The following is a 47,867-nucleotide window of genomic DNA, read 5'->3' as shown; positions in this document are numbered from 1 at the left end:
GGGGCCCCGTCCCGCCCCGGCGGGGCCCCACCACCCGCTCCTGAGCCTCCAGATCCGGGACAAACCCCTCGTGCGCCAAGGCTCGGCGATCGACCGATGCTGATCGGCCCTTGATCGATATGGCACGTCCCGGCGGTGCGCTACCGTCTTAGCGACCAGTCCGCAGCGAAGCCGGTGCTCATCCCGGCGCTGTCCCGCAACTGTGATGCCCCACCGGTCGGTGGGGACGAGCCAGGTCGCCTACGGATCGGTCGCGAAACGCGCTCTCGAGGAAGGGCGCCTCGTGGGCGGGCGTACGAAAGTCCCTGTCGGCGAAGCACCACACTCCTCGACCGACAGGAGGCCCCTATGAACAGACGTACCCCTCGGATCTTCGCGGCGACCCTCGCGGTCGCCGCGCTCGCCCTCGGCGCCTGCGCCGAGAAGACCGATGACAAGCCGAGCGCCGGCACCGCTGCCGCCGCGTACCCGGTCACCGTCGGCGCGCTCACCCTCGACAAGCGCCCCGAGAAGATCGTCGTGCTGTCGCCCACCGCCACCGAGATGCTCTTCGCGATCGGTGCCGGCCCGCAGGTGACCGCCGTCGACGACCAGTCGAACTATCCGGCCGACGCGCCCAAGACCGACCTCTCCGCCTTCCAGCCCAACGCCGAGGCGATCGCCGGCAAGAACCCTGACCTGGTGGTTCTCTCCGACGACCGCAACAAGATCGTTGAGCAGCTCGGCAAGCTGAAGATTCCGGTGTACCAGACCCCGGCGGCGGTCACGCTCGACGACTCGTACCGGCAGATCACCGAGCTGGGCACGCTGACCGGTCACGCCGACCAGGCCACCGACGTCGCCACCCGGATGAAGGACGACATCGCCAAGCTGGTCAAGGACCTGCCGCAGCGCGCCGAGAAGCTCACCTACTTCCACGAGCTGGGCCCGGAGCTGTACAGCGCCACCAGCAAGACCTTCATCGGCTCGCTCTACAGCCAGGCCGGCCTGACCAACATCGCCGACCCGGCCGACGCGGACGGTAAGAACTTCGGCTACCCGCAGCTGTCCCAGGAGATCATCGTCAAGGCCGACCCGGACTTCGTCTTCCTGGCCGATGCCAAGTGCTGCCAGCAGAGCGCCGACACGGTCAAGGCGCGCAGTGGCTGGGCCGGCCTCACCGCGGTGAAGAACAACCAGGTCGTCGCCCTCGACGACGACATCGCCTCCCGCTGGGGCCCACGGGTAGTGGACCTGCTCCGGGTCATCGTCGACGCGGTCGCCAAGGTGCCCGCGTGACCGTCGTCCGTCGGTGACCGGGCCGCGACAGGTGTCCGATCCGGCACCAACCGGTCAGCCGACCGAGCCGCCGCCGTCATCCCCGCGGGCCGAGCCACATGCCACGGCCCGGCCCGCCGGGCTGCGGTCCACGGCCCGGCCCGCCGGGCTGCCGTCCGGGGCCCGGCCCGCGGGGCTGCGCATGCGGTGGCTGGTCGCGGGCCTGGTGGCGGTGCTCGTCGCGCTCGTCGTCGGGGTATCGCTCGGCCCGGTGAGCCTGCCCCCGGGCAGCGTTGCCGCCGAGCTGCTCAACCTGCTTCCCGGGGTGCACCTCGACAGCGGGCTGACCGAACGTGAGATCGCGATCGTCACCGAGCTGCGCCTGCCCCGGGTGGTGCTGGGCCTGCTCGTCGGCGGTCTGCTCGCCCTCGCCGGTGGTTGCTACCAGGGCGTGTTCCGCAACCCGCTGGCCGACCCGTACCTGCTCGGTGTGGCCGCCGGCGCCGGCCTCGCGGTCACCGCGGCGATCGCCCTCGGCGGCGCCGGCCGGCAGGGCACGCTCTCCGGGTTACCGATGACCATTCCGCTGGCCGCGTTCGCCGGTTCGCTGCTCGCCGTCACGATGACCTACGTGCTTGGCGCGGCCGGTGGGCGACGCGGGTCACCGGCCATGCTGATCCTGGCCGGGGTGGCGGTCTCCGCGTTCCTCTCCGCCGGGCAGACGTACCTCCTGCAACGCAACGCCGACACCATCCAGCCGGTGTACTCCTGGTTGCTCGGCCGGCTCGCCACCGCCGGTTGGCACGACGTGCTGCTGGTGCTGCCGTACGCCGCGCTGACCACCGTTGTGGTGCTGCTGCACCGCCGCGAGCTGGACGTCCTCGCGGTCGGCGACGACGAGGCGAGAAGTCTGGGCCTGCACCCGCAGCGCACCCGATACCTGTTGATCGCCGCCGCCTCGCTGGGCACCGCCGCGGCGGTCTCCGCGACCGGCCTGATCGGCTTCGTCGGCATCATCGTGCCGCACACCGTCCGGCTGCTCGCCGGGTCCAGCTACCGGGTGATCCTGCCGATGTCACTGCTGTTCGGCGGCGCGTTCCTGGCGCTGACCGATGTGGTGGCCCGCACCGCCGCCGCTCCGTCCGAGCTGCCCATCGGAGTGGTGACCGCCCTGCTGGGCGGCCCGTTCTTCGTCCTCGTGCTGCGAACCGCCCGGCGAGCGCTCACGTGAGCCACGAACCCGCCGCCGGCACGCCGGCCGTCGAGGTGCGCGAGTTGCACGTCGACCTCGGTGGCACGCCGATCCTGACCGGCGTCGACCTCACCGTCGCCGTCGGCGAGTGGGTCACCGTGATCGGCCCGAACGGCGCCGGCAAATCCACCCTGTTACGCGCCGTCGGCGGCCTGCTGCCCGCGCCGAAGGCGATCACTCTCTTCGGTACGCCGAGTGCCGCGCTGCGCCGTCGGGACCGCGCCCGGATAGTGGCCACTGTGGCGCAGTCCCCGGTGGTGCCGCCCGGCATGTCGGTGCTGGACTACGTGCTGCTCGGCCGCACCCCGTACATCCCGACCCTGGGCCGGGAGTCGACAGCCGACGTCGACGCCGTGCACGAGGTGCTGGGGCGGTTGGACCTCGCCGGCTTCCACCGTCGCGAACTGGCCACCCTCTCCGGCGGCGAACGGCAGCGGGTGTTCCTCGCCCGCGCGCTCGCCCAGGGCGCGACGCTGCTGCTGCTCGACGAGCCGACCAGCGCGCTCGACATCGGCCACCAGCAGGACGTGCTCGAACTCGTCGACCAGCTGCGCCGCGAGCACGGCCTGACCGTCCTGGCCACGATGCACGACCTCTCCCTGGCCGGGGAGTACGCCGACCGGATGGTGATGCTCGCCGCCGGTCAGGTGGTGGCCGCCGGAACTCCGACCGAGGTGCTGACCGAGGAGCTGCTCGCCACCCACTACCGGGCCAGCGTCCGGGTGGTCCCCGGCTCCCACGGCCCCCTGGTGGTCCCCGTCCGCCCCACCCGCCCCTGAGCACGCGCCACCCGGCCCTGAGCACGCGGGCGCTGGGTCAGGGGCCCAGGTCGATGACGGAGAAGAGGGCGCCCTGGGGGTCGCGGAGGGCGGCGAAGCGGCCCGCGGGGATGTCGCGGGGCGGGACCAGGATCGTTCCGCCCAGCTCGGCGGCGCGGGCCGCGGCGGCGTCCGCGTCGGCAACCGCGAAGTACACAGTCCAGTACGCGGGCAGGTCGGCCGGGAAGTCGTCGGCCAGCGGCGGCATCATCCCGGCGACGATCTGCGTCCCGAGCCGCCACCCGGTGTACGTCATCGCGCCCACCGCCTGGTCGTCGGGCTGCCAGCCGAACACCAGCTCGTAGAAGACCTTCGCGCCCTCGGGGTCGGGGGTGACCAGCTCGTTCCAGCTCATCGCGCCGGGCACGTTGAACACCTCGGCACCGGCCATGGTCAGCGGCTGCCAGACGCTGAACGTGGCACCGGCCGGGTCGGCGAAGACCGCCATCCAGCCCCTGTCGAAGACCTCGAACGGTGGGACGACGACCTGCCCGCCGGCCCGTTCGACCCGCCCGGCGACCAGCTCGGCGTCGTCGGTGGCGAGGTAGGTCGACCAGATCGGGATCTGGTCCGGGATCGCGGGCGGGCCGGCGCCGGCCACCGGCTTGCCGTCGAGCAGGAAGACCGTGTAGCCGCCCGCCTCGGGTTCCGGGGTGACCCGGCCGGTCCAACCGAACAGCTCCGGGTAGAAACGCCGCGCGTCGGTCAGGTCCGGGGTGGCCAGGTCGGCCCAGCAGGGCGTACCCGGCGGGACGGTGCTCACGTCAAGACCCCTTTCGGCCCGGCGGCCACGGCGGCCCCCTGCCGGAATCCTGGCACCGTCCCGCTGCAGCCCGGGGCGGAAACGGACGAATCGTCAGCTGAACCGGCGACCCTCGTCCCGTCGGTACGCCCAACCGGCGAGCGCGGCGAGCAACACCACCCAGACACCGAGCATGATCAGTGCCAGCGGCTGCACGTCGTAGTCGGCCACCGACGCCCACATCAGTTCGGCAGCGCCCCGGGTCGGCAGGTACGGCGCGATCGTCTCGATGAACCCGGGCGCGTCGCCTGGCGCGGAGAGCAGGCCGCCACCGAACGCCAGCGGAAGGAAGACCACCTGCGCCACCACGATCGCCGCCTTGCTCGGCAGCGAGTAGCCGATGGCGAGCCCCATCAGCGTGAACGGCACCGAGATGACGGCCACGGTGCCGACGGTCAGCAGGAACGCCGCCGGGGTGATCTGGGCCGCGGTCAGCGTCGCGCCGATCACCACGACCGGGATCAGCGACAGGTAGGTCAGCGCCAGGCCGGCCAGCACGCGGCCCGCGAACCGGGGCGCCGGCCCGGCCGGCAACGTCCGGGTGTACGGGTTCCAGGGCTGGTCGCGGTCCTCGGCGACACCGACGCCGTACTGGAAGATGTTGGCGCTCATCACCGAGAAGGTAATCATCGACGCGGTGGCGTAGGTGGCACCGACCTGATCGTCACCGGCGAAGGGCACCACGAAGAAGATCATGGCGGCGGCCGGGAAGAAGGCGCTGCCGAAGACGGCCACCGGAATCCGGATGATCTCCAGGAGTTGGTAGCGGGCGTGGACCAGGGCGAGCTGCACGGTCGCCTCCTCAGACGGTGGTGGGTAGGCCGCCGGCAGCGGCGGTGGGTCGGCCGGCGCTGGTGGGCGCGTCCCCGGTGGGCGCGTCGCCGCCGGGCGCGGTCCCGGTGGGCGCGTCGCCGCTGGTGATGGCGAGGAACGCCTCCTCCAGCGAGGTCGGCCGTACCTCCAGGTCGGTGAACGGGGTCCGGGCCGTGACAAGCGCTCGGACCAGTTCGTCGGCGTCGGTGGTGAGCAGGTGCAGCCGACCGTCGACCCGTTCGGTGCGCACCACCCCGGGCAGGTCGGGCAGGTGGTCGGCGACCAGGCTGACCCGCCGTACGCCGACGATGCCGCGCACCGCGTCCACCGTGTCGTCGGCGAGCACCCGGCCCTGCCCGATGACCACCACCCGGTGCGCGAGCGCCTCCACCTCCTCCAGGTAGTGGCTGCTCAACAGCACTGTGCCGCCGTCGGCGTGAAAAGCCCGGATCGCTTCCCACAGGGTGTGCCGGGCGGCCACGTCCAGGCCCGTGGTCGGTTCGTCGAGCAGCACCAACCGGGGTCGGCCGACGAACGCCAACGCCACCGCCAACCGCCGACGCTGCCCCCCGGAGAGGCCCCCGGTCTGCCGTCGGGCGAGGTCACCCAGGCCGAACTGGTCGAGCAGTTCACCGCGGGGCACCGGGTCCGGGTAGTGCGCGGAGACGAAGTCGACGACCTCTCCGACGCGGAGCGTGCCGGGCAGGCCGGTCTCCTGCGGGGTGACCCCGATCTGCCGCCGGCTCGCCGGGTCGCGGGGGTCGCCACCGAACAGCTCGACCCGCCCCGAGCTGGGACGGCGCAGGCCCACCAGCAGGTTCATCAGGGTGCTCTTGCCGGCGCCGTTCGGCCCGAGCAGGCCGACCAGCTCACCGGCCTTGACTTCCAGGTCGACGCGGTCGAGCGCGAGAACGTCGCCGTACCGGCGGCTGGCCTGGTCGGCGCGGGCGAGGGTCATGACTGCTCCTTCGACGGGGTGGGGTCGAGCAGGGCACGAATCGACTCGGTGTACTCCTCGAACGCCAGCCGGCCTCGCCGGCTGAGCCGGACCAGGGTCGCGGGGGTGCGTCCACGGTGGGTCTTGCTGATCTCCACGTAGCCGGCGTCCTCGAGCTTGCGCAGATGCACCGAGAGGTTGCCGGCGGTCATCGCGAGCAGCTCCTGCAAGCGCGGGAACGCGATCTTGTCGCCGTCGTTGAGGGCGGAGAGGCTTGCCACCACCCGCAGCCGGGCCTGTGCGTGAATGACCGGATCCAGCTCGGTCACGGCTGCTGTCGCTGTCGCTGCCGCCGCCGGGCGAGCGCGCCGGCCACCAGCATTCCGCCACCGCCGGCCAGCGCCACGATGAGCGGGTGCCAGCCCGGCCCGGCGAACGCCCCGACCAGGTTGATCACGCTGATCCAGACGCCCAGCCGGAACAGGTCCTGGTCCAGCCAGACCGCCCCGCCGGCCATGTGCAGCGCACCGGTCAGCCCGACGGCGGTCGCCGACCAGAGCAGCGCCGCCAGGTCGTGCGGCAGGTGTTCGGAGATCCGGCCCAGCCCTGCGTAGACGCTGACCGTTCCGAGCGCCCAGGCGTACCCGTACCACTTGCCGCGCCGGGCGGAGTCGCCGGTCACCTGGCCGTAGGCCCGCATGCTGACCACCGCCTGGGTTGCTCCGGCGGCCGCGAGCAGTACGAAGAGGACGGTCAGCGGCAGCCAGCTCGGCAGTGCTACCAGCGCCCGGTCACCCGGGGGGAATCGCAGGAAGAACAGCCCGAAACCGACAAGCCAGGCGACACCCCACGGCCAGTAGAGCAGGCGGGCGTCGGGGTCGAGCTGGCGTGCCGTCGCTGACCGCTGGTCCTGGATCAGCCGGAGCGCCGCCGCGGCGTCAGTGGGTGGTGAATCATCGTCGAGGTCCACGCAAACTACTTTACGACACAAAGTCGAGCGGGGTGACCCCGTCATCGCCGACGGGACCCCCCGATGCCGGCGAGCATTGCCTATGGTGGTTCAGTCGTGACGACTGATCCGTCGCACAGGCCACAGGGGAGGGTTCGTGTCAAGCCCGAGCAATGAGCTGGAGGTCCAGCCGGAGGCTCTGACGGCGTTCGCCGCCGGGTCCAAGGATCGGGCGGCCCGTTTCCGCGAACTGCACCGCGCCTTCGGCGACGGGCATGTGCCACGGCACGCCTTCGGGGTGATGCCGGCGTCCTTCAACCTCGCGGCGACGTACGCCGAGCAGTTCGAGGCGTGCCTTCAAGGGCTGGCCGACGGCGCCGAGATGATGGCGGACATCGCCGAAGGGCTCACCGACACCGCCGCTGCCTACACCGGCACCGACGTGGCCAACACCGACCTCTTCGTGCCCGGCCGCCCGCCCGCTCCCGACCTCATCGCACCCGGCCCCTGGTCGGGTGGCAACGGCGCTCCGACCGGTTCGGTGCCGGCGTGAGCACCGAGGCGTTGCAGCGCAACAAGACCTACTTCGAGCAAATCGTCTCGGGCACGCCCGAGCCCTTCAAACCGCTCTCCAACGCGGTGCTCTGGCCGTTCGAGCAGCTGTTGGAGTTGGTCGCCGGCGAACCGGACGACCTGATGCGGGCCGCGCAGCTCTGCCTGGACACCGGCGCGGCGGTACGGGAAATCGCCGGCGACCAGATCGCCGACCGGGCCCGCCTGCGTGGCGCCTGGTCGGGCGACGCGGCCGAGGGCTTCCACGCCTCCATGGAGTCGGTCGAGGCGGCGATCGAGGAGCTGGCCCAGGGGCTCGACGGCACCAAGGACGTGCTGGTCGAGGCGGCGAACGCGGCGGTGGACGCGTTCAATCTGCTGGTCGAGCTGATCCTTGAGTTCCTGCTCTGGTTCCTCACCGAGGTGATCATTGCGGCGGTGGCCGCGGCGCTGAGCGCCGGCGTCTCGTTGGCCGCCACGGTGGTCCGGGTGCTGGCCCGGCTGGCCACCACGGTGGGTCGGATGGTCAAGATCGTCGCTCGGTTCGCCGAGGTGCTCACCCGCCTCGCCGCCCGGCTGGGCAAGGTCGCCGGGCAGCTCCGCAAGTACGCGGAGACCGTCATGGAGATCAAGAAGCGAAAGAAGCAGTACAAGCTGCTCAGCAAGGGCGGCTGGACGCCCGAGGGGCGTGCCTTCCAGGTCGAGAAGTTCAAGACCCTCTTCCCGGGCAAGTTCGTCATCAACCAGGTCTCGCCGGTCAACATCCCCGGGTTCGGCGGCGCTCTGCTGGACACCGGCGTGGGCCTGCACGACATCTCCGACGGGCAGAAGGACCGCAACTACCTGGTGGACGGCACGTACAGCGAGGACCTGGGCCCGTATACCGCGGGTGTGCAGAATGTCTTCGACTCCATCGTGAACTGAAAGGCAGCCATGACCTTCCCCGCCCTGGACCGCATTGAGGCGCTGGCTCGCAACCTCGACGGATGGCAGCGGCAACTCGCCGATCGGATGGCGGAGCTGGAGCAGACCAGCGCCGAGGGTGTGAGCGACTCCGGTCTGGTGCGGGTCACCGCCGCGGCCGACGGCAAGATCCTTTCTTCGGAGCTGAACGCGCGGGCGATGCGACTGGACTCCTACAGCCTGGCCGAGGAGTTCACCGCAGCCGCCAACCGGGCGCAGGAAGCCGCCGCGGCCCGCGTCCGGGAGTTGGTCGGGGAGGTCATCGGCGACGCAGGCGCCGGTCCGCGCCGGTCCGCCGACTACGAGGGACACTGATGACGACCGACGGGAGCCAGACACGGTACGTCGAGGGGATCACCCGACTGCTGGCGGCCGGGGAGCAGGTGTGCGCGGTGGCCCAGGTGCGAACGGGCGGCGGGCTGACGCCGGCGCCTCCTTCGCAGCCGTCGACACCACCCGCCACGGGTGGGCCGGGCTTCCTGGGTGTCCTGCTCAACGTGCTGTCCCCGAACATCACCTTCGGCCGGGCAGACAACGCCGTCGACTGGCTCTTCTTCGGGGTCGGAGGTCGAGGTGACCCGGATTCCCAGGCATCCGTGCTGCACCACGCCCTGACCGCGGCGGCGAAGGGCCCCGGCCTCCGGACCCTCGTGCTGGGGGTCACCGACCAGCGGCTGCTGCTCGGCGCGACAGCACCCGTCGGCCTGCTCTCCAGCTCGACGGCGGACGAACAGGCGCAGGCCGACATCGAACTGCTCGGGTCCGTCCCGCGCGCGACCGTCGCCGCCCGGGTCGGCAGGTACCGGTTGAACTGGAAACGGCTGCGGATCGACTTTGCCGACGGGTCGTGGCTGTCGTTCCACGTGCCGCTGGCCGACTCCAGCCGCCCGCTGCGGGAGGTCGCGGCAGCCCTGTCAGCTGGCTGAGCCACCGTCGAGCGGGGCGGGCAGCGGCGCAACGTGCAGCACCGCCAGCCGGGACACCGCCCGGGTGAGCACCACGTACAACCGGTGCAGCCCGCGCGGCTCGGCCGCGACGATGGCGGCCGGCTCGACCACCACCACATGGTCGTACTCCAGGCCCTTGACCAGCGTCGCCGGCACCACCGTAACCCGCTCCGCGGCCGCCACGTCGTCGGCGGTCGCGGTCTCGACACCGGCCTCGGCCAGCGCCGCGCGCAGGCCGTCGACCGCGTCGTCCGCGGCGATCACCCCGACCGATCCGTCGTGCGCGAGCGCCGCGCGCACCTCGGCCACCGTCGCCGAGGTCAGGTCGGTCACCGTACGCACGTCCAGGCCGCCGTCGTGGCGCAGCGACTCAGCCGGCGGTACGTCCACCGCGAGCGCCGGGAGCAGCAGGTTCGCGAATGCGACGACTGCGGCCGGCACCCGGAACCCGATGGTCAACGGGACCACCACCGCGTCCGGCTTGCCCAGATGGGCGAGAGATTCCCTCCAGTCCGTCGCCGCCCACGGCGCGGTGCCCTGGGCGAGGTCACCGAGGAGCGTGACCGAGCCGTGCTCACTGCGCCGAGCGATGGCCCGACACTGCATCGGGGAGAGGTCCTGCGCCTCGTCCACCACCACGTGCCCGAACCCGGAGAGCCGTTCCAGCAGCCCGGTCGCCTCGTCGATCAGCACCGCGTCGGCAGCGGTCCAACGGGTCGCCTTCGGCGTGCGGGCCGGCTTCACCCACGTCAACTGCGCCTGCTCAGCGTCGCTGAGCAGCCCGTCCGCTGCGGCGGCGAGCCGGTCCGGATCGGAGAACAGGCCGTGCACCAGCCCTTCCGGGGTGAGTGACGGCCAGACCGCGTCCAGGAAGTCGAGCACCGGCCGGCAGCGGCTCATCCGGCGCAGCCAGGCATCGCTGGGCGACTCCGCACGCCGCGCCTCGGCCTGCCGTTGCAGCAGACTCACCACCCGCGCCTGGACACGTTCCCGACCCGTGCCGTACGGCAGCCCCTCCCGGCGGGTCTCCTCGACGATCCGGTGCAACGGCTCCACCCCGATGCGCCAGCGGAACGAGCTGTCCGACACGGTGATCGACTCGGTCGGAGTGCCGATCTGCGCCTGCACGGCGCGTCGCAGCACGCTCGCCATCCGTACGTCGTGTTTGAGCGCGGCCACCTCCGGCGCCTCGACCGCCCGAACCGCCACTCGGGAAATCAACTCCTCCACGGTGGCCTGCTCGACCTCGACCTCACCGAGCGCCGGCAGCACCGCCGCGATGTACGACAGGAACGCCCGGTTCGGCCCGACGATCAACACACCCGCCCGCCGCAACCGCTCCCGGTGCAGGTAGAGCAGGTACGCGGCCCGGTGCAGACCGACAGCCGTCTTCCCCGTACCCGGCGCGCCCTGCACGCAGATCGAGTCGGCGAGATCAGCCCGGACCAGCTCGTCCTGCTCCGGCTGGATCGTGGCGACGATGTCCCGCATCGGCCCGACGCGTGGACGCTCGATCTCGGCGGTGAGGATCCGACTGGTCGTACCGAGCTCTTCGCCCCGATCCAGCCGCTCATCCTCGAAGCTCGTCAGCACACCATTGCTGAACCCGAACCGTCGCCGAACCGCCACCCCCTGCGGATCCCGCACACTGGCCCGGTAGAACGACCGGGAGACCGGTGCCCGCCAGTCCAGCACCAACGGCTCACCACGATCATCGGTGACATGCCGCCGCCCCACGTGATACCGCCGACCGTGATGATCGCCGTTGGTGTCAGACGCGGTCGGCTCGTCGGCGAAGTCGAGGCGGCCGAAGAAGAGCGGGGTGGTCGGGTCGTCGGCCAGCTCGGCGACCCGGCGGGCCAGGGTGCGGCCGAGCGTCTCGGCCGCGTACGCGTCGCCGGCCACCTGGTCACCGGTGGCGAAGAGAGACTGGGCCCGCTCCCGCATCCGACCCAGTGCCGCCCGCGAGGTGCTGAGGTGTGCGCGTTCGGCGGCCAGGTCCGCGTCGAGGCCGGTATCGGTGTCGGTGTCAAGTGCGGGCATGCTGACGTCCCATCGTTCACATCTGCTGCGCGCTCGCGTGTCCGGGGGCGGATGGCCGCCCGCCCGGCGCGAAGACGTCCGTTCCGGTGCAGCTCACCTCGGCCGTCAAGCGGCCTGCAACCCTACGCTTCCCAACCCGCCACAGCCATCGAATTACCGACGCGACCACCCGTCCGAGACGGCGTGTCGCCCGGTCGGCTGTCGCTGGGCGATCACGCCCCGCCCCGCGCTTCTCATGCGTTGACCGCCGCCACGCCGGTGATCGACTCGGCTTTCAGGAAGTCGCGGTCTCTGGGCTGGTGCAACGCCCCGGTTTTAAGGAAGCCGAGTCGATCACGGGGACACGCGGCTTGCTGCGTCAGAGACGGCAGGGACGGCGTGGCGGACGCGCGGTGGCCCGGGCGGGACGCGGGGGGTGATGGCAGGTTGGGGAGGCTGCCGGGATCATGGGGGTATGACCGAGGCCCGCTCCGATTCGCGCCGGATGACGATCAGCGACCCCCAGGTGATGCGGGCGATGGCCCATCCGGCCCGGATCGCGATCATGGAGTACCTGAACAGTCGCGAGAGTGGTGGGACTGCCACCGAATGTGCCGAGATCGTCGGGCTGTCGCCGAGCGCGACCAGCTACCACCTGCGGGCGCTGGCGAAGTTCGGCCTGGTTGAGCAGGCGCCGAGCCGGGGGGACGCGCGCGAGCGTTTGTGGCGTGTGCCGAGCGTGAGTGTGCTGGTCGAGGCGGGTCGTGATGCCGGGCCTGAGGCGCGTGCGGCTGAGCAGGCGCTGGTGGAGGCGCATGCGGTCCGGGCCATGGAGCGGACTCGGGACTGGTTGCGGCGTGCCGGGGACGAGCCGGCCGAGTGGTACGACACGGCCCTGTTCACCGACACGCTGGTGCTGCTCACCGCCGACGAGTTGGCCGAGTTGAACGATGCGGTGCTGGCGCTGCTCCGGCCGTATCACCCGCGGCGGCGGCAGGGTGGCGCACCGCCGGGGGCGCGCACTGTCGCGGTGCAGTACCGGACGGTCCCGTTGGCATAGCCGGGCTTGCATGAATCAGTTGTGAAGGATTATTTTCGAAGTATGTCCTTCACAACTGATGAGTCGCGCTGGTCGGACGTCTGGCTCGCCGCCGCCGCTCGGGGCACCACGATCTGCGGCGACTTCCTCGCCGCGACCGCGCTGGCGCTGGCGCTGCAGGGTGCCGGTGCCGGTGGGCTGGCCGTGTCGGGGCTGCTGCTGGCCGCCACCCTGCCCCTGGTGGTGCTCGCCCCACTCGCGGGCAGACTCGCCGACCGGACGGACAGCCGTACCCTGCTGGTGACCATCGGGTTCGGCCAGGCCGCAATCTGCGCGCTCCTTGCCGTCGTCGAGCAACCGGTCCTGGTGGTAGGGCTCGTCGCCCTGCTGGCCTGCGGGCTCGCGGTCACCCAACCCTGCCTGGCCGCGCTGCTTCCGGCGATGGTCCGCCCGGCTGACCTGCCGCGAGCCAGCGCGATCAGCCAGACCGCCGTATCGCTCGGTGCGCTCGGCGGCCCGGTGCTGGCCGGCCTGCTGGTGGGACAGTTCGGCACTCGCGTACCGCTGCTTCTCGATGCCGCGACCTACCTGGCGCTCGTGGTCGCGGGCCTCCTCCTGCGGACCCGACGCGGCGGCCAGCGGTCCGCCGCCGCAGCCAGCAAGGCCATGGCGAGCGAGACCGCAGCCAGCAAGGCCGTCGTGAGCAGCGAGACCGCCGCCAGCCGGGCCGCCGCCGTCAGCAGCCCGGCCGTTTCGGGCGGTGTGCCAACCCCGGGGGGTACGGAGGTCGGCTGGCGGCTGCGCCGCGATCCGTTGATGCTCGTCATGGTGGTGAGCACTGCCGTGGTGATCGCGGCGATCGGCGGCATCAACGTGATCGAGGTCTTCTTCATCCGCGAGACCCTGGGAGGCTCGGCGACCACGTACGGCCTGGTCAGCGCCGCATGGATGGCCGGCATGCTGCCGGGGACCTGGCTTGCCGTACGACTTGCCAGGCGGCTCGACGACGACGGCGCGTTGGTACGGGGGGTGCTGGCCACTCTGGCCGTGTGCAGCCTGATGGTGTTGCTGGCGGCGACGGTGCCGGCGGCAGGTGTGCTGGTGCCGCTCTGGCTGGTGGGTGGTGCGGCCAACGGTGGCGAGAACGTCTTCGCCAACCTGCTCACCGCTCGGCGGGTACCGGAGGCGATGCGCGCGCGGGCGTACGCCAGCTACGGCGCGGCGGTGCAGGGTGGCTCGATGGCGGGCTTTCTGATCGGCGGGGCGTTGCTCGCGGTCGTTCCGCCTCGGCCGCTGATCGCCGGTGCCGGTGTGGTCGGGCTGCTGGTGGTGCTGGCCTTCGTGCCGGTCTTAGCCGGGGCGGCACGACGGTCGTCAAGTGCGGGCTTGGCCACTCCGGGCCGGCCCGCCGAGCCGGAGCCGGCGGCCGGGGATACGGTCGGGCCATGGCTGAGCGCATCGCACGCCCGCGGGTCGGGCACATCCAGTTCCTGAACTGCCTGCCGATCTACTGGGGTCTGATGCGCTCCGGTGCCCTGCTCGACGTCGACCTGCACAAGGACTCGCCGGACCGGTTGAGCGCGGCGCTGGTCGCCGGCGACCTCGACATCGGCCCGATCACGCTGTTGGAGTATCTGAAGCACGCCGACGAGTTGCTGCTCCTGCCGGACCTGGCGGTGGGCAGTGACGGGCCGGTGCTCTCGGTCAACATGGTCTCCACCCGGCCGCTCGCCGAGCTGGACGGCGCCCGGGTGGCGCTCGGCTCGACATCGCGGACCGGGGTGATGACGGCCCAGCTGCTACTCGCCGAGCAGTACAACGTGCGACCCGAGTACTTCCGCTGCCCGCCGGACCTGACCCAGATGCTGCTGGAGGCCGACGCCGCCGTGCTGATCGGGGACGTGGCGCTGCGGGCGTACTACGAGGCACCGCAGAAGGGCCTCACTGTCACCGACCTCGGGCAGGCGTGGCGGGAATGGACCGGGCTGCCGATGGTCTTCGCCGTCTGGGCGGTCCGCCGCGACTTCGCCGCCGCCCACCCGGGCCTGGTGAAGGAGGTGCACGAGGCCTTCCTGCGCTCGCGGGATCTCTGCCTGGCAGAGTTGGACCAGGTCGCCGAGGCGGCTGCCCGCTGGGAGGCCTTCGACGCGGAGACGCTGGCCACGTACTTCCGGACTCTCGACTTTTCCCTCGGCGAGCGGCAGGTCACCGGGCTGCGCGAGTGGGCCCGTCGGGCCGCCGCCATCGGCGAGGCCCCGGCGCTGCCGGACGGCGGCCCGGAGTTCTTCGCCGGCTGACCGCCGCCAAGCCGGGCCCGGCAGAGCGCCGAGCTGCCAGCCGACCGGGCAAAGCGGCGAGCTGCCAGGCAGCTCAGGTGCCGGGTCGGAGCAGCGCCTCGGTGATCTTCTCGCAGTTCTTCATGCCGTAGTCGTAGCCCATGTTGATCGGGTATTTGACCATCACGCCCATCGTCCAGGTGTCACCGATGGCCAGGCAGTTGATGTGCATCTCCTGCTCCTTGGTCCGGTCGATCCACCCGTTCTTGATGGCGATCTTCTTCTGCTCGGAGGCCGGGAAGGCCTTGCGGATGCCGAAGTCGCCGGCTCCGCGAACCAGTTTCATCTCGTTGAGCAGCCACTTGGTCCACTTCGGCCCGGCGGCCGTGCCGGTGACGATGCAGTTGCCCATCCGAGCGGTGTCCCGGGGGGAGAGCGCCGTCCGGCTCCAACCCTTGTCGGGGGCGACGCTGCTGTCGGTCAACTTGCACATGGAGATGAGCCGCTTGATCGACGCTTCCCGGTCGACCTGGTTGTAGAACTGTTCGGCCCGGGTGTTGTCGCTGTCCCGGATGATCCGCGTCGCGTCGGCGAGCTTCGCGTCGCTCGGGGTCTGGCCGGCGTCGGCCGCGCGACGTAGGTAGTCAGCGACGATCCAGGCCTTGATCATCGAGGCGGTCGTGCTGGTCTCGCCCATGTTCTTCGAACCGATGATCTTTCCGGTTCGGCGGTCGAGGACGCTCCAGGAATACCAGCCCTCGATGTTCAGGTCGAGGTCCTTGGCAACGAACGGCAGCGGCTCCAGCGACGGGCTGGGCTTCGGCGACGGCGAGGACGGCTGGCGGGCGCTGCGGTCGGTGCCGGAGCCGGTGGGGCGGTCGCTGGTGCCGGAGCCCGCGTCGCCCCACTGGGCCGCGGCGGACGACTCGAACGGCGACCCGGGCAGCAGTCGCAGCGACACCAGGACCAGCCCGATGAGGATGACCGCGACGGCGATCAGCCGAACCGGGGAGGCCTCGCCGCCGTTGCGGCGGTCGACTCGGCGGTTGCCGGCCATCAGAGCTTTCCGACCGGCTGCTGCGGCACCTTGAGCGCGGCGCCCGGCTGCGGGGTGACCAGTTGGGTGGCCACACTGGCGCAGACCTTCGCGCCGTAGTCCAGACCGGTCCTGATCGGGTAGCGCAGCATCACCGCGAGGCTCCACTTGCTGGTGACGGCGAGGCAGTTGACGTGCCAGTCGCCGTCGCCGTAGATGGGGGTCCAGCCGTTCTTGATGCTGACCGGGCCCTGGGAGGTGATCGACTTGGGTAGACCGTCGATGATCCCCCAGCGGCCACCACCGGACGAGGGTTTCTGGTCCTTGGCCGCGGTGGTACCCCTCACCTTGCTCATCTGGTCCAACACCCACTTGGTCCACTTCGGGCCGGCAGCCTTACCGTCGGCGATGCAGTCGCCGACGCGAACCGCGTCGCGGGGGGACATCCGGGTGAAACTCCAGAAGCCGGTGTACGGCTTGACGTTGCCGCGCTTGGTGTCGGTCAGCCCACAGATCTTGATCGCCCGCTGGATCACCGCGTCGGGGACGCTGCTGGACGAGGGCTTGTAGGAGCCACCCGCAGCGGCGTGGACCTTGTTGGCCGCTCCGTCGTTGCTGTCGATGATGGCGAGTCGAGCCGCCTCCTTCAACGCTGCGGGCGGCTCCCTGTCGCCGAGCTGTCGCAGGTAGTCGGAGACGATCCACGCCTTGATCATCGACTCGGTGGAGCTGGTCGCGGTCATGTTCGGCGACCCGGAGATCTTGCCCGTCTTCCGGTCCAGCAGGGCCCACGAGAAGAACTCACCCTTGAAGCTCACCGACACCGGGCCGGCGGCCAGGGTGGGCGGCGGTGGTGGAGTGGGCGCGGGCGCGGCCACGCTCGACGTGCCGCCTCCACCGCCTCCGCCGCTGTTGTCGCTGGCGAGCCGGGCGTACGCGGTGGGGACCAGTAGGACGCCGCCGAGCACGACCGCCGTGATGGCGAGCACCAGGGTCACGCGAGATCGCATGAGTGGGTGAACTCCAGGTGTCAGGGCCGGGGGGACCGGCTTGTCGTCGGGACGAGTCGGGTGCGATCGCCGAGGCCGGGGGAGGTGGCCTCTGTGGAGATGTCGACGTCGGCAGCCGATCGGTTGTCCGGCAGAAGTCTACGTCCGGACCGACGGACCGCCAGGGTTCGACACTAGGCAACCTGGGATAAAGGCGGGATATGGGGCCGGTATGAGGTTTTTGCAGTGATTCATCTTTGTTTCGTGGCCTAGGTCACGGCGACGCAGCGGTCCCCAGGTAGCGCAAAGCGCTCATCCGCTCACAGATGGGATGCCCGGATTCCTGTTACACCCCCTGGTGCAACGAGGCGCAAGCTGTAACACTTAGCCTCATGTATGGCAACGACTTCTCCGCCCCGGACGGCGCCACCGACGAGGCGCCCGGCGGCCTGCTGGGCGAGGTCGAGGCCGCCGAGGCCGAGCTGCGCGCAGCGGCGGCGCGCGGGCGGCGTGGCGGACCCGCGCCGGACGAGGACCTGGCGGCGTACTTCGCGGAGGTCGTCGACGCCGAGCAGAAGGTCGAGCCCCGCGACTGGATGCCCGACGCGTACCGGCGGACGCTGATCCGGCAGATCGCCCAGCACGCCCACTCCGAGATCATCGGCATGCAGCCGGAGGGCAACTGGATCAGTCGGGCGCCGTCGCTCAAGCGCAAGGCGATCCTGCTGGCCAAGGTGCAGGACGAGGCGGGTCACGGCCTCTACCTCTACGCCGCCGCCGAGACCCTCGGCATCAGCCGCGACGAGCTGGTCCAGCTGCTGCTCGACGGCCGCCAGAAGTACAGCTCGATCTTCAACTACCCCACTCTGAGCTGGGCCGACGTGGGCGCCATCGGGTGGTTGGTGGACGGCGCGGCGATCGTCAACCAGGTCCCGCTCTGCCGCTGCTCCTACGGCCCGTACGCCCGCGCGATGATCCGGGTCTGCAAGGAGGAGTCGTTCCACCAGCGGCAGGGCTACGAGATCCTGCACACCCTGGCGCACGGCACCCCCGCGCAGCAGGCGATGGCCCAGGACGCGGTGGACCGTTGGTGGTACCCGTCGCTGGCCATGTTCGGCCCGCCGGACGGCGACTCCACGCACTCCGCCCAGTCGATGGCCTGGAAGATCAAGCGCTTCTCGAACGACGATCTGCGCCAACGCTTCGTCGACATGTGCGTCCAGCAGGCCGAGATCCTCGGGCTGCGCATCCCCGATGCTGACCTGCGCTGGAACGACGAGCGGCAGGCGTACGACTACACCCAGCCGGACTATGACGAGCTGAAGCAGGTGATCTCGGGCGACGGGCCGTGCAACCGGGAGCGGATGGCCCACCGCCGGGCCGCGCACGCCGACGGCTCCTGGGTACGCGAGGCCGCCGCGGCGTACGCCGCGAAGCGGGCGGGACAGAAGGAGACGGTGGCCGCGTGAGCGAGCGTAGCGAGCAAGCCGGACAACCCGGCATGACGAGTCATTCACCTTTGTGGGAGGTCTTCGTGCGGGCCCGGCGTGGGCTGTCGCACACGCACGTCGGCAGCCTGCACGCGCCCGACGCCGAGCTTGCCCTGCGCAACGCCCGGGACCTCTACACCCGCCGCCAGGAGGGTGTGTCGATCTGGGTGGTGCCGGCCGGTGCGATCACCGCGTCCAGCCCGGACGAGAAGGACGCCTTCTTCGACCCGGCCGCCGACAAGGTCTACCGCCATCCCACCTTCTACGAGGTGCCGGACGGGGTGGCCCACCTGTGAGCGAGCGGAGCGAGCGAACCAGCCAGCACAGCAACGTGGCGCTTCGCGTCGTCGCCGAGCGCAGCGAGGTGACGGCGTGAACGGGCCCTTCGACTTCACCATCTCGCTCGCCGACGACGCGTTGATCGCGGCCCAGCGGCTGGCCGAGTGGACCACCCGCGCGCCGGAGATGGAAGAGGACATCGCGCTCGCGAACATCGCCCTCGACCAGCTCGGGGCGGCGCGGCTGCTGCTGTCGTACGCCGGCGAGTTGGAGGGCGCCGGCCGCGACGAGGACGCGCTGGCGTACCTGCGCGACGACCGCGAGTTCCGCAACGCGCTACTGGTCGAGCTGCCCAACGACGACTTCGCGGTGACGATGGCGAAGCTGTTCTTCCTGGCGGCGTACCAACTGCCGTTGTACACGGCGCTGGCCGGCTGCGCGGACGAGCGGTTGGCCGCGATCGGCGCGAAGGCGCGCAAGGAGTCGGCGTACCACCTGGACCACGGCGCGCTGTGGGTGAAGCGGCTCGGTGACGGCACCGAGGAGTCGCATCGTCGGATGCAGGCTGCCGTCGACCAGGTGTGGCCGTACACCCACGAGCTGTTCGCCGCGGACCCGGCGGCTCCGGTCAATCCGGCCACCCTGCGGTCCTCGTTCGACGAGGTCGTCGGCCCGGTGCTGGCCGAGGCGACGCTCACCCAGCCGGGCGGTTCCTGGGCCCCGGCCGGTGGGCGGGCCGGTGTGCACACCGAGCACCTGGCCTACCTGCTCGCCGAGATGCAGGTGTTGCACCGCGCCCACCCGGGAGCGAAGTGGTGAGCGCGCCGAGCGCGAGCCCGGCTATCGCTGACCGCGCCGGCAGGGCGAGCGCACGGGAGGCCGCCGCCAGCGTCGTGGACCCGGAGATCCGGGTCATCACCATCGACGAGCTGGGCATCCTGCGGGCGGTCGAGGAGGATCCGGCCAGTGGCCGGGTGATCGTCACCATCACCCCGACCTACACCGGCTGCCCGGCGATGGACGTGATCCGGGCCGACATCCGCCGCGCGCTCGCCGCCGCCGGCCACCCGGACGCGCAGGTCCAGACCGTCTACAGCCCACCGTGGAGCACCGACTGGATCTCCGAGGGTGGGCGGGCCAAGCTCGCCGCCGCCGGGATCGCCCCGCCGGCCCCGGTGCCCGCCGCCGGCGTCGTGTCCCTGACGCTCGCGGTCCGCTGCCCGCAGTGCGGTTCACCCGAGACCGAGCAGGTCAGCCGGTTCGGTTCCACAGCGTGCAAGGCGTTGTGGCGGTGCCGTTCCTGCTCCGAACCCTTCGACCACCTGAAGGCGCTGTGACTGTCACCATCACCCGCCCGGTTCGCCGCCGGCCGGTCTTCCACCCGTTGTCCGTCGCCGCCGTCGACCGGCTCACCGACGACTCCGTGGCGGTGACCTTCGCCGTACCCGAAGAACTGCGGGAAACCTTCGCGTTCCGCGCCGGCCAGCACCTCACCGTGCGGCGAGCCGCAGAGGACGGCACGGACGTGCGCCGGTCGTACTCGATCTGCTCCACCCCCGACGACCTCGCCCGGCACGGCCGGTTGCGGATCGGGGTGCGGGAGATCCCCGGCGGCGCCTTCTCGGCGTTCGCGTGCGGGGCGCTGCGCGGCGGCGACACCGTGGAGGTGCTGCCGCCGCTGGGCACCTTCACCACGGCGTTCGCGCCGGACCGGGCGCGGCACTACGGCGCGGTCGTCGCCGGCTCCGGCATCACCCCGGTGCTCGGGCTGGTCGCGACCGCCCTGGCCGTCGAGCCGGCCAGCACCTTCACCCTGGTGTACGGCAACCGCACGGCGAACACCGTGATGTTCGCCGAGGAACTGGCCGACCTGAAGGACCGTTACCCCACCCGGCTGCACCTGGTGCACGTCCTTTCCAGGGAACAGGGCGAGTCGCCGCTGCTCTCCGGTCGGATCGACGCCGAGCGGCTGGGCCGGTTGCTGGGCACCATCGTGCCGGGCGACCTGATTGAGGAGTGGTTCCTCTGCGGCCCGTACGGCATGGTGGTCGACGTCCGGGACGTGCTGACCGCACGCGGGCTGCCCGAGTCGGCGGTGCACACCGAGCTGTTCCACGTCGACACGCCACCGGAGCCGGTGCGCCGACCGGTCGACCAGGCGGGCGCCGGGGCCGAGGTGACCATCGTGCTGGACGGCCGGTCGTCGAGCTTCACCATGGGCCGCGAGGAACGGGTGCTGGACGCCGCGCTGAAGGTGCGAGGTGAGCTGCCGTACGCCTGCAAGGGTGGCGTCTGCTCGACCTGCAAGGCGAAGGTCGTGGACGGCGCGGTCACGATGGCCCGCAACTACGCACTGGAGCCCGACGAACTGGCCGCCGGCTACGTGCTGACCTGCCAGTCCAGCCCGACCACCGACAGGCTCACTGTCGACTACGACGCCTGAGAGTGCTTCAGAGAGAGCTGCCTGAGCGGGTGGACAGCCTCTCTTGTGAGACTCGCCGTTGGGTGTTCCACGGAACGGCCCAATTCCTTGCCCGTCGGAGACGGGCAGAGGTAGCCTGCTACTGCCAGGAGCATTAGCTCCTTGGAAGTGGACCCGGCAGCCTTCCGGACGGTGGGTGGGCCGGGTCTCGCGTTTTTGGGCGTTGTCAGACCTGCCGAGACTCACTGACGATCCGTTGCACGGATGTCTTCCATCGGCCACCCTTGGCCCAGCACCAGGCTAGTGCGTCGGGAATGGCCAGCAGGCACTCCTCGTGCGCTCGCAGGTGGTCGTAACGAAGGGTCCCCGAGATTCCCGACTTTCTCACCTGCTCGAAGAGCAGACGCTGGTCGGCTTGCAACGTCGAATCATCACGTTCCAGAACAAGGCGTCCAGCGCCTATCTTCGCTGCGTGCTCCACGAGCTCGATGAGGCAGGCCTCGCGTGCCGCCCTCGGGTCACGGTGTCTCTTCGCATCGAAGATCACCGCATAAGCAGACAGCGTGACGACAGCAGCAACTATCTGCCGGCGTCGATCGTCTCTCTCCTTGTGGAAGTGGATTCGGCGCTGACCCGGGAGAATCAGGTCGCGGATGGTCCGCCGGGCAGCAGCCAGGTCAGCCGGCAGTACGACCGCAGCCGCGACGAGAAGCCCTCGCTCCTTGGTTTCGTCCACGAAGACATGCGCGTTCATCGCGCGCGGTCCCTTCCTCTGGCGGCCAAAGGGCTCGGGTCAGGCGTTGACGATGTCCCGGATCCGGTCAAGCCTCTGTTGGGGAGTCAGCGCTTCGAGGTGCTTGGTGTCGATGGCGTCGAGTTCTGCCCGAACGTCGCAGCTGTCAGGCTGAAGCACAGCGTCGATCACCCGTGCCCGGGATCCCCCGTCTCGAACGTAGATCCACACCGTCTGCGACTGGCGTGGCTCAGTGTTGAGTTCGGCGTCGAGACGTTCCGGAGGGAAGAAGCCCAGGCCGGTCGCCCTGAGCCTGTCGGCGATCTCCACCAGGACCCAACGGCCCAGCTTGCGGTAGCCCAACTCTCCCCGTAACTCGCCGAGGGTTGCTTCCGTTAGCCCGCCGTCGGCCCGGCATCGGGCGGCAATGCCCGGAGCGGTATCCATCTCGCTCATGTCGCACCTCTCCCGCACGTCGATGCCGTGGAGAGAATGTTCGCGTTCGACAGAACATCTTGTCAAGGCTGTATCAGCAAGTTATAGATGATCTCGAAATATAATAGGGACCCAGCTTGGGTCACATCCATGTCACCGGGCCGAGAGGCAGGCGAGGGGGCGACGTAGGCTCGGGGTGTGACGGTGAGCCGGGAGATCGACGACATCCTGCAGCGCGGTGCGGACGGCGGGCGGATCACGCCCGAGGAGGCGCTGCTGCTCTACACCGAGGCGCCCTTCCACGCGTTGGGCGAGGCGGCGGACGCGGTGCGCCGGCGGCGCTACCCGGACAACGTCGTCACCTACCTGATCGACCGCAACATCAACTACACGAACGTCTGCGTGACGGCGTGCAAGTTCTGCGCGTTCTACCGGGCGCCCAAGCACAAGGAAGGGTGGACCCACCCGACCGAGGAGATCCTGCGCCGCTGCGGCGAGGCGGTCGAGCTGGGCGCCACCCAGGTGATGCTCCAGGGCGGGCACCACCCGGACTACGGCGTGGAGTACTACGAGGAGCTGTTCTCCTCGGTCAAGCAGGCGTACCCGCAGCTGGTCATCCACTCGATCGGCCCCAGCGAGATCCTGCACATGGCCAAGGTCTCCGGAGTGAGCCTGGACGAGGCCATCGCCCGGATCAAGACCGCCGGCCTGGACTCGATCGCCGGCGCCGGCGCGGAGATGCTGCCCGAGCGGCCCCGCAAGGCGATCGCCCCCCTCAAGGAGTCGGGCGAGCGCTGGCTGGAGGTCATGGAGCTGGCCCACCGGCAGGGCATCGAGTCGACCGCCACCATGATGATGGGCACCGGCGAGACGCACGCCGAGCGGATCGAGCACCTGCGCATGATCCGTGACGTGCAGGACCGCACCGGCGGTTTCCGGTCGTTCATCCCGTGGACGTACCAGCCGGAGAACAACCACCTGAAGGGCCGCACCCAGGCGACCACCCTGGAATACCTGCGGCTGGTCGCGGTGGCCCGGCTCTTCTTCGAGACCGTGCCGCACCTGCAGGCGTCCTGGTTGACCACCGGCAAGGACGTCGGGCAGCTTTCGCTGCACATGGGCGTGGACGACCTCGGGTCGATCATGCTGGAGGAGAACGTCATCTCCTCCGCCGGTGCCCGGCACCGCTCCAATCTGCACGAGCTGATCGGCATGATCCGCTCGGCGGACCGGATCCCCGCGCAGCGCGACACCCTCTACAACCGGCTCGCCGTGCACCACACGCCGGCCGACGACCCGACCGACGAGCGGGTGGTCTCGCACTTCTCCTCGATCGCGCTGCCCGGCGGAGGCGCGGGCCGATCCCTGCCGCTGGTGGACGTCAGCTGACGGTCTACACCCGGCCGTTCGGCTGATCGACGCTCATGCTCCCGCCGGGTCACCCCGGCGGTACGGGTGGTCCCCGCCGCCGCAGCGTCAGCCTCTCCGGTCTGGGGCTGGTGGAGATGATCGTCGGCGGCTAGCGTCCCGGCTCATATTCGTCGCCACCGTCGACGGAAGAGGCTGTCCTCCATCGGCCCGCTGCGGGTCGTTCATATAACGCACGGCAGTACGGGCGGGATGGGTGACCATCCCGCCCGTACTGTCTGCGCAGCTTGGGCCGGACGGACGAAAACGGCTCCGCCCGCTGGCGTGGAAGATCGGCCTCCGATAGCGTCCGCTCGTTCCGCAACCATTCTTCCTTCCCTACCCCCGGGGGACTGATGACAGCGTTCCACCGCTCGACGCTGGTGCGCGCCAGCGTCGTGGCGCTGCTCGCGGCCGGCGGCATCGCCGCCGTGGCCGCCCCAGTGCTGGCGGCCGAGCAGGCCGATCTGGCTCTGGTGCCGCTCAGCTACAACCTGGCCAAGGGTGTCACGGAGGCCAAGAGCAAGCCGTTCAAGTTCTCCGTCGATAACAGCCGGAGCGAGGAAGACGCCAAGGGTGTCAGTTACACGGTAGACACCAGCAAGCTGAAGACGAACAAGGTCCGGGTCGTGGTGCCCGACGGCTGTCGGGTGAACGGCAAGAAGTTCACCTGCCGCCTCGGCGACCTGGCCGCCGGCACCAGCGAGGACTTTGGTATCCCGATCTTCTCCACCGGTGGCAAGGGCGCCGCGGGCACCCTGGTGGTCACCATCCGCTCGGCCACCGAGGACCCCAACAAGGAAGACAACAAGGTCGAGCACGACATCACCGTCACCGAGCCCGGGTACGACCTGACCAGTTGGGTGCAGGACGTCAACGCCAACGTCGTGCTGAACGGCGTCAACGGCGATGACCCCGACCTTCGGCCGGTGCGGCCGGGCGAGACGGTGCCGGTCGACTGGGCCGTCTACAACGACGGCAGCCGCAAGGCCACCGGTCTCGCCTACGTGCTGACCCTGCCGGCGGGCGTCACCTTCGACACCCTGCCCGACACGTGCACCACTCAGACGTTCGGTGTCGTTCAGGCGCTTTGCCAGGACGACGGCGCGGTGATCCGCCCCGGTGACTACTACACCGCGGACATCAAGGTGACAGTCGGCAAGGACGTCACCGAGCCCGTGCTGCGGGTCGGCGAGCTCGTGGCGCACGGCCTGGACGCGGCAGCGGGCAAGCCCGAGGAGCAGCCACGACGGGCCAGCACCGCCCAGCGGAAGGCCTTCACCGAGGTCGACGAGGGCGACAACCAGGCGATCTTCGACGTCTTCGTCGACCAGACCGTCGACCCGACGCCGACGGCCACCCCGACCGAGTCGCCGACGCCGACGGTCACCCCGACGGAGACGCCGACCCCGACTCCGACCGTCACCCCGACGGAGACGCCGACGCCGACGGAGACGCCGACGCCGACTCCGACCGTCACCCCGACGGAGACGCCGACCCCGACGGAGACGCCGACGCCGACGGTCACTCCGACCGAGTCGCCGACGCCGACGGAGACGCCGACGCCGACGGTCACCCCGACCGAGACGCCGACGCAGACGCCGACCCCGACGCCGACGGTCACCCCCACGGCGACGCCGACCCCGACGGTCACCCCGACCAAGACGCCCACGGTTAGGCCGACCCCGACCCCGACCGCAACGGAGACGCCGACGGCCACTCCGACCGCGACGGTGACCCCGACGGCGACTGCCACTCCGACGCCGATCCCCAGCGGTACGACGACGCCGGGCACGACCGTCTCGCCGGGTGCCGGTGATGGTTCCACCGGTGGTGGCTCGGGCGGTGGCGGCCTGCCGGTGACCGGTGTGCAGGTTGGCCTGATCGGCGGCATCGGCGTGATCATCCTGCTGGTGGGTGGGGCGCTGCTGGTGCTCACGCGTCGCCGCAAGGTGGTCCTGGTCTCGCCGACGGACGAGAAGTCGACCGACTGACACCAGTGTCCTGACCAGCGGCGCGCACGAGCGGCGCGACCGCGACGGGTGCGATGGCGACAGGCGTTCTGACCGAGGTGTCACGGACGCGGGTACGACGCGAGGGCGGGGTGGGCGACCACCCCGCCCTTTCGCGTACGGGGTGCGGGCCGCCCACCCAGCGAACGTCGGTTGGCGGGCGGCTGGCAGAGTGAGGGGGTGAGCCGTACCCCGCAGGGCCAGCGCGCCAGTCTGGACAAGCAGCCGCACGAGGTCGCCGCGATGTTCGACGGCGTGGCCGAGCGTTACGACCTGACCAACACGGTGATCTCGCTGGGCCAGGATCGCTCCTGGCGGCGGGCCACCCGGGCGGCGCTCGGGCTGCGGCCGGGCGAGCGGGTGCTGGACGTGGGCGCGGGCACCGGCGTCTCGACGCGCGAGCTGGCCCAGTCCGGGGCGTACGCGGTCGGGGTCGACCTGTCCCTGGGCATGTTGCACACCGGCAAACGGGCCCGGCCCGAGGTGCCGCTGCTGGCGGGCGACGCGCTGCGGCTGCCGTTCGCCGACGCGAGCTTCGACGCGGTGACCATCTCCTTCGCGCTGCGCAACGTCAACGACACCGACGCGGCGCTGCGTGAGCTGGCCCGGGTGACCCGGCCGGGCGGCCGGCTGGTGGTCTGCGAGTTCAGCACCCCGGTCAATCCGGTCTTTCGGACGGTCTACCTGTCGTACCTGATGCGGTCGCTGCCGGCGGTGGCCCGCACGGTGTCGAGCAACCCCGAGGCGTACGTCTATCTCGCCGAGTCGGTCCGCGCCTGGCCGGCGCAGTCCGCGCTGGCCGGCCGGGTGGCCGCGGCCGGGTGGGGGCGCGTGGCGTGGCGCAACCTGACCGGTGGCGTGGTGGCCCTGCACCGGGGGATCCGCGAGTAGCGGGCGGACCGCACCAACCGGCACTGACAATTATTCAGGTTCCGTAAATATCGGACTTGGTCCACTTTGCCCGGTACGCTTGATTGCATGACCGGAGCAGACCCGGCGGACCCGGTGGCCGCGACCGACGACGACGCGGCCGAGCTCATCTCCCAGTTGCGCCAGTTGGCCGGGGCCGACCCGGTGGAGGTCCGGCAGGTGGTCGCCGAGGTTCTGGCGGCACTGGACCGGGCGGCGGGTGGGGCGCTCCGCGAGCATCTACCGGAGACAATTCGGGTCGATGCGGGCCTGGACGCCTCCAGCCCGGCCTGACACCTGACCGCTGTGGACGGTGGTGAGGTGTCACATCGGCGAGTTAGGTACCCCTGATCCTGCGCTGGTATGACGCCGGTCATACACTCGTCCCGTCTGGCTTGTGAAGCATTTCACGAGCGTGCGGGAGGAGGCGCGGATGACCGCGGTGGAACATGACGCCGACGTCATTGTCGTGGGCGCCGGTCCCGGTGGATCAGCGACTGCGTACCACCTGGCCCGGCACGGCGTACGGGTGCTGTTGTTGGAGAAGACCGAGTTCCCCCGGGAGAAGGTCTGCGGCGACGGGTTGACCCCGCGCGCGGTGCGCCAGCTCATCCGCATGGGTGTGGACACCTCGCCCGAGGCGGGCTGGCTGCACAACCGCGGCCTGCGGGTCATCGGCGGTGGGGTGCGCCTCGAACTGGACTGGCCGGAGCTGGCCAGCTTCCCCAACTACGGTCTGGTGCGCACGCGCCTGGACTTCGACGACCTGCTCGCCCAGAGGGCGGTGGCTGCCGGCGCGAAGCTTCGGACCAGCGTCAACGTGCTGGGCCCGGTGCTCGACGGCGATGGCCGCGTCACCGGCGTCGAGGCGGAGGTCGGGCCGGGCAAGGAGCCCACCACCTTCCACGCCCCGCTGGTCGTCGCGGCGGACGGCGTCTCCGGCCGGTTCCCGCTGGCGCTCGGGCTGGCCAAGCGGGAGGACCGGCCGATCGGTGTCGCCGTCCGCCGCTACTACCGCTCGCCGGCCAAGCACGAGGACAACTACCTGGAGTCCTGGCTGGAGCTGCGCAGCAAGGACAGCGGTGACAACCTGCTGCCCGGGTACGGCTGGATCTTCGGCCTCGGTGACGGGCGGGTCAACGTCGGGCTCGGCGTGCTCAACTCGTCCTCGGCGTTCGGCAAGACCAACTACCGCCGGCTGCTGACCGACTGGCTCGCCAACACCCCCGAGGACTGGGGGATGACCGACGAGACCAACGCCGACGGCCCGATCCTCGGTGCCGCGCTGCCGATGGGCTTCAACCGGGTGCCCCACTACACCCGGGGAGTGCTGCTGGTCGGCGACTCGGGCGGCATGGTGAACCCGTTCAACGGCGAGGGCATCGCGTACGCGATGGAGTCCGGCGAACTGGCCGCGGAGGTCGTGGTCCAGGCTCTCGCCCGGCCGGCCGGCCCGGAACGCGAGCGCGCGCTGCTGGCGTACCCGAACGAGTTGAAGGCCCGGCTCGGTGGCTACTACCGGCTGGGCGGCATCTTCGTGAAACTGATCGGCCGCCCCGAGATCATGCGGATCGCCACCAAACACGGCATGCCACACCCGACGCTGATGCGTTTCGTGCTCAAGCTGTTGGCCAACCTGACCGACCCGCGCGGCGGGGACGCGATGGATCGGGTCATCAACGCGATGACGAAGGCCGCCCCAGCCGTATAAGTAGGACGGCATCGGTGCTGGTCAAGGCCCCGATGCCGACAAAGATCGACCCCCGCCGACTGCCACTGCGAGGGACGTGAATAGTGTGATTTTCGTCAAGCACCGAGGGCAGGGAAGGACGAGCAGGAGAAAACGATGTCGCTCTCGCCTTACGCACCGATCATCGGGCTGTTCGCCCTCGCCGCGGCGTTCTCGCTGTTTTCCGTCGGCGCCGCCCGCTTCGCCGGTCCCCGTCGCTACAACAAGGCCAAACTCGAGGCTTACGAGTGCGGCATCGAGCCCAGCCCGCAGCCGGTCGGCGGCGGGCGGTTCCCGATCAAGTTCTACCTGACGGCGATGCTCTTCATCGTCTTCGACATCGAGATCATCTTCCTCTACCCCTGGGCGGTCTCGTTCGACGCTCTGCCGATCTTCGGCTTCGTGGAGATGGTCCTGTTCATCGTCGCGGTCTTCGTTGCGTACGCCTACGTGTGGCGGCGCGGCGGCCTGGACTGGGACTGAGGAAGGAACGTCAGATGGGCATCGAGGAGAAGCTTCCCGCCGGCGTCCTGCTCACCTCGGTGGAGAAGCTGGTCAACTGGTCTCGGAAGTCGTCCGTGTGGGGCGCCACCTTCGGCCTGGCCTGCTGCGCCATCGAGATGATGGCCGCCGGTGGTCCGCACTACGACATGGGCCGCTGGGGCATGGAGGTCTTCCGGGCGTCGCCCCGGCAGGCCGACCTGATGATCGTGGCCGGCCGGGTGAGTCAGAAGATGGCCCCGGTGCTGCGCCAGATCTACGACCAGATGGCCGAGCCGCGCTGGGTGCTCTCGATGGGCGTCTGCGCCAGCAGCGGCGGCATGTTCAACAACTACGCGATCGTGCAGGGCGTCGACCACGTGGTGCCGGTCGACATGTACCTGCCCGGCTGCCCGCCCCGGCCGGAGATGCTCATCGACGCGATCCTCAAGCTCCGCGAGAAGATCATGTATGAGCCGCTGGGCCCGAACGGCCGCAAGATGCTGGCGGCCCGCCAGGAGCGCGGCGACGTTCCGATCGTCCCCTACGGCTCGATGCCCTCCTCGTACCGCAGCGACAAGGCCCGGCGCGCCGAGTGGACCCGGGCGGTCCGCGAGGGCCGCGAGGAGCAGCTGCGCATCGAGAACTGGATGAACGCTCAGAACCACCTCCACCCGCAGGCAGGCCCGAAATGACGTCACCCACCGACAAGCCAAACGACGGCGGGGTGCCGGTACCGGTCACTCCGGTCGGCGCCAGCAGCACCGCCCCGGCGGAGTACCCGCCGGCCAGCCCGGCGGGGCGCGGCATGTTCGGCAACCAGGGCACCGGCGACGTGTCCGGCTACGGCGGCCTGGTCCGCCAGCGCCAGCCCATCGAAGAGGCGTCCCGGCCGTACGGAGGCTACTTCGACGAGGTCCGCGACGCGCTGGAGGAGGCGTACCCGGCCTTCAACGACGCCATCGAGAAGGTGGTGGTCGACCGGGGTGAGCTGACCCTGCACGTACGCCCGGAGCGGATCGCCGAGGTGTGCCAGGTGATGCGGGACGACCTGGCGCTGCGCTTCGAGCTGTGCTCCTCGGTGTCCGGTGTGGACTACCTCGGTGCCGACGAGCGTCGGCTGCACGTGGTGTACCTGCTCACCTCGATGACGTACCGGCGGCGGGTCCGGCTGGAGGCCGCGGTCTCCGTCGAAGCCCCGCACCTGCCCAGCGTGACCGCCGTCTACCCGACGGCGGACTGGCAGGAGCGCGAGGCGTACGACATGTTCGGCATCGTCTTCGACGGCCACCCCAACCTGACCCGGATCCTCATGCCGGATGACTGGGAGGGCCACCCGCAGCGTAAGGACTACCCACTCGGCGGCGTGCCCGTCGAGTACAAGGGCGCGGAGATCCAGCCGCCGAGCGAGCGGAGGTCGTACCAGTGACGACGTCGAACTACGCCAGCGAGCGCGAGACCGACGAGGGTCGGGTCTTCACCGTCACCGGTGGGGACTGGGACACCATCGTCTCGGGCACCGACCCGATCAACGACGAGCGGATCGTCGTCAACATGGGTCCGCAGCACCCGTCCACGCACGGCGTGCTGCGGCTGATCCTGGAGCTGGAGGGTGAGACGGTCCGCGAGGCCCGCTCGGTCATCGGCTACCTGCACACCGGCATCGAGAAGAACCTCGAATACCGCAACTGGGTCCAGGGTTCGACGTTCGTGACCCGGATGGACTACCTCGCCCCGATCTTCAACGAGACGGCGTACGCCCTCGCGGTCGAGAAGCTGCTCGGCATCACCGACGACATCACCGAGCGGGCCACCACGATCCGCGTGCTGATGATGGAGCTCAACCGGATCTCGTCGCACCTGGTCTGGCTGGCCACCACCGGCATGGAGCTGGGCGCGATCTCGATCATGTTGTACGGCTTCCGCGAGCGGGAGTACATCCTCGACATCTTCGAGACCATCACCGGCCTGCGCATGAACCACGCGTACGTGCGGCCGGGCGGTGTGGCGCAGGACGTGCCGGACGAGGCGATCGTCAAGATCCGCGAGTTCCTCAAGATGATGCCGAAGAAGCTCAAGGAGTACGAGGACCTCCTCTCCGGCCAGCCGATCTGGACCGAGAGGACGAAGGGCGTCGCGGTGCTGGACGTCACCGGCTGCGTGGCGCTCGGCATCACCGGCCCGGTGCTTCGCTCCGCCGGCCTCGCCTGGGATCTGCGCAAGACCATGCCGTACTGCGGCTACGAGACGTACGAGTTCGACGTGCCGACCCACCCCGACGGTGACGTGTGGGGTCGCTACCAGGTCCGGCTCGCCGAGATCCGGGAGTCGATGAAGCTGGTCGAGCAGGCGCTGGACCGGCTCCGTCCCGGCCCGGTGATGGTCGCCGACCGCAAGATCGCCTGGCCGGCGCAGCTCGCCATCGGCGTGGACGGCATGGGTAACTCGCTGGAGCACGTCGCGAAGATCATGGGTCAGTCGATGGAGTCGCTGATCCACCACTTCAAGCTGGTGACCGAGGGCTTCCGGGTCCCGCCCGGCCAGGTGTACGTCGCCATCGAGGCGCCCCGCGGCGAGCTGGGCGTCCACGCGGTCTCCGACGGCGGCACCCGGCCCTACCGGGTGCACTACCGGGAGCCCAGCTTCGTCAACCTCCAGGCCCTCCCGGCGATGGCCGAGGGCGGTCTGATCGCCGACGTGATCGCCGGCGGCGCCTCGTTGGACCCGGTGATGGGTGGGTGTGACCGATGACGACGACTTTCAGTGACGAGACCCGGGAGCGGGCGCGCGACATCATCGCCCGTTACCCGGCGGACCGGTCCCGCTCGGCGTTGCTGCCGCTGCTGCACCTGGTCCAGGCCGAAGAGGGGTACGTCTCCCCGGCCGGGGTCGCGTTCTGCGCCGAGGTGCTGGGGCTGAACAAGGCCCAGGTCGGCGCGGTGGCCACCTTCTACACGATGTACAAGCGCAAGCCGACCGGTGACTTTTTGGTCAGCGTCTGCACCAACACGATGTGCAACGTGCTCGGTGGCCAGGAGGTCTACGACACCCTCGCCGAGCACCTGGGCGTCGGGCACGACGAGACCACGGCGGACGGCACGATCACGCTGGAGCACGCCGAGTGCCTGGCGGCGTGTGACTACGGCCCGGTGATGACCGTCAACTACGACTTCTTCGACGGCGTGGACGCCTCCACCGCTGTCGGTGTGGTGGACGAGTTGCGGGCCGGCGGTCGGCCGATGCCGACCCGGGGCGCCCGGCTCTGCACGCTGAAGGAGATGGCGGTGCAGCTCGCCGGTTTCGCCGACGAGCGCGACGGTGCGGTCGCCGACGGCGGGCCGGGCGAGCCCACCCTGCGCGGGCTGCGGTTGGCCCAGCAGCACGGCGTCTCGGTGCCGGGCTTCGACCCGAACACCCCGATCCGCAGCAAGGCCGAGGCCGACAAGGCTGCCGCCGAGGCGAAGGCGAAGGCGGAGGCCGCCAAGCCGGCGCCCGTCGAGGCCAGCGCCGCGCCGGTCAAGGGCGGCGACGGGGCGTCCGCCCCGACGGGGGCCGGAGTCACCGGGCCGGCAGAGGCCAGTGACAGCCCCGGCACGAAGGTCCCGACGGACGGCACCGGCACCGCGTCCGAGGCTGGCGACGCGCGGTCGGCCGAGGCCGCCGGCGTGGCGGCCAACGCGCCGGCCAGCGACGGCAAGCCCGCCGGCGACGAGGCCGGGGCGCAGGAGCGCAACCTCACCGAAGCGAAGGCTGGGACGGACGCCGACGGCGCCGGCCCGGCGGACGCGAACGAAACGGGGGCCCAGAAGTGACCACTCCCCGCCCGGAGACGCTGGCCAAGCTGACGCCGGTGCTGACCAAGCGCTGGCTGTCGCCGGACGCCTGGCGCATCGGCACGTACGAGCAGTTGGACGGCTACGCCGCGCTGCGCAAAGCGCTCAAGGCCCACCCGGACGACCTGATCCAGCTGATCAAGGACTCCGGGCTGCGGGGCCGGGGCGGCGCAGGCTTCCCGACCGGCCTCAAGTGGGGCTTCATCCCGCAGGGCGACGGCAAGCCGCACTACCTGGTGGTCAACGCCGACGAGGGCGAGCCGGGCACCTGCAAGGACCTGCCGCTGATGACCCACGACCCGCACGCGCTGGTCGAGGGCGTCATCATCGCCTCGTACGCGATCCGGGCCGCCCGCGCCTACATCTACATCCGGGGCGAGGCGGTGCACGCCGCGCGCCGGCTGCGCAACGCGGTCCAGGAGGCGTACGACAAGGGTTACCTGGGCCGGAACATCCTGCGCAGTGGCTACGACCTGGAGCTGGTGGTGCACTCCGGCGCCGGGGCGTACATCTGCGGCGAGGAGACGGCGCTGCTGGACTCGCTGGAGGGGTTCCGGGGTCAGCCCCGGCTGCGCCCGCCGTTCCCGGCCACCCACGGCCTGTACGCGAGCCCGACGGTGGTGAACAACGTCGGCACCATCGCCAGCGTGCCGCCGATCGTGCTCGGTGGGGCCGACTGGTGGAAGAGCATGGGCACCGAGAAGTCCTCCGGGCCGATGATCTACTCGCTCTCCGGCCGGGTCGTCAACCCGGGCCAGTACGAGTGCTCGATGGGTGTCACGCTGCGCGAGCTGCTGGAGTTGGCCGGTGGCATGCATCCCGGCCACAACCTGCGGTTCTGGACCCCGGGCGGCTCGTCCACCCCGCTGCTCGCCGCCGAGCACCTGGACGTGCCACTGGACTTCGAGGGGGTGGCGGCGGCCGGCTCGATCCTCGGCACCACGGCCACCCAGATCTTCTCCGACCAGGACTGCCCGGTCTACGCGACGTACCGGTGGCTGGAGTTCTACCACCATGAGTCGTGCGGCAAGTGCACCCCGTGCCGTGAGGGCAACTACTGGATGGTCCGGGTCTACCGGCGGATCCTCGCCGGTCAGGGCACCCACGAAGACCTGGACACCCTGCTGGACACCTGCGACAACATCCTCGGCCGCTCGTTCTGCGGTCTGGGTGACGGCGCGACCAGCTCGGTGACCTCCTCGCTGCAGTACTTCAAGCAGGACTACCTCGACTACATCGAGGGTCGGACCGCACCCAAGCTGTCGGAGAAGACCCTGGTAGGGGCGCACTGATGACCGACGTAGCCAAGCAGACCGAGACCGTCACCCTCACCATCGACGGCGTCGAGGTCACCGCCCCCAAGGGGACGCTGCTGATCCGGGTCGCCGAGCAGATGGGCACCGAGATCCCCCGGTTCTGCGACCACCCGCTGCTGGCCCCGGCCGGCGCGTGCCGGCAGTGTCTGGTCGAGGTGGAGGGCCAGCGCAAGCCGGTCGCCTCCTGCACCCAGACCGTCGCCGACGGCATGGTGGTGCGTACCCAGATCACCTCCCCGGTCGCCAAGAAGGCGCAGGAGGGGGTGATGGAGCTGCTGCTGCTCAACCACCCGCTGGACTGCCCGATGTGTGACAAGGGCGGCGAGTGCCCGCTCCAGAACCAGGCGATGTCCACCGGCCGCACCGACTCGCGCTTCCACGAGCACAAGCGGGAGTACGAGAAGCCGATGGCGATCAGCAGCCAGGTGCTGCTGGACCGCGAGCGTTGCGTGCTCTGCCAGCGGTGCACCCGGTTCTCGGAGGAGATCGCCGGCGACAAGTTCATCGACCTGATGGGCCGGTCGTCCGCCGAGGAGATCAACATCTACCGGGACGACGCGTACGGCGAAGAGGGCGACGCCGGGGACGTCCCGTTCAACTCCTACTTCTCCGGCAACACGGTGCAGATCTGCCCGGTGGGTGCGCTGACCGGTGCCCAGTACCGTTTCCGCGCCCGCCCGTTCGACCTGGTCTCCAGCCCGAGCGTCTGCGAGCACTGCTCGGCGGGCTGCGGGCAGCGCACCGACTGGCGGCGTGGCAAGGTGCTGCGCCGGCTGGCCGGCGACGAGCCGGCGGTGAACGAGGAGTGGAACTGCGACAAGGGCCGCTGGGGCTTCCAGTACACCCGGGCCGCCGACCGGCTGACCACTCCGCTGGTCCGGGACGAGCGCACCGGTGAGCTGCGGGAGGCGTCCTGGAGTGAGGCGCTCACCGTCGCCGCCGAAGGGCTGCACATCGCTCGCGAGAGCGGGCAGGGCACCGCGGTGCTCACCGGCGGCCGGCTGACCGTCGAGGACGCGTACGCCTACGCCAAGTTCGCCCGTGTCGCGCTGAACACCAACGACATCGACTTCCGGGCCCGCCCGGTCTCCCGCGAGGAGGCCGACTTCCTGGCCAGCTCGGTCGCCGGGGTCACCGACGTCACCTACACCGACGTGGAGAACGCGCCAGCGGTGGTGCTGGTGGGCCTGGAGCCCGAGGAGGAGTGCCCGATCCTCTTCCTTCGGCTGCGCAAGGCGTACCTGAAGAAGACTCTGACCGTGTACGCGCTGGCGCCCTTCGCCACCCGCGGCCTGGAGAAGCTCGGTGCCAAGCTGGCCCGGGTGGTGCCGGGCGAGGAGGCCAGCGTGCTCGCCGAGCACGCCACGGTCAGCGAGGCGCTCAGCGCACCGGGCGCGATCCTGATCGTCGGCGAGCGGCTGGCCAGCGTGCCGGGTGGACTGTCCGCCGCCGCCGATGTGGCCCGACGTACCGGCGCGAAGCTGGCCTGGGTGCCGCGGCGCGCTGGTGACCGCGGCGCTGTCGACGCGGGCTGCCTGCCCAACCTGCTCCCCGGTGGACGCCTGGTCACCGAGCCGGCCGCCCGGGCCGAGCTGGGTGAGGCGTGGGACATCCCGGCCGGGGTGATCCCGAGCCAGGCCGGTCGGGACACCGACGGCATCCTTGCCGCGGCCGCCAACGGGCAGCTCGGCGCGCTTGTCGTCGGCGGTGTCGACCCGGCCGACCTGGCCGACCCGCGACTGGCCGAGTCCGCCCTGGACGCGGTGCCGTTCCTAGTCAGCCTCGAGCTGCGGGCCAGCGCGGTGACCCGGCGGGCGAACGTGGTGCTGCCGGTCGCCCCGGTGGCCGAGAAGGCCGGAAGCTTCCTGGACTGGGAAGGCCGGCTGCGCCCGTTCGAGGCGGTGCTGAACACCTCCGCGATGACCGACGGCCGGGTGCTCGACGCGCTGGCCGCGCTGCTCGACGTACGCCTCGGCACGGCCGACGTGCTGAGCGTGCGTCGTGAGCTGGGCACGCTGCCGGCGACGCGGATGTCCCGGCCGGCCGCGCCGTCGGTCGCACCGGGCCGCGTGCCGCAGCCGAACGCCGGGGAGGCCGTGCTGGCCACCTGGCACCAGCTGGTGGACCTCGGCACCCTGACCGAGGGCGACGAGAACCTCGCCGGGACCGCCCGCCCGCCGGTGGTCCGGCTGGGTAAGGGCACCGCCGAGGCACTCGGTGTGGTCGACGGTGACGCGGTCACTGTCGGCACCGACCGGGGGGCACTGACCCTGCCGGCGGAACTCACCGAGATGCCGGACGGCGTGGTCTGGCTGCCGACCAACTCACCCGGCTCGACCGTGCGGCGCAGCCTCGGGGCGACGTCCGGCGCGGTCGTCCGGATCTCCGTCCCCGCACCGAGTACGGCCATCCCGGCCGGACGCGTGGCGGCCGACGAGACCGGTCTCCCGGGTCCGCTCCTCAACTCCGGGGGTAACCAGTGAGTGCGAGGAGTGAACGAGCGCAGCGAGTGAGCCCCGCAGTCGCGAACGAAAGGTGGGCACAGTGAGTCCCTCCTACCTCGCCCAGGATCCGACGCTGGCCGACTTCGGCCGGGATCCGTGGTGGCTGGTCCTCGGCAAGATTGTCTTCGCGTTCGCCTTCGGTCTGCTGGCCACCCTGCTCGGTGTCTGGTTCGAACGGCGCGTGGTCGGTTACATGCAGGTGCGGCCCGGCCCCAACCAGGTCGGCCCGTTCGGCCTGCTGCAGACCCTCGCCGACGGCCTGAAGATGGCCTTCAAGGAGGACATCCTGCCGAAGGCGGCCGACAAGGTCGTCTACTTCTTCGCCCCGACCATCTCGGTGATCTGCGCGGTCACCGCCCTGTCGGTGGTGCCGTTCGGCCCGATGGTGAGCATCTTCGGTCACCACACGCCGTTGCAGGTCACCGATGTGCCGGTGGCGGTGCTGCTGCTGCTGGCCTGCTCCTCGATGGGCGTCTACGGCATCGTGCTCGGCGGCTGGGCCTCGGGCTCGACGTACCCGCTGCTGGGTGGTCTCCGGTCGAGCGCCCAGATGATCTCGTACGAGGTCGCGATGGGGCTCAGCATCGTGGCGGTCTTCATGACCGCCGGCACGATGAGCACCAGCGGGATCGTCGCCGCTCAGGGCGACGGCACCGAGCTGACCGTCTTCGGCCAGACCATCCCGGCACCGGGCTGGTACGCGATCCTGCTGCTGCCGAGCTTCATCATCTTCTTCATCGCCACAGTGGGTGAGACCAACCGGGCGCCGTTCGACCTGCCCGAGGCCGAGTCCGAGCTGGTCGCCGGCTTCATGACGGAATACAGCTCGCTGAAGTTCGCGCTCTTCATGCTCAGCGAGTACGTCGCGATGGTGACCATGTCCGCTGTCACCACCACGCTGTTCCTGGGCGGTTGGCGGGCACCCTGGCCGATCACCATCTGGGAGGGCGCCAACTCCGGTTGGTGGCCGATGCTCTGGTTCTTCGGCAAGGTGATCGCCCTGGTCTTCGTCTTCGTGTGGTTGCGTGGCACGCTGCCCCGGCTGCGGTACGACCAGTTCATGCGGCTCGGCTGGAAGGTGCTGCTGCCGATCAACCTGGCCTGGATCCTGGTCCTGTCGGGCCTGCGCTCCATCGAGGACTGGGACACCCGCGGCAAGGTGATCGCCGTTGGCATCCCGGCCGGCATCCTGCTGATCGCCACGATCTTCTGGCCCAGCCGGCGCCCGACGCCGAAGCCGACGACGCAGGAACAGGTCGACAACCGGCCGCACGGGAGCTTCCCGCTGCCACCGATGGATCTTCAGGTACCACCGAGCCCGCGCATCACGCGCGTGGTCGCCGAGCGGGAGCCGGCCAACATCGTTGCCGGCTCGGACTCCAGGGAGGTGTGACGTGGGCGCGATCACCGGAACGTTCAAGGGATTCGGTGTCACCTTCTCGCACATGTTCAGGAAGGTCGTCACGACCGACTACCCGTTCAAGCCGCCGGTGTCGGCGCCGCGCTACCACGGGCGGCACATCCTCAACCGGCACCCGGACGGCCTGGAGAAGTGCATCGGCTGCGAGCTGTGCGCCTGGGCCTGCCCGGCGGACGCGATCTACGTCGAGGGTGGCGACAACACCGACGAGGAGCGCTTCTCGCCGGGTGAGCGGTACGCCAGCATCTACCAGATCAACTACGCCCGCTGCATCTTCTGCGGGCTGTGCATCGAGGCCTGCCCGACCCGGTCGCTCACCATGAGCAACGAGTACGAGTTGGCGCGGGACAACCGGCAGGACCTGATCTTCACCAAGGAGCAGTTGCTCGCGCCGTTGCTGGAGGGCATGGAGCAGCCTCCGCACCCGATGCGGCTGGGTGACAGCGAGAAGGACTACTACGTCGGCGCGCTGGACAACCCGGGCACCTCCGCCGGTGCGGAGACGTCCCCGAAGGGCCCCGGCCGTTACCAGGTCGAGGAGCACCCCGGCGTGACGTTCCCGGGCGCCGAGCAGGCCGCCCAGCGCGTGGCGGGCGGCAAGGGAGAGGGAGCATGACCACGTCTACGGTGCTCGCCGCGGCGGGTTCGGTCTCCACCGGTGAGGCGGTCACCTTCTGGATCCTCGCCCCGCTCGCGCTGATCGGCGGGATCGGGATGGTGGCCGCGCGCAACGCCGTGCACTCGGCGCTGTGGCTGGTGCTGACAATGCTCTGCCTGGGCGTGTTCTACGTGCTCCAGGCCGGCCCGTTCATCGGCATGGTGCAGATCATCGTCTACACCGGCGCGATCATGATGCTCTTCCTCTTCGTGCTGATGCTGGTCGGCAGGGACTCGACGGACTCGCTGATCGAGACGCTGCGCGGCCAGCGCGTCGCCGCGATCGTGCTCGGCCTGGGCTTCGCCGGTCTGGTCGGCACCGGCCTCTACCAGGCGCTGGACCGGACCAACACGGTCGGTCTGGAGCAGGTCAACGCCGAGGGCAACGTGCAGGGCATCGCCCGGCTGCTGTTCACCAAGTACGTCTTCGCGTTCGAGCTGACCTCGGCGCTGCTGATCACCGCGGCGGTCGGTGCCATGGTGCTGGCCCACGTCGAGCGGCGGAAGCAGGACAAGGTCGACCAGGTGTCCACCATGAAGGCACGCTTCGCCCCGGGCAACTACCCCGGCCCGAAGCCGGGCCCCGGCGTCTTCGCGACCTCCTCCTCGGTGGCCACCCCGGCCCGGCTGCCCGACGGCCGCCTGACCGACCGCAGCACCCCGGCGATCCTTCCGCAGCGCGAGCTGACCGCCGAGGAGACCTCGCTGAAGGGGACGGACAAGTAATGGGATCGTTCTTCTCGGTCGAGCCGACCTACTACCTCGTGCTCGCCGCGGTGCTGTTCACCATCGGCGCCGCCGGGGTGCTGGTCCGGCGCAACGCGCTCGTGCTGTTCATGTGCGTGGAGCTGATGCTCAACGCGGCCAACCTGACGCTGGTCACCTTCAGCCGGATCAACGGTGACCTCAACGGCCAGATCATGGCGTTCTTCGTGATGGTGGTGGCGGCGGCCGAGGTCGTGGTCGGGCTCGCGATCATCATGTCCATCTTCCGGACGCGACGCTCGGCGAGTGTCGACGACGCCAACCTGCTCAAGTACTAGAGGGGTCCACCGGTGGAAGAGACTGTGGAATACGCCCAGGCCACGGGGCTGCTTGGGGGCGTCTGGCTGCTGGTGGCGATCCCGCTGCTCAGCGCGGCAATCCTGCTGCTGCTCGGCCGCCGGGCCGACCGCTGGGGGCACTGGTTGGGCGTCGCCGCCATCGGCGCGGCGTTCGTGCTCGGCCTGAGCTTCTTCTTCCAGCTGCGTGGCCTGGAGAACAAGTCCGTCGAGCTGAGCCTCTGGGACTTCATCGCCGTCGGTGATCTGCGCGTCGACTTCGGCCTGCTGTTCGACCCGCTGGCCGCGGTCTTCGTACTGCTGATCACCGGGGTGGGTTTCCTGATCCACCTGTACGCGGTGGAGTACATGTCGCACGACGCGGGCCGTCGTCGGTTCTTCGCGTACTTCAACCTGTTCGTCGCGGCGATGCTGCTGCTGGTCCTCGGCAACAACTACGTGATGCTGTACTTCGGCTGGGAGGGCGTCGGTCTGGCGTCGTACCTGCTGATCTCCTTCTGGACCGAGCGGCCGAGCGCGGCCACCGCCGGCAAGAAGGCGTTCCTGATGAACCGGGTCGGCGACGCCGGCCTGGCCATCGGCATCTTCATCATGTTCGCCACCCTGGGCACCACCCAGTACGACGAGGTGTTCAACGGTGTCGGCGCGCTGACCGGCACCACGGTGCTGGTCCTCGGCCTGTTGCTGCTGCTCGGGGCGGCCGGCAAGTCCGGTCAGTTCCCGCTCCAGGCCTGGTTGCCGGACGCGATGGAGGGCCCGACCCCCGTGTCGGCGCTCATCCACGCCGCCACCATGGTCACCGCGGGCGTCTACCTGATCGCCCGGTCCAACCCGATCTTCTCGGCCAACTCGACGCTGCAACTCGTGGTGGTCAGCGTCGGCGCGCTCACCCTGCTGATCGGCTGCATCATCGGTGCTGCCAAGGACGACATCAAGCGGGTGCTCGCCTGGTCGACGGTGAGCCAGATCGGCTACATGTTCCTCGGTGTCGGCCTCGGCGGCGCGGCGTACGCGCTGGCCATCGTGCACCTGCTGGCGCACGGCTTCTTCAAGGCCAACATGTTCCTGGGCGCGGGCTCGGTCATGCACGGGATGAAGGACCAGGTCGACATCCGCCGCTTCGGTGGGCTGTCCAAGTACATGAAGATCACCTGGTTGACCTTCATGATGGGTTGGCTGGCCATCATCGGCATGTTCCCCTTCTCCGGCTTCTTCTCCAAGGAGCCGATCATCGTGGCCGCCTTCGAGCGGGAGGACTGGACCGCCTGGCTCTTCGGCGGTGCGGCACTGCTCGGCGCCGGGCTCACCGCGTTCTACATGACGCGGCTGTTCGTCCTCACGTTCCACGGGCCGCAGCGGTGGACCGAGGACATCGAGCACCCGCACGAGTCGCCGAAGCTGATGACCATCCCGCTGATCCTGCTGGCGGTCGGGTCGGTCGGCGCCGGCTTCCTGCTCGCCACGTCCGTTCCGGACTGGTTGACGGAGACCGCCGGACTGGGCGGCGAGCACGCAGAGCACGAGGCGGTCCTCTCGCACACCGTGATCACCATCCTGTCGCTGCTGGTGACAGTGCTCGGTGCCGGGCTCGCCTGGTTCCTGTTCCGCGCCGGCACCGCCACCGCGCCGCAGCCGGCCGGGGTGCTGGTCACCGCCGCCCGGCGCAACCTCTACACCGACACGGTCAACGAGGCGGTCTTCGAGAAGCCGGGCATCTTCCTCACCCGGGCGCTGGTGTACCTCGACAACCGGGGCATCGACGGGCTCGTCAACGGGCTCGCCGCCGCGGTCGGCGGTGGCTCGGGTCGCCTCCGTCGGATGCAGACCGGCTTTGTCCGCTCGTACGCCACCTCGATCCTGGCCGGTGCGCTGCTGGTGATGGCGGCGTTCCTGGCGGTGCAGGCGGGGTGGTTGGCGTGATCGACCTCTTTCCGGCCGCCCCCGCCGGCGGACCACGCAGTGACGACGGAGGTAAGGCCGCATAATGTCCAACTTCCCGTTCCTCTCGGTGCTCACCGTGGCGCCGCTGGTGGGCGCCCTGGTGGTGGCCTTCCTGCCGCGCCACCGCCCGGAGCTGGCCAAGCAGGTGGCGTTCGCCTGGTCGCTGCTCGTGCTGGTGCTCTCGGTGGTGATGTGGGTCAGCTTCAACGCCGGCGGTGACCGGTTCCAGTTCCGCGAGTCGTACTCCTGGATCCCGAACTGGGGGGTCAGCTTCACCTTCGCCGCCGACGGCATCGCGCTGGTGATGCTGATGCTGATCGCGGTGCTGGTGCCGCTGGTGATCCTGGCGTCCTGGCACGACGCGGAGTCGTCGAAGCGGTCGGTGCCTGTCTACTTCGCGCTGCTGCTGGTCCTCGAGTGCACGATGATCGGCGTCTTCGCAGCCGCCGACGTCTTCCTGTTCTACGTGTTCTTCGAGGTCATGCTGGTGCCGATGTACTTCCTCATCGGCAGCTACGGCGGCCACCAGCGGCAGTACGCGGCGGTGAAGTTCTTCCTCTACTCGCTCGTCGGCGGTCTGTTCATGCTGGCCGCGGTAATCGGCCTGTGGGTGGTCGGCGGGAAGACCTTCGACTGGCAGGCGCTCTCGCAGGTCGACATCAGCACCGGCACCGAGCGATGGCTGTTCCTCGGCTTCTTCCTCGCGTTCGCCATCAAGGCGCCGTTCTTCCCGTTCCACACCTGGTTGCCCGATGCCGGTGGCGCCGCCCCGGCGGGAGCGGCGGCGCTGCTCGTCGGCGTGCTGGACAAGGTCGGCACCTTCGGCATCCTGCGCTACTGCCTGCCGCTGTTCCCGGAGGCGTCGAAGTGGTTCGCGCCGTGGGCGCTGGCCCTGGGCGTGATCGGCATCGTCTACGCCGCGCTGCTGGCGGTCGGCCAGAACGACCTCAAGCGGCTGGTGTCGTACACCTCGATCGCGCACTTCGGCTTCATCGGCGTAGGCATCTTCGCCTTCACCACCCAGGCCGGCACCGGCGCGGTGCTCTACATGCTCAACCACGGGCTGGCCACCGGCCTGCTCTTCCTGGTGGTGGGCATGCTGATCTCCCGGCGTGGTTCGTCGCTGATCAGCGACTTCGGTGGCGCCGGCAAGCTCGTCCCGGTGCTCGCCGGTGTGCTCTTCTTCGCCGGTCTCGCCTCGCTCGCGCTGCCCGGCACGGCGCCGTTCATCTCCGAGTTCCTGGTGCTGATCGGCACGTTCACAGTGAACAAGCCGGTCGCGGTGATCGCCACGCTCGGCATCATCCTGGCCGCCGCGTACGTGCTGTGGATGGTGCAGCGCACCACCCAGGGCACCCTCAACCCGGCGCTGACCGAGGTCGACGGGATGCGCAAGGACCTCAACCTGCGCGAGAAGGTCGTGGTCGCCCCGCTGATCGCGCTGATCGTGCTGCTCGGCTTCTTCCCCAAGCCGGTCACTGACGTGATCAACCCCGCCGTCCAGGCGACAATGGACGACATCGGCAGAACCGACCCGGCGCCGTCCGTGGGCGGCACCGTCCAGGAGGCGGCAAAGTGACCGAGTTGAAGCTGCCGTCGATCGACTACGCGGCGATCTCTCCGATCCTGATCATGCTGGGCACCGCGTTGCTCGGCGTGCTGGTCGAGGCCCTGGTGCCTCGTCGCTGGCGGCACGTGGTGCAGTTGACGCTGGCGCTGCTCGCCGTGCTCGCGGCACTGACCATGGTGGTCCTCAGCGCCGATGAGCGGATCATCACGGCGGGCCAGGCGCTCGCGATCGACGGGCCGACGCTCTTCCTCCAGGGCGCGATCCTGGTGCTGGCCGCCATGGCGCTGCTGCTGATCGGTGACCGCTCGGTCGAGCGGGGCGGGGCGTTCGTCGCCCAGGCCGCGGTGACCGCGGAGTCGGCCGACGACCGGCGGCAGGCCGAGGGTCGCAACGGTCTCACCGAGGTCTACCCGCTGACCACGTTCGCGATCGGCGGCATGCTGATCTTCGTGGCGGCGAACGACCTGCTGACCATGTTCATCGCCCTCGAGGTGTTCTCCCTGCCGCTCTACCTGCTCTGCGCGCTGGCCCGTCGCCGGCGTCTGCTGAGTCAGGAGGCGGCGATGAAGTACTTCCTGCTCGGCGCGTACGCCTCGGCGTTCTTCCTGTTCGGCGTGGCCCTGATCTACGGCTTCACCGCCGGAATCCCGGGCCGCACGGCCGGCGTCGACTTCGCCACCATCCACGCGGCGGTGGGTGAGTCGCCGGCCAGCCCGGTGCTGCTCTTCGCCGGCATGGCGCTGCTCGCCATCGGTCTGCTCTTCAAGGCCGCTGCGGCCCCGTTCCACGTCTGGACCCCGGACGTCTACCAGGGCGCTCCGACCCCGGTCACCGGGTTCATGGCGGCCTGCACCAAGGTCGCCGCGTTCGGTGCCCTGCTGCGCGTCTTCCAGGTCGCGTTCGCCGACGCCAACTGGGACTTCACCCCGGTCCTCGGCGCGGTGGCGGTGCTGACGATGCTCATCGGCGCGGTGCTCGCGGTCACCCAGACCGACATCAAGCGGCTGCTCGCGTACTCCTCGATCGCCAACGCCGGCTACCTGCTGGTCGGTGTGTTGGCACCGAGCCGCGACGGGCTCGCCGGCACGATGTTCTACCTGGTCGCGTACGGCTTCTCGGTGCTGGCCGCGTTCGCCGTGGTGACGTTGGTACGCGACGACGACGGCGAGGCCACCCACCTGTCCCGCTGGGCCGGGCTGGGTCGCCGGTCGCCGTTCTTCGCCGCGCTGTTCACGTTCATCCTGCTGGCCTTCGCCGGTATTCCGCTGACCAGCGGCTTCACCAGCAAGTTCGCCATCTTCGGGCCGGCGCTGGAGGGTGGCCAGGCCTGGCTGGTGATCGCCGGTGTGCTGACCAGCATGATTCTGGCGTTCCCGTACCTGCGGGTCGTGGTGATGATGTGGCTCTCCGAGCCGGGCGAGTCGACCCCGACCGTCACGGTGCCCGGTGGGCTCACCGCCGCCGCGCTGATGATCGGTGTGGTGGCGACCCTGGTGTTGGGTGTCGCCCCGGCGCCGCTGCTCGATCTGGCTACCGGAGCCGCCGAATTCGTTAGATGACCGAAGGATCGATCACCGGGGGTCGGCGCGTGTTCACGTGCCGGCCCCCGGTGCGTATCCCCGGGCCGGAGCAGGTCGAACGGGTGTGGCATGGTTGATAGCGTGGTGAATCCGGCGGGCGAGCGTTCAGGTGCCTCCGGCTCCGGCGGTCGACGGGGTCGGGCGAGCACGAGTCAGTTCGGCGCGCTTGGCCTGAGCCTCGCCGATCCCCGTGTCGAGGCGTCCGTGCTGGGTCTGCTGGACACGGTCGAGGTCGAGTTGCGGGCCAGCGTGGCCAGTGCTGACCCGTTCGTCACCGAGGCCGCCCGGCACCTCGTCGAGGCCGGCGGGAAGCGGTTCCGGCCGTTGCTGGTGGCGCTCGGCGCCCAGTTCGGTGATCCGACCGGTGCGCAGGTGGTCCCGGCCGCCGTGGTGATGGAGCTCACTCACCTCGCCACCCTCTACCACGACGACGTGATGGACGAGGCAGCCGTCCGTCGGGGCGCGCCGAGCGCGAACTCCCGGTGGACCAACTCGGTCGCCATCCTGGTCGGCGACTACCTCTTCGCCCGCGCGGCGGACATCGCCGCCGACCTGGGCCCCGAGGCGGTCCGGTTGCAGGCGCGCACCTTCGCCCGGCTGGTGCACGGCCAGATCGCGGAGACGGTCGGGCCGCGCGCCGACGACGACCCGGTGGCCCACTACCTGCACGTGATCGCTGAGAAGACCGGCTCGTTGATCGCCACGTCCGCCCGGTTCGGCGGCATGTTCGGTGGGGCCGCCCCCGAGCACGTGGAGGCCCTCGCCGGGTACGGCGAGACGATCGGCGTCGCCTTCCAGCTCTCCGACGACCTGCTGGACATCGCCTCCGAGTCGGTGCAGTCGGGCAAGACCCCCGGCACGGACCTGCGCGAGGGTGTTCCGACGCTGCCGGTGCTCTACGCCCGCGAGGCGGACGACTCCGACGCGTCGTCGGTGCGGCTGCGGGAGATCCTGGCGACCGGCCCGTTGACCGACGACGCGCTGCACGCCGAGGCGTTGGGGCTGCTCCGGGAGAGCCCGGCGCTCAAGCGGGCCCGGGAGACCGTCCGCAGCTACGCCGAGGACGCCCGCGCGCAGCTCGCCCCGCTGCCGCACGGCCCGTCCCGCAGCGCGTTGGAGTCGCTCTGCGACTACATCGCCGACCGCACCAGCTGATCCACGCTACGGCCCTTTGCAGCGCCGGCGCGGGTCAACAAGCGGCTGCCGACGAGCATGAGGGCGGCGGCGAGCAGCATCGCCACGGCCGCAACGGTCCACATCGCCGGGTAACCGAGGTGGGCGGCGAGCGGGCCCAGGCTCAGCGGGCCGAGGCAGCCGCCCGCGTACACCCCGGTCTGTGTGATCGAGGTGGCGGCGGCCGGTGACTGCGGGTGGAGCCGGACCACCGCGAAGTTCATCAGACCGGGCCAGGCCCAGCCCACGCCGAAGCCGAGCACCACACCGACCACCAACGGCACCGAGCCGGTCAACGCGAGCAGGCCCAGCCCGACCGCGCCGACGAGCAGCATCGCGGCGATGACGGCGACGTGACCGGTCTCGCGGCGGTCGGCCAACCAGCCCGCGCCCACCCGGGCCGCCACGCAGACAGCGCTACCCAGGGTCAGGGTGAGGCCGGCGAGGCCCGGCGACAGACCTCGGGCCGCCGAGGAATCCACCAGGAAGGTGCCGAGCGCGTTGGCCGCGCCCGACGCCAACGTCGCCGCCGCGCCGATCACCACCAGCGCCGCCGTCGCCCGCCCCGCGCGCGCGGCGCCGGCCCGACGGGCCAGGCCAGGCAACTGTCGGGGTACGGCGGCCAGCGTCGTCAGCGCCGCCACGGCGGCGGCCACGAACGCCCAGCGCCAGCCGGCGGTGAGCGCGATGGTGGGCACCGCCGCGCCGGCCAGCAGTGTGGAGACCGGGATGGCCGCCTGCTTGACACCGAACGACAGCCCCTGCCGCCGGGCCGGCACGTGCTGGGCCAGCGCCGCGTTGCTGGCCAACTGGCCGAGCGCGTTCGCGGCGGCGCTGAGCGCCAGCAGACCGACCAGCACCGGGTACGACCTGGCGAAGGCGGCAACGGCCAGCATTGACCCGGCGGCCAGCACGATGCCGCAGCGGGCGACCACCGCCGGTCCGTACCGCTCGACCAACCGCCCAGAGGGCACCGAGGCCAGCGCGCTGACCCCGAAGTAGACGGAGACGGCAAGGCCCAGGCCGGCCGGTGAGAAACCGAGGTCCGTGCCCATCTGCACGGCGAGACCGCCGAGCAGGAAGACGGGGAGTACGCAGGCCACCGTGGTGACGACTGCGCCGGCGCTGGCCCGGACCGGATGGGGTTGGGCAACGGCCGGATCGGGGGTGTTCGAGGTGTCGGTCATCGTTCGGCAAACCTACGCGAGCCCCGCTCACCGCACTCCCGGTGACCGGCGGGCAACAACCTGTGGATGGTGATCTGGCATCCTCGACCCGAACAGGCATTTCGCACCGGGCCTGTTTTTCATATGGTGTAAGTCCACGGCGGCGGAGGTGGTTGTGCGCGACCCCTTGGCAGAACCTTCGGACCTGATTCGCAGCGTGTCCCGAGCGCTACGGGTGCTGGAGTCGGTCGGTCGTGCCCCGAAGGGCCTGACCGTCAAGCAGATCGCCAGACGCTGCGAGCTGACCGTGGCCACCACCTACCACCTGGTTCGCACCCTCGCCTACGAGGGCTACGTGATCCGTCGCGAGGACGGCACGTACATCGTGGGGTTGGAGGTGGCCGACCGGTACCGGGAGCTGGTGACGGCGTTCCGGGGCCCGCCGGCGGTCGGTGAGACACTGCGCCGGGCCGCCCTGGACACCGGCTACAGCCACTACCTTGGTCGTTTCGTCGGCGGCCAGGTCGCCCTCACCGCCGTCGCCGAGGGCCACCGCTCGCCCTACCTGGAGGATCTGGTCCCCGGCTTCGACGAGGGTGCGCACGCGACAGCGCTCGGCAAGTCGCTGCTCGCCACCCTCACGACCGACCAGCGCTACCGCTATCTGCGCGAGTACGGCATGCGCCCGTTCACCACCGCCACGCTCACCACCACCGAGAGTTTCGAGGCGGACCTGGCCGCCGGCGACCGGCGCGGCATGCAACTGGAGATGGGGCAGTTCCGCCAGGGGGTGGCCTGCGCCGCGGTGCTCGTCGCGCCGGACAAGGACATGGAACGCCGGGTCGTGCTGGCCTGCGCGTTGCCGGCCAGCGAGATGATGACCTCCGCCCGGGTGGTACGCGCCAAGCTGCTCACAGTGGCCCGCAGCGTGGCCGACGGCATCGCCAGCGACAACTGACCGCCGAGAGGCCCTCTCCCGGGCTGGGAGAGGGCCTCTCGGGGCCTCAACCGGTCGCCTCGGAGTAGACCTCGACGTCGTAGAGCAGCTGCACATCGCGGCGGCCGTTGGTGACGCCGACGAAGACCGGATCACCGCAC

Annotated in this window: 46 protein-coding genes and 1 pseudogene; 36 read left to right on the top strand and 11 right to left on the bottom strand. The window is 70.3% G+C overall.

Annotated features, from left to right (window positions below):
* Positions 1-348 precede the first annotated feature (348 nt).
* The 3 genes from AB0B48_RS06210 to AB0B48_RS06200 all read left to right on the top strand — a co-directional run bounded on the left by AB0B48_RS06210 (position 349) and on the right by AB0B48_RS06200 (position 3,288).
* On the top strand, positions 349-1,278 hold the full coding sequence (locus AB0B48_RS06210) for an ABC transporter substrate-binding protein (RefSeq protein WP_357196638.1): 930 nt from the start codon (positions 349-351) through the stop codon (positions 1,276-1,278).
* 181 nt (positions 1,279-1,459) lie between these two features.
* A complete protein-coding gene (locus tag AB0B48_RS06205; protein WP_357196635.1) occupies positions 1,460-2,488 on the top strand; it encodes an iron ABC transporter permease in 1,029 nt (342 codons plus the stop codon).
* Positions 2,485-3,288: an ABC transporter ATP-binding protein gene (locus AB0B48_RS06200; RefSeq protein WP_357196632.1), complete on the top strand. Its 804-nt coding sequence runs from the start codon at positions 2,485-2,487 to the stop codon at positions 3,286-3,288. The genes AB0B48_RS06205 and AB0B48_RS06200 overlap by 4 nt, the downstream gene beginning before the upstream one ends.
* Before the next feature lie 37 nt (positions 3,289-3,325).
* Here AB0B48_RS06200 and AB0B48_RS06195 read toward each other — a convergent pair whose 3' ends face one another.
* The 5 genes from AB0B48_RS06195 to AB0B48_RS06175 form a co-directional block, all read right to left on the bottom strand.
* A complete protein-coding gene (locus AB0B48_RS06195) occupies positions 3,326-4,090 on the bottom strand; it encodes a VOC family protein (RefSeq protein ID WP_357196629.1) in 765 nt (254 codons plus the stop codon).
* Between the two features lie 93 nt (positions 4,091-4,183).
* Positions 4,184-4,921 carry an ABC transporter permease gene (locus AB0B48_RS06190; RefSeq protein WP_357196626.1) on the bottom strand — a complete coding sequence of 246 codons (738 nt, stop codon included), beginning with the start codon at positions 4,919-4,921 and terminating at the stop codon, positions 4,184-4,186.
* Between the two features lie 10 nt (positions 4,922-4,931).
* Positions 4,932-5,900 carry an ABC transporter ATP-binding protein gene (locus AB0B48_RS06185; protein WP_357196623.1) on the bottom strand — a complete coding sequence of 323 codons (969 nt, stop codon included), beginning with the start codon at positions 5,898-5,900 and terminating at the stop codon, positions 4,932-4,934.
* Positions 5,897-6,208: a transcriptional regulator gene (locus tag AB0B48_RS06180; RefSeq protein ID WP_357196620.1), complete on the bottom strand. Its 312-nt coding sequence runs from the start codon at positions 6,206-6,208 to the stop codon at positions 5,897-5,899. The genes AB0B48_RS06185 and AB0B48_RS06180 overlap by 4 nt, the downstream gene beginning before the upstream one ends.
* A complete protein-coding gene (locus AB0B48_RS06175; RefSeq protein WP_357196617.1) occupies positions 6,205-6,849 on the bottom strand; it encodes a transporter in 645 nt (214 codons plus the stop codon). The genes AB0B48_RS06180 and AB0B48_RS06175 overlap by 4 nt, the downstream gene beginning before the upstream one ends.
* A 136-nt stretch (positions 6,850-6,985) precedes the next feature.
* Here AB0B48_RS06175 and AB0B48_RS06170 point away from each other — a divergent pair, with 136 nt between their 5' ends.
* The 4 genes from AB0B48_RS06170 to AB0B48_RS06155 are packed head-to-tail and all read left to right on the top strand — an operon-like array spanning position 6,986 to position 9,269.
* Positions 6,986-7,381 carry a type VII secretion target gene (locus AB0B48_RS06170; RefSeq protein ID WP_357196614.1) on the top strand — a complete coding sequence of 132 codons (396 nt, stop codon included), beginning with the start codon at positions 6,986-6,988 and terminating at the stop codon, positions 7,379-7,381.
* A complete protein-coding gene (locus AB0B48_RS06165; protein WP_357196611.1) occupies positions 7,378-8,304 on the top strand; it encodes a WXG100 family type VII secretion target in 927 nt (308 codons plus the stop codon). Before AB0B48_RS06170 ends, AB0B48_RS06165 begins: the two co-directional genes overlap by 4 nt.
* A 9-nt stretch (positions 8,305-8,313) precedes the next feature.
* A complete protein-coding gene (locus tag AB0B48_RS06160; protein ID WP_355004833.1) occupies positions 8,314-8,658 on the top strand; it encodes a YbaB/EbfC family nucleoid-associated protein in 345 nt (114 codons plus the stop codon).
* Positions 8,658-9,269 carry a hypothetical protein gene (locus tag AB0B48_RS06155; RefSeq protein WP_357196607.1) on the top strand — a complete coding sequence of 204 codons (612 nt, stop codon included), beginning with the start codon at positions 8,658-8,660 and terminating at the stop codon, positions 9,267-9,269. The genes AB0B48_RS06160 and AB0B48_RS06155 overlap by 1 nt, the downstream gene beginning before the upstream one ends.
* Here the strand turns inward: AB0B48_RS06155 and AB0B48_RS06150 are convergent.
* Complete coding sequence (locus AB0B48_RS06150) at positions 9,258-11,333, bottom strand: AAA family ATPase (protein ID WP_357196604.1); 2,076 nt, start codon at positions 11,331-11,333, stop codon at positions 9,258-9,260. The two genes, AB0B48_RS06155 and AB0B48_RS06150, sit on opposite strands and share 12 nt — an antisense overlap.
* Positions 11,334-11,787: 454 nt before the next feature.
* Here AB0B48_RS06150 and AB0B48_RS06145 point away from each other — a divergent pair, with 454 nt between their 5' ends.
* Genes AB0B48_RS06145 through AB0B48_RS06135 form a run of 3 tightly spaced genes read left to right on the top strand, consistent with a single transcriptional unit; the run spans position 11,788 to position 14,648 of the window.
* A complete protein-coding gene (locus AB0B48_RS06145; RefSeq protein ID WP_357196601.1) occupies positions 11,788-12,372 on the top strand; it encodes a winged helix-turn-helix domain-containing protein in 585 nt (194 codons plus the stop codon).
* A 42-nt stretch (positions 12,373-12,414) separates the two neighbouring features.
* Complete coding sequence (locus tag AB0B48_RS06140; protein WP_357196598.1) at positions 12,415-13,845, top strand: MFS transporter; 1,431 nt, start codon at positions 12,415-12,417, stop codon at positions 13,843-13,845.
* Entirely contained in the window at positions 13,797-14,648 is an 852-nt protein-coding gene (locus AB0B48_RS06135; protein ID WP_357196596.1) for a menaquinone biosynthesis protein, read from the top strand. Before AB0B48_RS06140 ends, AB0B48_RS06135 begins: the two co-directional genes overlap by 49 nt.
* A 73-nt stretch (positions 14,649-14,721) precedes the next feature.
* Here AB0B48_RS06135 and AB0B48_RS06130 read toward each other — a convergent pair whose 3' ends face one another.
* Complete coding sequence (locus tag AB0B48_RS06130; RefSeq protein ID WP_357196594.1) at positions 14,722-15,684, bottom strand: hypothetical protein; 963 nt, start codon at positions 15,682-15,684, stop codon at positions 14,722-14,724.
* Positions 15,684-16,673 carry a hypothetical protein gene (locus tag AB0B48_RS06125; RefSeq protein WP_357196592.1) on the bottom strand — a complete coding sequence of 330 codons (990 nt, stop codon included), beginning with the start codon at positions 16,671-16,673 and terminating at the stop codon, positions 15,684-15,686. Before AB0B48_RS06125 ends, AB0B48_RS06130 begins: the two co-directional genes overlap by 1 nt.
* 371 nt (positions 16,674-17,044) lie before the next feature.
* Between AB0B48_RS06125 and paaA the strand changes: the two genes are divergently transcribed.
* From paaA to paaE, 5 genes are all read left to right on the top strand, one after another.
* Complete coding sequence (gene paaA / locus AB0B48_RS06120) at positions 17,045-18,121, top strand: 1,2-phenylacetyl-CoA epoxidase subunit PaaA (RefSeq protein WP_357196590.1); 1,077 nt, start codon at positions 17,045-17,047, stop codon at positions 18,119-18,121.
* A 32-nt stretch (positions 18,122-18,153) separates the two neighbouring features.
* Entirely contained in the window at positions 18,154-18,438 is a 285-nt protein-coding gene (paaB, locus tag AB0B48_RS06115) for a 1,2-phenylacetyl-CoA epoxidase subunit PaaB (RefSeq protein ID WP_238668904.1), read from the top strand.
* Between the two features lie 76 nt (positions 18,439-18,514).
* Positions 18,515-19,240 carry a 1,2-phenylacetyl-CoA epoxidase subunit PaaC gene (paaC, locus tag AB0B48_RS06110; RefSeq protein WP_357196588.1) on the top strand — a complete coding sequence of 242 codons (726 nt, stop codon included), beginning with the start codon at positions 18,515-18,517 and terminating at the stop codon, positions 19,238-19,240.
* A 23-nt stretch (positions 19,241-19,263) separates the two neighbouring features.
* Entirely contained in the window at positions 19,264-19,758 is a 495-nt protein-coding gene (gene paaD, locus AB0B48_RS06105) for a 1,2-phenylacetyl-CoA epoxidase subunit PaaD (protein ID WP_357196641.1), read from the top strand.
* Entirely contained in the window at positions 19,755-20,864 is a 1,110-nt protein-coding gene (gene paaE, locus AB0B48_RS06100; protein WP_355004842.1) for a 1,2-phenylacetyl-CoA epoxidase subunit PaaE, read from the top strand. The genes paaD and paaE overlap by 4 nt, the downstream gene beginning before the upstream one ends.
* Positions 20,865-21,069: 205 nt before the next feature.
* Here paaE and AB0B48_RS06095 read toward each other — a convergent pair whose 3' ends face one another.
* Together AB0B48_RS06095 and AB0B48_RS06090 are read right to left on the bottom strand one after the other, a co-directional pair.
* On the bottom strand, positions 21,070-21,597 hold the full coding sequence (locus AB0B48_RS06095; protein WP_357196584.1) for a hypothetical protein: 528 nt from the start codon (positions 21,595-21,597) through the stop codon (positions 21,070-21,072).
* Between the two features lie 39 nt (positions 21,598-21,636).
* Entirely contained in the window at positions 21,637-22,032 is a 396-nt protein-coding gene (locus AB0B48_RS06090) for a hypothetical protein (RefSeq protein WP_357196581.1), read from the bottom strand.
* A 177-nt stretch (positions 22,033-22,209) separates the two neighbouring features.
* On the opposite strand from AB0B48_RS06090, the gene mqnC reads away from it, so the two are divergent.
* The 20 genes and pseudogenes from mqnC to AB0B48_RS05990 all read left to right on the top strand — a co-directional run bounded on the left by mqnC (position 22,210) and on the right by AB0B48_RS05990 (position 45,585).
* Positions 22,210-23,400 (top strand): cyclic dehypoxanthinyl futalosine synthase, encoded by a 1,191-nt coding sequence (mqnC, locus tag AB0B48_RS06085; protein WP_355004843.1) that lies wholly within the window; start codon positions 22,210-22,212, stop codon positions 23,398-23,400.
* Positions 23,401-23,774: 374 nt separating this feature from the next.
* Positions 23,775-24,884, top strand: a pseudogene (locus tag AB0B48_RS06080) (cell wall anchor protein); the annotation flags it as partial.
* 726 nt (positions 24,885-25,610) lie between these two features.
* Positions 25,611-26,321 (top strand): demethylmenaquinone methyltransferase, encoded by a 711-nt coding sequence (locus tag AB0B48_RS06075; protein ID WP_196920656.1) that lies wholly within the window; start codon positions 25,611-25,613, stop codon positions 26,319-26,321.
* A gap of 87 nt (positions 26,322-26,408) precedes the next feature.
* Positions 26,409-26,633 (top strand): hypothetical protein, encoded by a 225-nt coding sequence (locus tag AB0B48_RS06070; protein ID WP_357196577.1) that lies wholly within the window; start codon positions 26,409-26,411, stop codon positions 26,631-26,633.
* Between the two features lie 139 nt (positions 26,634-26,772).
* Positions 26,773-28,050 carry a geranylgeranyl reductase family protein gene (locus AB0B48_RS06065; protein WP_357196575.1) on the top strand — a complete coding sequence of 426 codons (1,278 nt, stop codon included), beginning with the start codon at positions 26,773-26,775 and terminating at the stop codon, positions 28,048-28,050.
* 135 nt (positions 28,051-28,185) lie between these two features.
* On the top strand, positions 28,186-28,551 hold the full coding sequence (locus AB0B48_RS06060; RefSeq protein WP_007454588.1) for an NADH-quinone oxidoreductase subunit A: 366 nt from the start codon (positions 28,186-28,188) through the stop codon (positions 28,549-28,551).
* Between the two features lie 14 nt (positions 28,552-28,565).
* Positions 28,566-29,243: an NADH-quinone oxidoreductase subunit B gene (locus AB0B48_RS06055; protein ID WP_124821345.1), complete on the top strand. Its 678-nt coding sequence runs from the start codon at positions 28,566-28,568 to the stop codon at positions 29,241-29,243.
* Positions 29,240-29,977, top strand: coding sequence for an NADH-quinone oxidoreductase subunit C (locus tag AB0B48_RS06050; RefSeq protein WP_357196572.1), 738 nt, complete (start codon positions 29,240-29,242; stop codon positions 29,975-29,977). Before AB0B48_RS06055 ends, AB0B48_RS06050 begins: the two co-directional genes overlap by 4 nt.
* The gene (locus AB0B48_RS06045) at positions 29,974-31,299 is read left to right on the top strand and encodes an NADH-quinone oxidoreductase subunit D (RefSeq protein WP_357196569.1); all 1,326 of its coding nucleotides are present in this window, start codon (positions 29,974-29,976) and stop codon (positions 31,297-31,299) included. The genes AB0B48_RS06050 and AB0B48_RS06045 overlap by 4 nt, the downstream gene beginning before the upstream one ends.
* Positions 31,296-32,360, top strand: a complete 1,065-nt coding sequence (nuoE, locus tag AB0B48_RS06040) for an NADH-quinone oxidoreductase subunit NuoE (protein WP_357196566.1) — start codon at positions 31,296-31,298, stop codon at positions 32,358-32,360. The genes AB0B48_RS06045 and nuoE overlap by 4 nt, the downstream gene beginning before the upstream one ends.
* A complete protein-coding gene (gene nuoF / locus AB0B48_RS06035; protein WP_357196563.1) occupies positions 32,357-33,673 on the top strand; it encodes an NADH-quinone oxidoreductase subunit NuoF in 1,317 nt (438 codons plus the stop codon). Before nuoE ends, nuoF begins: the two co-directional genes overlap by 4 nt.
* The gene (locus tag AB0B48_RS06030) at positions 33,673-36,180 is read left to right on the top strand and encodes an NADH-quinone oxidoreductase subunit G (RefSeq protein WP_357196560.1); all 2,508 of its coding nucleotides are present in this window, start codon (positions 33,673-33,675) and stop codon (positions 36,178-36,180) included. The genes nuoF and AB0B48_RS06030 overlap by 1 nt, the downstream gene beginning before the upstream one ends.
* Positions 36,181-36,241: 61 nt before the next feature.
* Entirely contained in the window at positions 36,242-37,594 is a 1,353-nt protein-coding gene (gene nuoH, locus AB0B48_RS06025; RefSeq protein WP_357196557.1) for an NADH-quinone oxidoreductase subunit NuoH, read from the top strand.
* Between the two features lies 1 nt (position 37,595).
* Positions 37,596-38,237 carry an NADH-quinone oxidoreductase subunit NuoI gene (gene nuoI, locus AB0B48_RS06020; RefSeq protein WP_357196553.1) on the top strand — a complete coding sequence of 214 codons (642 nt, stop codon included), beginning with the start codon at positions 37,596-37,598 and terminating at the stop codon, positions 38,235-38,237.
* On the top strand, positions 38,234-39,004 hold the full coding sequence (locus tag AB0B48_RS06015) for an NADH-quinone oxidoreductase subunit J (protein WP_355004852.1): 771 nt from the start codon (positions 38,234-38,236) through the stop codon (positions 39,002-39,004). Before nuoI ends, AB0B48_RS06015 begins: the two co-directional genes overlap by 4 nt.
* Positions 39,004-39,321 carry an NADH-quinone oxidoreductase subunit NuoK gene (nuoK, locus tag AB0B48_RS06010; protein WP_355004853.1) on the top strand — a complete coding sequence of 106 codons (318 nt, stop codon included), beginning with the start codon at positions 39,004-39,006 and terminating at the stop codon, positions 39,319-39,321. Before AB0B48_RS06015 ends, nuoK begins: the two co-directional genes overlap by 1 nt.
* Before the next feature lie 12 nt (positions 39,322-39,333).
* Positions 39,334-41,259: an NADH-quinone oxidoreductase subunit L gene (gene nuoL, locus AB0B48_RS06005; protein ID WP_355004854.1), complete on the top strand. Its 1,926-nt coding sequence runs from the start codon at positions 39,334-39,336 to the stop codon at positions 41,257-41,259.
* A 64-nt stretch (positions 41,260-41,323) separates the two neighbouring features.
* A complete protein-coding gene (locus AB0B48_RS06000; protein WP_355004855.1) occupies positions 41,324-42,859 on the top strand; it encodes an NADH-quinone oxidoreductase subunit M in 1,536 nt (511 codons plus the stop codon).
* The gene (nuoN, locus tag AB0B48_RS05995) at positions 42,856-44,409 is read left to right on the top strand and encodes an NADH-quinone oxidoreductase subunit NuoN (RefSeq protein WP_357196547.1); all 1,554 of its coding nucleotides are present in this window, start codon (positions 42,856-42,858) and stop codon (positions 44,407-44,409) included. The genes AB0B48_RS06000 and nuoN overlap by 4 nt, the downstream gene beginning before the upstream one ends.
* A gap of 90 nt (positions 44,410-44,499) precedes the next feature.
* Complete coding sequence (locus tag AB0B48_RS05990; protein WP_355004857.1) at positions 44,500-45,585, top strand: polyprenyl synthetase family protein; 1,086 nt, start codon at positions 44,500-44,502, stop codon at positions 45,583-45,585.
* Here the strand turns inward: AB0B48_RS05990 and AB0B48_RS05985 are convergent.
* On the bottom strand, positions 45,561-46,790 hold the full coding sequence (locus AB0B48_RS05985; RefSeq protein ID WP_357196544.1) for an MFS transporter: 1,230 nt from the start codon (positions 46,788-46,790) through the stop codon (positions 45,561-45,563). The two genes, AB0B48_RS05990 and AB0B48_RS05985, sit on opposite strands and share 25 nt — an antisense overlap.
* 154 nt (positions 46,791-46,944) lie before the next feature.
* Between AB0B48_RS05985 and AB0B48_RS05980 the strand changes: the two genes are divergently transcribed.
* Entirely contained in the window at positions 46,945-47,727 is a 783-nt protein-coding gene (locus AB0B48_RS05980) for an IclR family transcriptional regulator C-terminal domain-containing protein (RefSeq protein ID WP_124821331.1), read from the top strand.
* Positions 47,728-47,867: the final 140 nt, after the last annotated feature.

The sequence above is a fragment of the Micromonospora sp. NPDC049089 genome (assembly GCF_040648775.1).
GTDB lineage: Bacteria > Actinomycetota > Actinomycetes > Mycobacteriales > Micromonosporaceae > Micromonospora.
The sequence above is the reverse complement of the archived record's forward strand: the minus strand, read 5'-3'. Positions and strand labels throughout refer to the sequence as shown.

What these genes read in the sequence shown, in the direction of transcription:
- AB0B48_RS06210 (WP_357196638.1), top strand. Translation starts at nt 349, where the DNA reads ATGAACAGACGTACCCCTCGGATCTTCGCGGCGACCCTCGCGGTCGCC.
- AB0B48_RS06205 (WP_357196635.1), top strand. Translation starts at nt 1,460, where the DNA reads ATGCGGTGGCTGGTCGCGGGCCTGGTGGCGGTGCTCGTCGCGCTCGTC.
- AB0B48_RS06185 (WP_357196623.1), bottom strand. Translation starts at nt 5,900, where the DNA reads ATGACCCTCGCCCGCGCCGACCAGGCCAGCCGCCGGTACGGCGACGTT.
- AB0B48_RS06160 (WP_355004833.1), top strand. Translation starts at nt 8,314, where the DNA reads ATGACCTTCCCCGCCCTGGACCGCATTGAGGCGCTGGCTCGCAACCTC.
- AB0B48_RS06155 (WP_357196607.1), top strand. Translation starts at nt 8,658, where the DNA reads ATGACGACCGACGGGAGCCAGACACGGTACGTCGAGGGGATCACCCGA.
- AB0B48_RS06150 (WP_357196604.1), bottom strand. Translation starts at nt 11,333, where the DNA reads ATGCCCGCACTTGACACCGACACCGATACCGGCCTCGACGCGGACCTG.
- AB0B48_RS06145 (WP_357196601.1), top strand. Translation starts at nt 11,788, where the DNA reads ATGACCGAGGCCCGCTCCGATTCGCGCCGGATGACGATCAGCGACCCC.
- AB0B48_RS06140 (WP_357196598.1), top strand. Translation starts at nt 12,415, where the DNA reads ATGTCCTTCACAACTGATGAGTCGCGCTGGTCGGACGTCTGGCTCGCC.
- AB0B48_RS06135 (WP_357196596.1), top strand. Translation starts at nt 13,797, where the DNA reads ATGGCTGAGCGCATCGCACGCCCGCGGGTCGGGCACATCCAGTTCCTG.
- AB0B48_RS06130 (WP_357196594.1), bottom strand. Translation starts at nt 15,684, where the DNA reads ATGGCCGGCAACCGCCGAGTCGACCGCCGCAACGGCGGCGAGGCCTCC.
- AB0B48_RS06125 (WP_357196592.1), bottom strand. Translation starts at nt 16,673, where the DNA reads ATGCGATCTCGCGTGACCCTGGTGCTCGCCATCACGGCGGTCGTGCTC.
- paaA (WP_357196590.1), top strand. Translation starts at nt 17,045, where the DNA reads ATGTATGGCAACGACTTCTCCGCCCCGGACGGCGCCACCGACGAGGCG.
- paaB (WP_238668904.1), top strand. Translation starts at nt 18,154, where the DNA reads ATGACGAGTCATTCACCTTTGTGGGAGGTCTTCGTGCGGGCCCGGCGT.
- AB0B48_RS06095 (WP_357196584.1), bottom strand. Translation starts at nt 21,597, where the DNA reads ATGAACGCGCATGTCTTCGTGGACGAAACCAAGGAGCGAGGGCTTCTC.
- AB0B48_RS06090 (WP_357196581.1), bottom strand. Translation starts at nt 22,032, where the DNA reads ATGAGCGAGATGGATACCGCTCCGGGCATTGCCGCCCGATGCCGGGCC.
- AB0B48_RS06070 (WP_357196577.1), top strand. Translation starts at nt 26,409, where the DNA reads ATGACCGGAGCAGACCCGGCGGACCCGGTGGCCGCGACCGACGACGAC.
- AB0B48_RS06065 (WP_357196575.1), top strand. Translation starts at nt 26,773, where the DNA reads ATGACCGCGGTGGAACATGACGCCGACGTCATTGTCGTGGGCGCCGGT.
- AB0B48_RS06060 (WP_007454588.1), top strand. Translation starts at nt 28,186, where the DNA reads ATGTCGCTCTCGCCTTACGCACCGATCATCGGGCTGTTCGCCCTCGCC.
- AB0B48_RS06055 (WP_124821345.1), top strand. Translation starts at nt 28,566, where the DNA reads ATGGGCATCGAGGAGAAGCTTCCCGCCGGCGTCCTGCTCACCTCGGTG.
- AB0B48_RS06050 (WP_357196572.1), top strand. Translation starts at nt 29,240, where the DNA reads ATGACGTCACCCACCGACAAGCCAAACGACGGCGGGGTGCCGGTACCG.
- nuoE (WP_357196566.1), top strand. Translation starts at nt 31,296, where the DNA reads ATGACGACGACTTTCAGTGACGAGACCCGGGAGCGGGCGCGCGACATC.
- AB0B48_RS06030 (WP_357196560.1), top strand. Translation starts at nt 33,673, where the DNA reads ATGACCGACGTAGCCAAGCAGACCGAGACCGTCACCCTCACCATCGAC.
- AB0B48_RS06015 (WP_355004852.1), top strand. Translation starts at nt 38,234, where the DNA reads ATGACCACGTCTACGGTGCTCGCCGCGGCGGGTTCGGTCTCCACCGGT.
- nuoK (WP_355004853.1), top strand. Translation starts at nt 39,004, where the DNA reads ATGGGATCGTTCTTCTCGGTCGAGCCGACCTACTACCTCGTGCTCGCC.
- AB0B48_RS06000 (WP_355004855.1), top strand. Translation starts at nt 41,324, where the DNA reads ATGTCCAACTTCCCGTTCCTCTCGGTGCTCACCGTGGCGCCGCTGGTG.
- AB0B48_RS05990 (WP_355004857.1), top strand. Translation starts at nt 44,500, where the DNA reads ATGGTTGATAGCGTGGTGAATCCGGCGGGCGAGCGTTCAGGTGCCTCC.
- AB0B48_RS05985 (WP_357196544.1), bottom strand. Translation starts at nt 46,790, where the DNA reads ATGACCGACACCTCGAACACCCCCGATCCGGCCGTTGCCCAACCCCAT.